Origin of the sequence: Streptomyces eurocidicus (genome assembly GCF_002891295.1) — a bacterium.
In the GTDB taxonomy this organism is placed as follows: domain Bacteria; phylum Actinomycetota; class Actinomycetes; order Streptomycetales; family Streptomycetaceae; genus Streptomyces; species Streptomyces eurocidicus.
Map to the genome: position 1 here is coordinate 461,374 of NZ_LGUI01000009.1, position 57,142 is coordinate 518,515.

The 57,142-nt window shown below is 71.8% G+C and carries 52 protein-coding genes and 1 pseudogene (2 of these 53 running past the window's edge); 24 read left to right on the plus strand and 29 right to left on the minus strand.

Annotated elements, in window-relative coordinates; all coding sequences use genetic code 11:
• The 5 genes and pseudogenes from AF335_RS26065 to AF335_RS26085 all read left to right on the plus strand — a co-directional run.
• Positions 1-2,150: the 3' portion of a SpoIIE family protein phosphatase gene (locus AF335_RS26065; protein ID WP_102920833.1), read on the plus strand. It extends 379 nt beyond the left edge of the window; the window shows 2,150 of its 2,529 coding nt (coding positions 380-2,529); its start codon lies off the left edge, out of view; it ends in the stop codon at positions 2,148-2,150.
• A 133-nt stretch (positions 2,151-2,283) separates the two neighbouring features.
• Complete coding sequence (locus AF335_RS26070; RefSeq protein WP_102920834.1) at positions 2,284-3,225, plus strand: alpha/beta fold hydrolase; 942 nt, start codon at positions 2,284-2,286, stop codon at positions 3,223-3,225.
• A gap of 190 nt (positions 3,226-3,415) precedes the next feature.
• Positions 3,416-3,684, plus strand: a pseudogene (locus AF335_RS26075) (type II toxin-antitoxin system Phd/YefM family antitoxin).
• A complete protein-coding gene (locus AF335_RS26080) occupies positions 3,677-3,940 on the plus strand; it encodes a type II toxin-antitoxin system RelE family toxin (RefSeq protein ID WP_102920835.1) in 264 nt (87 codons plus the stop codon). Before AF335_RS26075 ends, AF335_RS26080 begins: the two are co-directional and overlap by 8 nt.
• 78 nt (positions 3,941-4,018) lie before the next feature.
• Positions 4,019-5,188 (plus strand): hypothetical protein, encoded by a 1,170-nt coding sequence (locus tag AF335_RS26085; protein WP_102920836.1) that lies wholly within the window; start codon positions 4,019-4,021, stop codon positions 5,186-5,188.
• Between the two features lie 479 nt (positions 5,189-5,667).
• Here AF335_RS26085 and AF335_RS34235 read toward each other — a convergent pair whose 3' ends face one another.
• From AF335_RS34235 to ychF, 4 genes are all read right to left on the minus strand, one after another.
• Positions 5,668-6,684, minus strand: coding sequence for a hypothetical protein (locus AF335_RS34235; protein ID WP_146045620.1), 1,017 nt, complete (start codon positions 6,682-6,684; stop codon positions 5,668-5,670).
• A gap of 157 nt (positions 6,685-6,841) precedes the next feature.
• Positions 6,842-7,096: a Txe/YoeB family addiction module toxin gene (locus AF335_RS26095; RefSeq protein WP_102920838.1), complete on the minus strand. Its 255-nt coding sequence runs from the start codon at positions 7,094-7,096 to the stop codon at positions 6,842-6,844.
• Positions 7,093-7,374 (minus strand): type II toxin-antitoxin system Phd/YefM family antitoxin, encoded by a 282-nt coding sequence (locus AF335_RS26100; RefSeq protein ID WP_102920839.1) that lies wholly within the window; start codon positions 7,372-7,374, stop codon positions 7,093-7,095. The genes AF335_RS26095 and AF335_RS26100 overlap by 4 nt, the downstream gene beginning before the upstream one ends.
• A 198-nt stretch (positions 7,375-7,572) precedes the next feature.
• Entirely contained in the window at positions 7,573-8,661 is a 1,089-nt protein-coding gene (gene ychF / locus AF335_RS26105; protein WP_102920840.1) for a redox-regulated ATPase YchF, read from the minus strand.
• A 184-nt stretch (positions 8,662-8,845) separates the two neighbouring features.
• Between ychF and AF335_RS26110 the strand changes: the two genes are divergently transcribed.
• Entirely contained in the window at positions 8,846-9,445 is a 600-nt protein-coding gene (locus AF335_RS26110) for a DUF6542 domain-containing protein (RefSeq protein ID WP_102920841.1), read from the plus strand.
• Here AF335_RS26110 and ppgK read toward each other — a convergent pair.
• The gene (ppgK, locus tag AF335_RS26115; RefSeq protein WP_102920842.1) at positions 9,342-10,103 is read right to left on the minus strand and encodes a polyphosphate--glucose phosphotransferase; all 762 of its coding nucleotides are present in this window, start codon (positions 10,101-10,103) and stop codon (positions 9,342-9,344) included. The two genes, AF335_RS26110 and ppgK, sit on opposite strands and share 104 nt — an antisense overlap.
• A 30-nt stretch (positions 10,104-10,133) precedes the next feature.
• The gene (locus AF335_RS26120) at positions 10,134-11,147 is read right to left on the minus strand and encodes a 4-hydroxy-3-methylbut-2-enyl diphosphate reductase (protein WP_376697772.1); all 1,014 of its coding nucleotides are present in this window, start codon (positions 11,145-11,147) and stop codon (positions 10,134-10,136) included.
• Positions 11,148-11,279: 132 nt separating this feature from the next.
• On the opposite strand from AF335_RS26120, the gene AF335_RS26125 reads away from it, so the two are divergent.
• The 4 genes from AF335_RS26125 to AF335_RS26140 all read left to right on the plus strand — a co-directional run bounded on the left by AF335_RS26125 (position 11,280) and on the right by AF335_RS26140 (position 15,632).
• The gene (locus AF335_RS26125) at positions 11,280-12,641 is read left to right on the plus strand and encodes an APC family permease (protein ID WP_102920843.1); all 1,362 of its coding nucleotides are present in this window, start codon (positions 11,280-11,282) and stop codon (positions 12,639-12,641) included.
• Between the two features lie 531 nt (positions 12,642-13,172).
• Positions 13,173-14,438, plus strand: coding sequence for an exodeoxyribonuclease VII large subunit (gene xseA, locus AF335_RS26130; RefSeq protein ID WP_102920844.1), 1,266 nt, complete (start codon positions 13,173-13,175; stop codon positions 14,436-14,438).
• A 10-nt stretch (positions 14,439-14,448) separates the two neighbouring features.
• On the plus strand, positions 14,449-14,700 hold the full coding sequence (locus AF335_RS26135) for an exodeoxyribonuclease VII small subunit (protein ID WP_102920845.1): 252 nt from the start codon (positions 14,449-14,451) through the stop codon (positions 14,698-14,700).
• 341 nt (positions 14,701-15,041) lie between these two features.
• Positions 15,042-15,632 carry a malonic semialdehyde reductase gene (locus tag AF335_RS26140; protein WP_102920846.1) on the plus strand — a complete coding sequence of 197 codons (591 nt, stop codon included), beginning with the start codon at positions 15,042-15,044 and terminating at the stop codon, positions 15,630-15,632.
• Between the two features lie 100 nt (positions 15,633-15,732).
• Here AF335_RS26140 and AF335_RS26145 read toward each other — a convergent pair whose 3' ends face one another.
• Positions 15,733-16,293 (minus strand): DUF4245 domain-containing protein, encoded by a 561-nt coding sequence (locus AF335_RS26145; RefSeq protein WP_102920929.1) that lies wholly within the window; start codon positions 16,291-16,293, stop codon positions 15,733-15,735.
• A 217-nt stretch (positions 16,294-16,510) separates the two neighbouring features.
• On the opposite strand from AF335_RS26145, the gene glpX reads away from it, so the two are divergent.
• Positions 16,511-17,542, plus strand: a complete 1,032-nt coding sequence (gene glpX / locus AF335_RS26150; protein WP_102920847.1) for a class II fructose-bisphosphatase — start codon at positions 16,511-16,513, stop codon at positions 17,540-17,542.
• 142 nt (positions 17,543-17,684) lie between these two features.
• On the opposite strand, the gene AF335_RS26155 is transcribed toward glpX, so the two are convergent.
• Positions 17,685-18,041: a WhiB family transcriptional regulator gene (locus AF335_RS26155; protein ID WP_087926479.1), complete on the minus strand. Its 357-nt coding sequence runs from the start codon at positions 18,039-18,041 to the stop codon at positions 17,685-17,687.
• Between the two features lie 192 nt (positions 18,042-18,233).
• Entirely contained in the window at positions 18,234-18,896 is a 663-nt protein-coding gene (locus AF335_RS26160; protein WP_244927161.1) for a DUF1707 SHOCT-like domain-containing protein, read from the minus strand.
• A 232-nt stretch (positions 18,897-19,128) separates the two neighbouring features.
• Between AF335_RS26160 and AF335_RS26165 the strand changes: the two genes are divergently transcribed.
• A complete protein-coding gene (locus tag AF335_RS26165; RefSeq protein WP_102920849.1) occupies positions 19,129-20,805 on the plus strand; it encodes a fumarate hydratase in 1,677 nt (558 codons plus the stop codon).
• 138 nt (positions 20,806-20,943) lie between these two features.
• Here AF335_RS26165 and AF335_RS26170 read toward each other — a convergent pair whose 3' ends face one another.
• On the minus strand, positions 20,944-22,458 hold the full coding sequence (locus AF335_RS26170; RefSeq protein WP_102920850.1) for a ricin-type beta-trefoil lectin domain protein: 1,515 nt from the start codon (positions 22,456-22,458) through the stop codon (positions 20,944-20,946).
• Positions 22,459-22,566: 108 nt separating this feature from the next.
• On the opposite strand from AF335_RS26170, the gene AF335_RS26175 reads away from it, so the two are divergent.
• The 5 genes from AF335_RS26175 (at position 22,567) to AF335_RS26195 (ending at position 29,446) form a co-directional block, all read left to right on the plus strand.
• Positions 22,567-23,961, plus strand: coding sequence for a class II fumarate hydratase (locus tag AF335_RS26175; RefSeq protein WP_102920851.1), 1,395 nt, complete (start codon positions 22,567-22,569; stop codon positions 23,959-23,961).
• A 104-nt stretch (positions 23,962-24,065) separates the two neighbouring features.
• Entirely contained in the window at positions 24,066-24,752 is a 687-nt protein-coding gene (fomD, locus tag AF335_RS26180) for a cytidylyl-2-hydroxypropylphosphonate hydrolase (RefSeq protein ID WP_102920852.1), read from the plus strand.
• Between the two features lie 139 nt (positions 24,753-24,891).
• Positions 24,892-25,566: a class I SAM-dependent DNA methyltransferase gene (locus AF335_RS26185; protein WP_102920853.1), complete on the plus strand. Its 675-nt coding sequence runs from the start codon at positions 24,892-24,894 to the stop codon at positions 25,564-25,566.
• Between the two features lie 331 nt (positions 25,567-25,897).
• Positions 25,898-27,811, plus strand: coding sequence for a SpoIIE family protein phosphatase (locus AF335_RS26190; protein WP_102920854.1), 1,914 nt, complete (start codon positions 25,898-25,900; stop codon positions 27,809-27,811).
• A 171-nt stretch (positions 27,812-27,982) separates the two neighbouring features.
• Positions 27,983-29,446 carry a catalase gene (locus tag AF335_RS26195; protein WP_102920855.1) on the plus strand — a complete coding sequence of 488 codons (1,464 nt, stop codon included), beginning with the start codon at positions 27,983-27,985 and terminating at the stop codon, positions 29,444-29,446.
• An 87-nt stretch (positions 29,447-29,533) separates the two neighbouring features.
• Here AF335_RS26195 and AF335_RS26200 read toward each other — a convergent pair whose 3' ends face one another.
• Positions 29,534-31,798: a transglycosylase domain-containing protein gene (locus AF335_RS26200; RefSeq protein WP_102920856.1), complete on the minus strand. Its 2,265-nt coding sequence runs from the start codon at positions 31,796-31,798 to the stop codon at positions 29,534-29,536.
• Positions 31,799-32,059: 261 nt separating this feature from the next.
• On the opposite strand from AF335_RS26200, the gene AF335_RS26205 reads away from it, so the two are divergent.
• From AF335_RS26205 to AF335_RS26215, 3 genes are all read left to right on the plus strand, one after another.
• Entirely contained in the window at positions 32,060-33,013 is a 954-nt protein-coding gene (locus AF335_RS26205) for an SPFH domain-containing protein (protein ID WP_102920857.1), read from the plus strand.
• The gene (locus tag AF335_RS26210; protein ID WP_102920858.1) at positions 33,010-33,258 is read left to right on the plus strand and encodes a type II toxin-antitoxin system antitoxin; all 249 of its coding nucleotides are present in this window, start codon (positions 33,010-33,012) and stop codon (positions 33,256-33,258) included. Before AF335_RS26205 ends, AF335_RS26210 begins: the two co-directional genes overlap by 4 nt.
• A gap of 138 nt (positions 33,259-33,396) precedes the next feature.
• Entirely contained in the window at positions 33,397-35,772 is a 2,376-nt protein-coding gene (locus AF335_RS26215) for an FtsX-like permease family protein (RefSeq protein WP_102920859.1), read from the plus strand.
• A 200-nt stretch (positions 35,773-35,972) separates the two neighbouring features.
• On the opposite strand, the gene AF335_RS26220 is transcribed toward AF335_RS26215, so the two are convergent.
• Entirely contained in the window at positions 35,973-36,977 is a 1,005-nt protein-coding gene (locus AF335_RS26220) for a hydrogen peroxide-inducible genes activator (RefSeq protein WP_102920860.1), read from the minus strand.
• Between the two features lie 133 nt (positions 36,978-37,110).
• Here AF335_RS26220 and AF335_RS26225 point away from each other — a divergent pair, with 133 nt between their 5' ends.
• Both AF335_RS26225 and AF335_RS26230 read left to right on the plus strand, forming a co-directional pair.
• Complete coding sequence (locus tag AF335_RS26225) at positions 37,111-37,665, plus strand: peroxiredoxin (protein ID WP_102920861.1); 555 nt, start codon at positions 37,111-37,113, stop codon at positions 37,663-37,665.
• Positions 37,666-37,669: 4 nt separating this feature from the next.
• Complete coding sequence (locus tag AF335_RS26230) at positions 37,670-38,203, plus strand: alkyl hydroperoxide reductase (RefSeq protein WP_102920862.1); 534 nt, start codon at positions 37,670-37,672, stop codon at positions 38,201-38,203.
• 232 nt (positions 38,204-38,435) lie between these two features.
• Here the strand turns inward: AF335_RS26230 and AF335_RS26235 are convergent, their stop codons facing one another.
• The 4 genes from AF335_RS26235 to AF335_RS26250 all read right to left on the minus strand — a co-directional run bounded on the left by AF335_RS26235 (position 38,436) and on the right by AF335_RS26250 (position 43,754).
• A complete protein-coding gene (locus AF335_RS26235) occupies positions 38,436-39,872 on the minus strand; it encodes an AI-2E family transporter (RefSeq protein WP_102920863.1) in 1,437 nt (478 codons plus the stop codon).
• Between the two features lie 173 nt (positions 39,873-40,045).
• Positions 40,046-40,777, minus strand: a complete 732-nt coding sequence (locus tag AF335_RS26240; protein ID WP_102920864.1) for an aggregation-promoting factor C-terminal-like domain-containing protein — start codon at positions 40,775-40,777, stop codon at positions 40,046-40,048.
• 437 nt (positions 40,778-41,214) lie between these two features.
• A complete protein-coding gene (gene phoH2, locus AF335_RS26245) occupies positions 41,215-42,537 on the minus strand; it encodes an RNA 5'-3' helicase PhoH2 (protein WP_102920865.1) in 1,323 nt (440 codons plus the stop codon).
• 455 nt (positions 42,538-42,992) lie between these two features.
• On the minus strand, positions 42,993-43,754 hold the full coding sequence (locus AF335_RS26250; RefSeq protein ID WP_102920930.1) for an isoprenyl transferase: 762 nt from the start codon (positions 43,752-43,754) through the stop codon (positions 42,993-42,995).
• Between the two features lie 111 nt (positions 43,755-43,865).
• Here AF335_RS26250 and mgrA point away from each other — a divergent pair, with 111 nt between their 5' ends.
• Positions 43,866-44,912: an L-glyceraldehyde 3-phosphate reductase gene (gene mgrA, locus AF335_RS26255; RefSeq protein ID WP_102920866.1), complete on the plus strand. Its 1,047-nt coding sequence runs from the start codon at positions 43,866-43,868 to the stop codon at positions 44,910-44,912.
• Between the two features lie 351 nt (positions 44,913-45,263).
• On the opposite strand, the gene AF335_RS26260 is transcribed toward mgrA, so the two are convergent.
• The 3 genes from AF335_RS26260 to AF335_RS26270 form a co-directional block, all read right to left on the minus strand.
• Complete coding sequence (locus AF335_RS26260; RefSeq protein ID WP_102920867.1) at positions 45,264-46,460, minus strand: MFS transporter; 1,197 nt, start codon at positions 46,458-46,460, stop codon at positions 45,264-45,266.
• Positions 46,461-46,632: 172 nt separating this feature from the next.
• Positions 46,633-47,214, minus strand: coding sequence for a TetR/AcrR family transcriptional regulator (locus AF335_RS26265; protein ID WP_102920868.1), 582 nt, complete (start codon positions 47,212-47,214; stop codon positions 46,633-46,635).
• Positions 47,215-47,255: 41 nt separating this feature from the next.
• The gene (locus AF335_RS26270) at positions 47,256-47,984 is read right to left on the minus strand and encodes a prepilin peptidase (RefSeq protein ID WP_102920869.1); all 729 of its coding nucleotides are present in this window, start codon (positions 47,982-47,984) and stop codon (positions 47,256-47,258) included.
• Between the two features lie 164 nt (positions 47,985-48,148).
• Here AF335_RS26270 and AF335_RS26275 point away from each other — a divergent pair, with 164 nt between their 5' ends.
• Positions 48,149-48,508: a DUF192 domain-containing protein gene (locus tag AF335_RS26275; protein ID WP_102920870.1), complete on the plus strand. Its 360-nt coding sequence runs from the start codon at positions 48,149-48,151 to the stop codon at positions 48,506-48,508.
• A 338-nt stretch (positions 48,509-48,846) separates the two neighbouring features.
• On the opposite strand, the gene AF335_RS26280 is transcribed toward AF335_RS26275, so the two are convergent.
• From AF335_RS26280 to AF335_RS35960, 10 genes are all read right to left on the minus strand, one after another.
• Entirely contained in the window at positions 48,847-50,073 is a 1,227-nt protein-coding gene (locus AF335_RS26280; RefSeq protein ID WP_102920871.1) for a hypothetical protein, read from the minus strand.
• Entirely contained in the window at positions 50,070-51,050 is a 981-nt protein-coding gene (locus tag AF335_RS26285; RefSeq protein WP_102920872.1) for a hypothetical protein, read from the minus strand. Before AF335_RS26285 ends, AF335_RS26280 begins: the two co-directional genes overlap by 4 nt.
• A gap of 80 nt (positions 51,051-51,130) precedes the next feature.
• Positions 51,131-51,763, minus strand: a complete 633-nt coding sequence (locus AF335_RS26290; RefSeq protein WP_102920873.1) for an OmpA family protein — start codon at positions 51,761-51,763, stop codon at positions 51,131-51,133.
• A complete protein-coding gene (locus AF335_RS26295) occupies positions 51,760-52,353 on the minus strand; it encodes a hypothetical protein (protein WP_102920874.1) in 594 nt (197 codons plus the stop codon). Before AF335_RS26295 ends, AF335_RS26290 begins: the two co-directional genes overlap by 4 nt.
• A gap of 354 nt (positions 52,354-52,707) precedes the next feature.
• Entirely contained in the window at positions 52,708-53,436 is a 729-nt protein-coding gene (locus tag AF335_RS26300; protein WP_102920931.1) for a pilus assembly protein TadG-related protein, read from the minus strand.
• The gene (locus AF335_RS26305; RefSeq protein WP_107422008.1) at positions 53,433-53,597 is read right to left on the minus strand and encodes a Flp family type IVb pilin; all 165 of its coding nucleotides are present in this window, start codon (positions 53,595-53,597) and stop codon (positions 53,433-53,435) included. The genes AF335_RS26300 and AF335_RS26305 overlap by 4 nt, the downstream gene beginning before the upstream one ends.
• Before the next feature lie 228 nt (positions 53,598-53,825).
• Positions 53,826-54,713 carry a DUF5936 domain-containing protein gene (locus AF335_RS26310; RefSeq protein ID WP_102920875.1) on the minus strand — a complete coding sequence of 296 codons (888 nt, stop codon included), beginning with the start codon at positions 54,711-54,713 and terminating at the stop codon, positions 53,826-53,828.
• Positions 54,714-54,724: 11 nt separating this feature from the next.
• Positions 54,725-55,663, minus strand: a complete 939-nt coding sequence (locus tag AF335_RS26315) for a type II secretion system F family protein (RefSeq protein ID WP_102920876.1) — start codon at positions 55,661-55,663, stop codon at positions 54,725-54,727.
• Between the two features lie 5 nt (positions 55,664-55,668).
• Positions 55,669-57,012: a TadA family conjugal transfer-associated ATPase gene (locus AF335_RS26320; protein ID WP_102920877.1), complete on the minus strand. Its 1,344-nt coding sequence runs from the start codon at positions 57,010-57,012 to the stop codon at positions 55,669-55,671.
• Positions 57,009-57,142, minus strand: partial view of a TadE/TadG family type IV pilus assembly protein gene (locus tag AF335_RS35960; RefSeq protein WP_244927163.1) — the 3' end only. It continues 250 nt past the right edge of the window; only the last 134 of its 384 coding nucleotides appear in the window; its start codon lies off the right edge, out of view; the stop codon is at positions 57,009-57,011. The genes AF335_RS26320 and AF335_RS35960 overlap by 4 nt, the downstream gene beginning before the upstream one ends.

Here is a 57,142-nt window from a genome sequence, read left to right on the forward strand (position 1 = left end):
CGCTGCGCGGCATAGAGACCGACATCGCGGCGTCCGAAGCCGTTTTCGGCCAATCTCCCCTGGGTTTCTTCTTCTTCGGTACGGATCTCACCCTGTTGCGTGTCAACGAGAGCTTCGCCCAGACCTTCGGCCGCCCGGCCGCCTGGCACCGCGGCCGCACCCCGCACGACTTCCTGCCGCGCGGCGAGGCCGAGCGGCTGACGGCCGCGCTGCGCCAGGTCCTCGCCACCGGGAAGCCGGTGTCGGACATTCAGCTCGTCGGGCCCGTGCCCGGCCAGAGCGAGCGCCGGCGCTGGTCGGTCTCGCTGTACCGGCTGCACAGCGGCAGCGGACGGCCGATCGGCGTGGCCGCGCTCGCCACCGACGTCACCGGCCGCCGCCGCGCCGAGCGGGAGGCCGCGGGCGTGCGCCGCAATCTGGCACTGCTCAACGAGGCGGGCGCGCGGATCGGCAACAGCCTGGACCTGGAGACCACGGCGCGGGAACTGCTGGCCGTCGCCGTGCCGCAGTTCTGCGACCTGGCCTCCGTCGACCTCTACCAGGGCCTGCTGGCCGGCGACGAGGCGCCGCCCGGCCTCGCGGACGGCAGCGGGGAGCTGCGCCGCGTCGCGTACGCCAGCGCGGTCTCGGGGGCGCCGGTCGACGGCGGAGACAAGCCCATCCAGGTGGGCGAGGTGCACCGCTATCCCTTCCACTCGCCGTGCGCCGGGGCGCTGCGGACCGCGCAGGCGCAGGTGGTGCCGCGCCGGGAGCGCGAGGAGGGGCCGGAGCTGGGCGCGGTGGTGCAGTCCACGCTCGCCGTGCCGATGGTCGCCCGGGACGTGGTGGTGGGGCTGGCCCAGTTCTCCCGTACGAAGGGCAGCGAGCCCTTCGGCGAGCGGGACACCGCCCTGGCCGTGGAGCTGGCGGCGCGCGCGGCGGTCTGCATCGACAACGCCCGGCTCTACCGCAGAGAGCACGAGCGGGCGCTGATCCTCCAGCGCAGCCTGCTGCCGCCGGGCGACCCCGAGGCCGCCGGGCTCGACATCGCCTGCCGCTATCTGCCGGCCAACGCGGCGACCGAGGTGGGCGGCGACTGGTTCGACGTGATCGAGCTGCCGGGCCACCGGACGGCCCTGGTCGTCGGCGATGTGATGGGCCGTGGGCTGCGGGCCGCCGTGGCGATGGGCGAGCTGCGCACGGCGGTCCGCACCCTGGCCATGCTGGACCTGGAGCCGGCGGAGGTGCTCTCCGCGCTCGACGAGATCGCCCACGGCCTCGGCCGGCCGGGCGGCAAGCAGTCCGCGTCGCGCGGGGCGCGCGGCGGGGTGCGGGCGGCGGACCTCTCCGAGGTCTATCTGGCGACGTGCGTCTACGCCGTCTACGACCCGGTCACCCGGCGCTGCACGGTCGCCAACGCCGGGCACCTGCCGCCCGTCCTGGTCGAGGCGGGCCGGCCCGCGACGCTGCTGGACGTACCGCCGGGGATGCCGCTGGGCGTCGGGGGCGAGCCGTTCGAGGAGACGGAGATCGATCTGCCGGACGGCGCGCTCCTCGCGCTCTACACCGACGGTCTGGTGGAGTCCCGCGACCATCCGCTGGACGAGGGCCTGCACGCCTTCCGGGAGGCCCTGACGGACCCGGCGCGGCCGCTGGAGGAGGTCTGCGACCACGTCCTGGGCGCGCTGGACACCCACCACGGCGAGGACGACATCGCGCTGCTCATGGCCCGGCTGCGCGGCCTGCCGGAGGACCGGGTCGGCGACTGGACGCTGCCGCCCGAGCCCCGCTCGGTCGCCCGGGCCCGGGAGATGGCCCGCGACCAGCTGCTGGCATGGGGCCTGGAGGACCTGGTGGACACCACGGAGCTGCTGGTCAGCGAGCTGGTCACCAATGCCCTGCGGTACGGCGAGGGGGAGATCCGGCTCCGGCTGCTGCTGGACCGGACGCTGGTGTGCGAGGTCTGGGACGGCGGTCTCGTCCAGCCGCGCCGCCGCCGGGCCCGGGACACGGACGAGGGCGGCCGGGGGCTCCAGCTCGTCGGCCTGCTCAGCGCCGCGTGGGGCAGCAGGCGCACCCCGCACGGCAAGACCGTCTGGTTCGAACTGGCCCTGCCGGACGCGGACTCCCCCGCTCCGGACGCGGTGGAGGCACTGCTGAGCCTTTACTGATCCTGTACCGAGTCCCTTTCCGGCCGGGGTGGCCGGGCGCACTGGATCTTGTTATCGTCGCGACGACCGGAGGGTTGGATATTCAAATCCACTACAGCCGGTAGCGGCCTCCGGCCGACGAAGGGGGAAGCGCATGTCGCCGAACGGGATCCAGACGCCGACACCCGGCGGGCCCCTGGCGGACACCGGGTCCGGGGAGTCGCTCGACGCCCGGCTCGCGGCGTCCCTGGACGGCTCCTTCAGCAGCGAGTACGCGGAGGTGAACGGCGTCCGGCTGCACTATGTGACGGGCGGCCGGGGCAAGCCGCTGATCCTGCTGCCCGGATGGCCGGAGACCTGGTGGGAGTACCGCAAGGTGATGCCCGCGCTCGCGGCCCACCACCGGGTGACGGCCGTGGACTTCCGCGGCATGGGCGGCTCGGACAAGCCGGCGTCCGGCTTCGAGAAGAAGACGATGGCCGGCGACATCCGCGAGCTGGTCCGCCACCTGGGCCACGACCGCGTCAACATCGCGGGCCACGGCATCGGCGCGATGATCGCCTTCGCGTACGCCGGCAACCACCCCGAGGCCACGGAGAAGGTGGCCATCCTCAACACCACCCACATCGACGACAGCTACTACGACTTCCCCATGGTCCCCCGCCCCGGCGACAAGGGACCGCACCGCTGGTGGCTGGCCTTCAACCAGGTGCACGGCCTTCCGGAACAACTCCTGGAGGGCCGCTACCGCCATCTGATCGACTACATGTTCGACCTCAGCCTGGTAAACCCCGACGCGATCACCTCGTACGACCGTGACGTCTACGCCCACGCGTACTCCTCGACGGAGGCGATCCGCGCGAGCAAGGCGTGGTTCCAGGCGTACCAGCGGGACATCGAGGACTTCAACGGCTACCCCCCGGTCCGGGCCCCCATGCTGGGCCTGGCCTACGGCACCTTCTACGACTACATGCGCGAGGCCCTCCCGGCCCAGGGCACGGACGTCCGCGTAGTGAAGATCGAGAACACCCGCAACTACCTGGTGGAGGAACAGCCGGAGGCGGTGACGCGGGAGTTGCTGGCGTTCTTCGGCTGAAGGGCGGGGGCCGGGGGCCGCCGCACCACCGGCCCCACGGCCCGGGGCGTCCGCCTCCCGGGCGGGCAGCCGGAAGCCCGCCCCCCTCCTCCGCGCACGGCCGGATATCAGACGCTCTACCGACCGCGGCGGTACGCGCCGATCGCGGCGAGCATTGTGTACACATAGGACACTAGGCACACTTAAGCCCATGACTCAGCCGCCTACCATAGAGTCCATCCGCGACGTGCGCGCACACTTGGCGGAGGTCGTGGAGCGCGCCGAACGCGACGACGTACCCACGGTGATCACACGCCGGGGCAAGGAAGTCGCCGCCGTCGTCTCCATCGAGGTGCTGCGCAAGTACCAGGAGTGGGAAGAGCGCGAGATCAACCGGATCATCGACGAGCGATGGCGAACCCGGCGCCCGGCATCCCGATCGAGGACATCATGAGGGAGACGCTGGCGCGCGGTGAGTGAGTACCGAACCGTCTTCCGACCCGAGGCGCAGGCCGAGCTCCGGAAGATCCCCCGCGACATGGCACTGCGCATCCTGGCCAAGCCGACCGAACTGGAAAACGATCCGTTCGGCTTCAACACCACCGCGCTCACGTCCCAGCCGGAACGCCGCCGGCTGCGGATCGGCGACTATCGCGTCGTCTATACGATCGACAACGGAGAGCTGGTGGTGTGGGTCGTGCACGTCGGGCACCGCTCCACCGTTTACGACACCTGATCCCGGCCGATCCGGCATCAGAACATCCCGCACCGATCCAGCACACCCGCTGTCAGTGGTGGGTGCTTCCATAGCCCCATGAGCACCGTGCACGAGACCGCCGCCCTCCTCCCCGAACCCGACGAACTCCGCGCCCACCTGCGCGCGTTGGCCGTTCTGGACGCCACGATCGGCGACGATCCGAAGTTCTGCTGCTACAGCTTCGACACGACCTGGGGCCCCGGCGAAGAGGCGGCCTTGATGGACAACGGCTCGGGGGACGACTTCTCCGTGCTCTTCACCCCGGCCGGCGTGCTCATACGCGGCTTCGACCACGAGTCGGAGATGAGCCCTTATGGGACGGACGACGAGCAGGTCTGGCCCGGTGTCATCGACGGAGTGCCCGCCGCGCTGCGCCCGGTCCTGGACGAACCCGCCTTCTGCGACGAGGGCATCGACGCCCCACGCGTCACCGCCTGCCTGTGGCGGGAGACCGGCGACACGGCCTGGCGCACCGGCTCGGCCATCGCCTTCCCGCCCGGCATCGAGGACCCGGACGGCTCCGGCTTCCTCTTCCACCTTCTCACCGACCGCTCCCCCGAGGCCGTCCAGGCCCACTTCGAGGACTACTACGAGCGTCCCGTCCCCCTCGACGCCGTCCGCCACGTCCTCGCCGGAGGCCCCCTCACCCCCGCGGTCGCCACAGCCCTCAACCCGGCCGCCCTCTCGGACGCCGCACTGCTCGGCAGGATCACCGCGCACCCTGAGGCCGCCTCCTACCTGGCCTGCGACGGAGAGTTCGATCTCGCCCGCACCGACCCGATCGAGCCGATCGCCCTGCCCAACGGCCTCTCGGTCGAGCCCGTCGCCGGCTGCGACGCGGGTGGCACCCACTACCTCTGCGGCCCGGCCGTCCCCGGCGGCCCCCGCCCCGTCCTCTACACCGACTCCGAGGGCCGGGCCTCCCTGATCGCCGAGTCCCTCGCCGAGGCCCTGACCCTGGCCGTCGTCCTGCCGTCCTGGCACGACGCCCTGGCCGGCTTCCGGCCCCCGGCCCTCAACGCCGACTACCTCGACGACCACCCGGATCACCCCGCCGTCCGCGACCGCCTTCTCGCCGCACTCCGGCTTCCCCCGGCCACGGACCGGGAAGTCCTGGACCGCCTGCTCACCACCGCCGCCCGCACCGTCCCCGACGGTTTCCTCCCGCACGTCCCCGATGAGGAGGATTCCGCCTTCGAGCCGATGCTCGAACGGCCCGCCGAGTAGGCCCGACCCCACCCGACGACGCCGGCACGGTGACGACGAAGGGGCCGACTCCACGAGGAGCCGACCCCTTCCCACCCGCACGCTCGCGGAACTACCTCACATGCGGCGACGAACCGATCAGACGTTGAAGCGGAATCTGCAATACGGGGATCCCACCTGCGAAAACGCAGTTCCCGCAAGCCTCATCCAGCACCGATCCAGCACGGTGCAAGTTCACCCAGCACATCCAGCACCCGCGACCGCGACAAGGAATCTGCCCACCGCCACCCAATCGAGGACATCCTGAGGGAGACGCTAGTAGGCGGCGAGTGAGTACCGGACCGCCTTCCGAGCGTAAGCACACGTCCAGCTGGTGGATATCCCCCGCGACGTGGGAGGTTCAGCTTCCTGCGGACAGAGGTCAGACCGACGCGCCACTGGATGAGGTCAGAATCGGCTTCGAGACCATCGACCGGAGAATACCTTCGCCGCCTCCGAGATCAGTCGAGCTTCTCGAACGCCGGTCTCGGTGCGATGATGGGCGTGCGCTTTTCATTGATATTGAGCCATGTCGGCGCTTCCACCGACATGAGCTTTCGGTCAACAGTAATTAGATTCTGCTGCGCCGCTTCGTTCAGGGCATCAAGTATGTCGACCACCTTCACCTTCCCGTACTTCTCCAGTTGCGCCTGGATCTTCTGGGCCTTCGCACTCGGCTTGTAATAATAGGGTGCGCGATCATGCCTGCCAACCGTCAGAATCGCTTCAGCAACTGCCTCATATGCATCGTTGAACAAGCCCATGAAGCCGTCCGGGTCCGGCAGTGCAATCAGATGTAGACTTTTCCACCTCTGATATCCCGCCGGAAGGTCCAGGGCCTGTGGAACAATCGCCACTCGGAGCCCGTTACCATCTTCGAGTTGATGCCAATTACTCTTGATAGTCGCGGCGGCAAACCGTGCCTTCTCCGTACTACTCAGGAACAGGTCGGTCTTCCATACCTTCTTGATCCGTTCCCGCAGGTCAGGTTCGGCGGCGACGCCGCGAGCAGCGATCGGCACCCAGGATCCAAATGCGAACGGCCGACCTGACCCATCAGGCAACAACACCGCATCACCACTCGCGTTGTTGACAACGGCCTCAGTGAATCCGAGATGGCGTGCACGCTCGTGCCCGAACATCAGGGACGTCGGTCTGCCCAAGTCAGCGAATGCCCTAGGGCTCACCTTCTTGAGCGCTTCGCCGACCAGATCGACAACGCGTGGCTCGCCGCCGACAATCGCCTCGTGAACGGCCCACTCAAACCCATCTCCGCGCGATCCCTTGTCGCGGTGGAGGCGAGCTAGCTTAGCGAGCTGTCGAAACGTGACCTCCACCCGATCGCAATTGAGGTCTTCGAGGTCCGCTTGCGACAATTCATCAAAATGGGCCCTCAGAATTGATCGCGATACCGCGTAAAGAGCACGACCATACTCATCAACTGGTTCAGCCTGACTCAGGAAGGTAACATCAGCCATTCAGCGACTCCCCATTTCGCCACACGAGAGGTTGATCCGGAACTCGGCTACAGCGGAACGGAACGCCGAACGCAGGGATCCCATCTGCGAAAACCGAGGTTTAAAGTAGGTCATCCAGGCATGGAAGAGACGCCCCAGCACACCGGACACTCACCGATCAATAGTGATACCGGGCGGCGAGGATGACGATCTCCTTGTCCGTCACCAGATAGACGAGGCGGTGCTCGTCGTCGATCCGTCGCGACCAGGCCCCAGGCATGTGATACTTCAGTGGCTCCGGCTTGCCGATGCCCGTGAAGGGGTCACGCCTGACGTCCTCGATGAGCTTGTTGATCCGGGCGAGCATCTTGCGGTCGTTCTTGAGCCAGGACGTGTAGTCCTCCCAGCCCTGATCCTCGAAGACGAGCCTCACGCGGCACCCGCACCTGCGTCCGGTGACTCGGGATCGATCAGCTCACGCTCCGACATATTGATGTGCGACAGGGCGTTCTCGTACGCCTTGAGCAGCCGCCGGGCGTTCGCCGGCGAGCGCAGCAGGTAGGAGCCCTCGCGCAGCGCCGCGTAGTCTTCGGCCGAGACAAGCACCGCGTTGCCGTGCTTGGAGACGATCTCGATGGCCTCATGGTTCTCGTTGACCTTTTTGATCAACGGAAACAGTTCCCTGCGGGCTTCACTCGCGGTTATGGACATGACTCCAACCCTCCCATCAAGTGGTACCCAATAACGTACCATTTTTGGTGTCATCCGAGAGGGGAAACGACTGATGGTCGCTCAGCTGATCCAGTACCCATCCAGCACGGGAAAAGCCCAGGGGCCCACCTCCGGAGAGGCGGACCCCATCTGACCTGCATGTTTGCCACGTCAGTGACGTGGTGTTATTTCATCCACTCAGACGTTGAAGCGGAACTCCACCACGTCGCCGTCCGCCATCACATAGTCCTTGCCCTCCATACGGGCCTTGCCCGCGGCGCGGGCGTCGGTGACCGAGCCGGTGGCGACCAGGTCCTCGAAGGAGATGACCTCGGCCTTGATGAAGCCCTTCTGGAAGTCGGTGTGGATGACACCGGCCGCCTCGGGGGCCGTGGCGCCCTTCTTGATCGTCCAGGCGCGGGTCTCCTTGGGGCCTGCCGTGAGGTAGGTCTGGAGGCCCAGGGTGTCGAAGCCGACGCGGCCGAGGGTGGCGAGGCCGGGCTCGTCCTGGCCCATGGACTGGAGGAGCTCCAGCGCCTCCTCGTCGTCCAGCTCGATCAGCTCGGACTCGATCTTGGCGTTGAGGAAGATGGCCTCGGCCGGGGCGACCAGGGCGCGCTGCTCGTTCTTGAAGTCCTCGTCGACCAGCTCGTCCTCGTCGACGTTGAAGACGTAGAGGAAGGGCTTGGTGGTGAGCAGGTGCAGCTCGTGCAGGAGGTCGCCGCGCTCGGTGCCCTTGGTGATGCCGGCGGAGAACAGGGTCTGGCCGGACTCCAGGATCTCCTTGGCGGCCTCGACGGCGGCCAGGACGGCGACCTTCTCCTTCTGCAGGCGGGACTCCTTGGTCAGGCGCGGGACCGCCTTCTCGACCGACTGGAGGTCCGCGAGGATCAGCTCGGTGTTGATCGTCTCGATGTCGTCCTTGGGCGAGACCTTGCCGTCGACGTGGACGACGTTCTCGTCCTTGAAGGCGCGGATGACCTGGCAGATCGCGTCGGACTCGCGGATGTTCGCCAGGAATTTGTTGCCCAGGCCCTCGCCCTCCGAGGCGCCGCGGACGATGCCCGCGATGTCGACGAAGTCGACCGTGGCGGGGAGGATCTTCTGCGAACCGAAGATCTCGGCCAGCTTCTGCAGCCGGGGGTCGGGGACGCCGACGACGCCCACGTTGGGCTCGATGGTGGCGAACGGGTAGTTGGCCGCCAGGACGTCGTTCTTGGTCAGGGCGTTGAACAGGGTCGACTTGCCGACATTCGGCAGACCGACGATTCCGATCGTGAGCGACACGTGGCGACTTCCCGTAGCGAGATGTGAAGGGGGTTCGCGGCCCGCTGGCGGGCCGGTCATCCAGTCTACGGGTCCCCGCCCGGCGGCGGCCCCGGACGGACTATCAGTCGAACGCATGGCCAAGGTGGCCCAAACGGCGTGTCCAACGTCGGATTCCTCCCGCTTCTCGACCTAGTTTGGTCGGGTGGAGCAACCCAGCACACGTATCCCGCCGCGCAAGGTCCGCCGCGCGTCCCCGGTGCCCCGGCCCGCCGCCCCCGTGGGCCCGGCCGAGAGCCCGTTCCTCCTCCGCGGCCGGTCCGGACGGGCCTCTCCCCCGCCCGGCGGGCCCGGGACCCGGCTGACCGGCCTCGGCGCCGGCCTGCTGACCATCCTGGCGATGCTCGGGGCCGGCTGGCTGGATTCCGTCATGGCCCGGGGCTCGACCGCCCTCTATGGGATGGCCTTCCTGCTGGGCTCCGCGGCCTGTGCCCTGTGGGTGCGCCCCGCCGACCTGGTGACCGCGCCCGTGACGGCGCCGATCGCCTTCACGGCGGGGGCCGTGCCCCTGACCGGCGGCGACGGCGGCTTCGCCGGCCAGGCCATGGGCATGATCACCTTGCTGTCGCTGAACGCCGGGTGGCTCTACGCCGGCACCCTGCTGGCCGGGGTGCTCGCGCTCTTCCGCAGGATCGCGCTGGTCAGGGCGCGGCGGCGACAGCGGAACCGGCAGCGGAGGCGGCCATCGCGGCCCCCACGATCCCCGCGTCGTTCTGCAGCAGAGCAGGCACGATCTCGGCGCTGACCCCCTCGACCAGCGGCAGGAACTTGTCCGCCTTACGGCTCACCCCGCCGCCGATCACGAACAGCTCGGGCGAGAACAGCTTCTCCACGTGGACGAGGTACCGCTGCACCCGGCGCGCCCAGTGCGCCCAGTTCAGGCCCTCGTCCTCCTTCGCCCGGGTCGAGGCGCGGGTCTCCGCGTCGTGGCCGTGCAGCTCCAGATGGCCCAGCTCCGTATTGGGCACCAGCACGCCGTCCGTGAAGACGGCGCTGCCGATGCCCGTGCCGAAGGTGAGTACGACGACCGTGCCGCGCCGCCCGCGCCCGGCGCCGTGGGTCATCTCGGCGAGCCCGGCCGCGTCCGCGTCGTTCAGCACGGTCACGGGGCCGCCCAGCCGGTCGGCGAGCAGCGCGGCGGCGTCCCGGCCGATCCAGCCCTTGTCGACATTGGCGGCCGTCCGCGTCGTACCGCCGACGACCACGCCGGGGAAGGTGGCCCCGACCGGCCCGGTCCAGCCGAAGTGGTCCGCCACCTCCCGGACGCGGTCCGCGACCGCGTCCGGCGTCGCCGGGTGCGGGGTGAGGACCTTGAACCGCTCCTCGGTGAGCTCGCCCCGCGCCACGTCCACCGGTGCGCCCTTGATGCCCGATCCGCCGATGTCCACGCCGAATACGTTCATGGCCACCACGCTAAGGGGTAGGGCCCGGCGTCACCCGTTCGCAGCGCCGGATTCCGGACTCCCGGCCAGTTCGGCCGCCTCCGCGCGCAGGTCGCGGCGGAGCTCCTTGGGGAGCGAGAAGGTGATGGACTCCTTGGCCGCCGTGACGGTCTCGACGTCGTCGTACCCGCGCTGGGCCAGCCAGTCCAGGACGCCCTCGACGAGGATCTCCGGCACCGAGGCGCCCGAGGTCACGCCGACCGTGCCGACGCCCTCCAGCCACGCCTCGTCGATCTCCTCGGCGTAGTCCACCAGGTGGGCATCCTTGGCGCCGGCGCCCAGGGCGACCTCGACCAGCCGGACGGAGTTGGAGGAGTTCTTCGACCCGACGACGATCACCAGATCGGCGTCGGCGCCCATCTGCTTGACCGCGATCTGGCGGTTCTGCGTGGCGTAGCAGATGTCGTCCGACGGCGGGGAGAGCAGGTTGGGGAACTTCTGCTGCAGCGCGCCGACGGTCTCCATCGTCTCGTCCACCGAGAGGGTGGTCTGGGAGAGCCAGACGACCTTGGACTCGTCGCGGACGGTCACGTTCGCCACATCCTCGGGGCCGTCGACCAGGGTGATGTGGTCGGGCGCCTCGCCGCTCGTGCCGATGACCTCCTCGTGGCCCTCGTGACCGATGAGGAGGATGTCGTAGTCCTCCTTGGCGAAGCGGACGGCTTCCTTGTGCACCTTGGTCACCAGCGGGCAGGTCGCGTCGATCGTGGCGAGCTTGCCGCGCTCGGCCTCCTCGTGGACCACGGGGGCGACGCCGTGCGCGGAGAAGATGACGATGTTGCCCTCGGGCACCTCCTCCGTCTCCTCGACGAAGATGGCGCCCTTCTTCTCCAGGGTCTTGACCACGTACTTGTTGTGCACGATCTCATGGCGCACATAGACGGGCGCCCCGTACTGCTCCAGGGCCTTCTCGACGGCGATCACGGCACGGTCCACACCCGCGCAGTAGCCACGGGGGGCGGCGAGGAGAACCTTGCGGGAGGTCGTTGCAGTCATGCCGTCCATCGTACGGGCCCGGGCCCCGCTCATTCCGCTTGACCGGCGTCCCGGCCGGAGCTGGGGCACGATGGCAAAAAGGGCCGGAACGGCCGGAACGGGCCGGACCGTACGCACCGGCGAGGGGCAGAGGGGCATTCCATGGCACAGCCCGCCGGTGAGGTCGGCAGCACCCGGCTCCACCGCACGCTCACCTTCCGGGACCTGGTCGTCTACGGCCTCCTCTTCATCGCCCCCATGGCTCCGGTCGGCATCTTCGGCACCCTCGACGCGAAGTCGCACGGCGCGGTCGCCCTCGTCTACGTGGTGGCCACCGTCGCGATGGCCTTCACCGCCTTCTCCTACGCGCAGATGGTCCGGGTGGCCCCGCAGGCCGGTTCCGTCTACACCTACGCACGGGTGGGGCTCGGCGAGGGCCCCGGGTTCATCGCCGGCTGGATGGCGATGCTCGACTACCTCCTGATCCCGGCCGTCGCGTACCTCTTCTCCGGGATCGCCATGAACGCGCTGGTCCCCGAGGTCTCCCGGTGGGTGTGGACGGCCATCGCGGTGGTCGTCACGACCGGGCTGAACCTCTGGGGGGTGCGGGCGGCGGCGCTCGTGGGCTTCCTGGTGCTGGCCCTGGAGATCGTGGTGCTGCTGGTCTTCCTGGCCTCGGCCGTCTTCGCCCTGGCCGAGAAGGGCACCCGGCGCGGCTGGCTGTCGCCCCTGACCGGCGAGGGCGGTCTCACCACGGGGGCGGTCTTCACCGCGGTGTCGGTGGCGGTGCTGTCGTACCTGGGCTTCGACGCGATCGCCGCCTTCGCGGAGGAGTCGGCGGGCGGCTCGGCCCGGGTGGCCCGGGCCGTGCTGACGTGCCTGGCCGTGGCGGGCGTGCTGTTCGTCGCCCAGACGTATCTGGCGGCGCTGCTCGCCCCCATGTCCCCCGCCGAGCTGGCGGCGGACCCGGCCGGTCAGGGCTCGGCCTTCTACGACACGGTGGACGCGGCGACGGGTGCCTGGCTGCACGACCTGGTGGCCGCCAGCAAGGCGATCGGCGCCGCGTTCGCCGCGCTGGCCGGGCAGGCGGCGGCGGGCTGGCTGCTCTTCGCGATGGCCCGCGACCGCCGGCTGCCGGGCCTGCTGGCCAAGGTCGACCGCGGCTCCGGCGTACCCCGCCCGGCGCTGCTGGGCGCGGCGGCGGTGACGCTGGTCGCGGCGGTCTGGGCGGCCCGCCGCGACGACGGCCTGGACCGGCTGGTCTCGGTCGTGGACGTGGGCGCGCTGATCGCCTTCGCGCTGCTGCACCTGTCGGTGATCGGCTGGTTCGCGGTACGCCGGCGGGGCGGGCCGACGCGTCCGGTACGGCATGTGGTGGTGCCGCTGCTGGGCCTGGCCGTGGTGATCGCGGTCGTGGTGAGGGCGGCGACGACGGCGCAGGTGGTGGGCGGGGTGTGGCTGGTGGTGGGGTTGGGGGTACTGATCGCCCAGCGGGTCCGCGGGCGGCCGGTGGGCGCGGGGTGAGGTCCCGCGGCCCGGCCGCCGCGCGCCGCCCGCACGAGCCACGACGGTCACGGTGCGAGCGACTCGCCGTCTCAGGACGCCCACCGGACGTGAGGGCCCACCGCCTCAGGGCGCCCACCGGGCATGAGGGCCCACCCGCTCAAGGCGCCCACCGGGCACGAGGCCCCACGGTATGAGGCCCCCGGCGTAAGGGAACACCGGGCGTGAGGCGCCCACCGGCCCAGAGGACCACCGGCCCGGGGACCGACCCACCGACGTGAGGGGCCGGGCCGCGCAGGGGTGTCGCGGGGCGTAAAGCGAAGCAGCCCCGCGACACCCCGGAGCGGCCCGGCCCCGCCCCACGACGCACCCGGCCCGGCCCCGCTCCACGGCACACCCGGACCGGCCCGACCCCACGGCACACCCGGACCGGCCCGACCCCACGGCACACCCGGACCGGCACACCCGGACCGGCGCACCCCGGCAACACCCCCGGACGACCGGGCGACGCACGACCCCGACCGCCCGCCGCGAGGCGACTACGCTCGCGCCATGGCTCTGAACACGTCCCCCGACACCCCGATCCCCGTCGGCCAGGTGTCCCGGCTGATCGGCGGCTGGATCGACCGCCTGGGCGCCGTATGGGTCGAGGGGCAGATCACCCAGCTGTCCCGGCGGCCCGGGGCAGGGGTGGTGTTCCTGACGCTGCGCGACCCGTCGCAGGACGTCTCGCTGTCCGTGACCTGTTACCGCGCGGTCTTCGACCAGGTCGCCGACATCGTCTCGGAGGGCGCGCGCGTCGTCGTGCACGCCAAGCCGGAGTGGTACGCGCCGCGCGGCCAGCTGTCCCTGCGGGCGACCGAGATCCGGCCGGTCGGGGTCGGTGAGCTGCTGGCACGGCTGGAGCAGCTGAAGCGGTCGCTGACGGCGGAGGGCCTGTTCGCCGCCGACCGCAAGCGGCCGCTGCCGTTCCTGCCGCAGCTGATCGGGCTGGTCTGCGGCCGCGCCTCCGCCGCCGAGCGGGACGTCCTGGAGAACGCCCGGCACCGCTGGCCGGCCGTCCGCTTCGAGGTGCGCAACGTCCCCGTGCAGGGTGTGCACGCCGTCCCGGCCGTCATCGAGGCGGTCACGGAACTGGACGGCACCCCCGAGGTCGACGTGATCATCGTGGCGCGGGGCGGCGGCAGCGTGGAGGACCTGCTGCCGTTCTCGGACGAACGGCTCGTACGGGCGGTGGCCGGTTGCCGTACGCCGGTGGTGTCGGCGATCGGGCACGAGCCGGACACCCCGCTGCTGGACCTGGTCGCCGACCTGCGGGCCTCCACGCCCACCGACGCCGCGAAGCGCGTGGTGCCGGACGTCGGCGAGGAGCTGCTCCGGGTGCGGCAGCTGCGCGACCGCGCGCTGCGCTGCGTCACCGGGTTCCTGGACCGCGAGGAGCGCGGGCTCGCGGCGGTCCGGGCCCGGCCGTGCGTCGAGCGGCCGCAGCGGATGGTGGACGAGCGGGAGGCGCAGGTCACGGCGCTGGCCGAGCGGGCCCGGCGCACGCTCGGCCATCTCCTGGACCGGGCGGAGTCCGAGCTGTCGCACACCCACGCGCGGGTGGTCGCGCTGTCCCCGGCGGCGACGCTGCGCCGCGGCTACGCCGTGCTCCAGCACGCGGACGGCTCGGTGGTACGGGCGGCGGCCGAGGTGAGCGCCGACGAGGAGCTGCGGGCGCGGGTCGCGGAGGGCGGGTTCGCGGTACGGGTCACGGGGGCGCCGCCGACCGCGCCGCCGGCCGCCGACGGGCCCGCCGCTGTCACCCCGCCCGCATAGGCTGGACGGCATGGCGAAGACGGGTGCGACAGCCGAGGACGACGGCTCCGGCGAGAGCGTGCTGGGGTACGAGCAGGCGCGGGACGAACTGATCGAGGTGGTGCGCCGCCTGGAGGCGGGGGGCACCACGCTGGAGGAGTCCCTGGCGCTGTGGGAGCGCGGGGAGGAGCTGTCCCGGGTGTGCCGGCGGTGGCTGGAGGGAGCGCGGGCCCGTCTGGACGCGGCGCTGGCGTCCGAGGAGTCGGGGGCGGCGGGGGGCTAGCGCCGCGGCGGGGGCTGGCGCCGCTGCGCGGGGCTTGTTCCCCTACCCGCCCCTTCCCGTAACCGGGGGCTCCGCCCCCGGGCCCCCTTTTTCCGCGCTGACGCGCGGTGTCCTCAAGCGCCGGACGGGCTGAAATCAGCCCGTCTGGGGGCACCTCCCAGCGGTAGCTGGGGGAGATTGAGGACATTCGGGAAGGGGCGGGGCGGGGAAAAAGCCCGCCGCAGGCGCACACCCCCACCCGTGGGCCACCCCACACCCCCACTTTCGTTGAACTTTCACCTATCTCACGTACAGTGGACGACATCAGCACAACCCTGCACGTACTAGAAGGTGTTTTTTTCATGACTCTCGCCCTCGACCCCACCGCCCAGGACCTCCTCTTCCGCGAGGCCCGCACCGCCAACACCTTCTCCGCCGAACCGGTGACCGACGAGCAGATGCAGGCCGTCTACGACCTGGTCAAGTACGCCCCGACCGCCTTCAACCAGTCGCCGCTGCGCGTCGTCCTCGTCCGTTCCGAGGAGGCCCGTGAGCGCCTGGTGGGGCACATGGCCGAGGGCAACCAGGCCAAGACCCGCACCGCGCCGCTGGTCGCGATCCTCGCCACGGACAACGAGTTCCACGAGGAGCTGCCGACCCTGTTCCCGCACTTCCCGCAGGCCAAGGACGTGTTCTTCGCCGAGCGTCCGGTCCGTGAGCAGTCGGCCCAGCTCAACGGCGCGCTCCAGGCCGCGTACTTCATCCTGGGCCTCCGCGCCGCCGGCCTGGCCGCGGGCCCGATGACCGGCCTCGACTTCGCGGGCGTCCAGAAGGAGTTCCTGGACGACGACCACACCCCGCTGATGGTCGTGAACATCGGCAAGCCGGGCGAGAACGCCTGGTACCCCCGCTCGCCGCGGCTCTCCTACGAGCAGGTCGTCACCACCGTCTGAGCGGACCCGCACCCGCACCCGCACGGCGAACGGCCCGCCCACCCCGGTACCCCGGGGCGGGCGGGCCGTTCCGCTCAGCCTGCGGACGCGCGCCCGCGGGTCAGGACTTGCCCGCGCCCTCCGGCAGGTCCTTCTTCTCCGCCTTGAGCGCCGCCGCCATCTCCGCGAGCCGCCCGAACGGGGCCGTTCCCGTGACCACCGTGGTCACTCCGCGCTCCTCGCGCACCAGGGCGTTGTACTTCTCGCCCGCGTAGCGGCGCCAGCTGGTGTCGCCCACCTTCTGCGTGCTGTCCGTCCGCTCCGCCCGCCGGCTCACCTCGTCGATGAACTCGGCCGCCGGACCGTCGCTCTGCTCGACCGCCACGTACTCCTTCTGCGGGTCGAGGAAGCCCAGGTGCCAGGTCGAGCCGTCCTTGCCGCCCGCCCGGTACGAGACCGAGGTCGCGCGCCAGCCCTCGGCCAGCCCCTCGGGCGCCGCCACCGCGTACGGCGCGGCGCGCCGGGCCGTGTCGAGCTCCACGCGGTAGCCGACCGTCTTCACCGGGTCGTTGCTCTCGTCGTGCGGAAGGAACGCGTAGCTCACAAATGCCACGGGGATCACCACCGCGAGCGAGAGCACCATGTTCCGTACGGTCTGCGCCTTGCCACTCCTAGCTGCCACCCCACCATGGTCCCCCATGGCCCGTCCGATCTTGACGCCGGAGGGGGGTGCGCCGCGCACGGGCCTCCCGGACGCCGCGCACCTTGACGATGCTCATGCGTGGGGCGCCCTGCTCACTCTCGCAGTAAGCAGATAAAGTCATCAGCACCCTCACCCTCTGCCCCGTCAAGGGGACGAGGGGCCCCACGGCCGTCGCCGTACAGAAAGGTGCGCTCCGATGACCGATCATCACCTGCCGTCCCCGCTGGAAGTCAGCCCCGAGGCCCCCGACCGGAACCTCGCCCTGGAGCTCGTCCGGGTCACCGAGGCCGGCGCCATGGCGTCGGGCCGCTGGGTCGGTCGCGGCGACAAGAACGGCGCGGACGGCGCCGCGGTCAAGGCCATGCGCGCCCTCATCGGCACCGTCTCGATGAACGGTGTCGTCGTCATCGGCGAGGGCGAGAAGGACAACGCCCCGATGCTCTACAACGGCGAGCGCGTGGGCGACGGCACCGGCCCCGAGTGCGACGTGGCCGTGGACCCGGTGGACGGCACCACCCTCACCGCCAAGGGCATGGCCAACGCGGTCTCCGTGATGGCCGTCGCCGACCGCGGCTCCATGTTCGACCCGTCCGCGGTCTTCTATATGGACAAGCTGGTCACCGGCCCCGAGGCCGCCGACTACGTCGACATCAACGCCCCGGTGGCCGTCAACATCCGGCGCGTCGCGAAGGCCAAGCACTCCTCCCCCGAGGACGTCACGGTCGTCGTCCTGGACCGTCCCCGCCACGACGGGATCGTCAAGGAGATCCGCGAGGCCGGCGCCCGCATCAAGTTCATCTCCGACGGTGACGTGGCCGGCGCGATCATGGCCGTGCGCGAGGGCACGGGCATCGACCTGCTGCTCGGCGTCGGCGGTACGCCCGAGGGCATCATCGCGGCCTGCGCGATCAAGTGCCTCGGCGGCACCATCCAGGCGAAGCTGTGGCCCAAGGACGACGAGGAGCGCGAGCGCGCCCTGGCGGCCGGGCACGACCTCGACAAGGTCCTGCACACCGACGACCTCGTCCGCGGTGACAACGTCTTCTTCGTCGCCACCGGCATCACCGACGGCGAGCTGCTGCGCGGGGTGCGCTACCGCGCGGAGACCGCGACCACGCAGTCGCTCGTCATGCGGTCCAAGTCGGGCACGATCCGGCAGATCGACTCCACGCACCGGCTGTCGAAGCTGCGCGCCTACAGCACCGTGGACTTCGAGCGACCCAGCTGACGGCCCCGGCGGCGCCCGCCGGCCGGCCCCGGCCGACGTCGGTCACCGGACGGGCCGGGACCAGCCGGCCCCGGCCCGTACCGTCCGTGTGCCGCCGGTTCGCGGCGGCTCGGTGGCGCCCCGGGCCGGGCCGGGCGCGCGCTCAGCCCGCCGCGGCGATGCGCGTCGTGCGCGCCAGCTCGGCCTCGCGGCGCCGCCGGCGGGCGAGCACCACCCGGCGCTCGGCCGCGGTGAGGCCGCCCCACACCCCGTAGGGCTCCGGCTGGAGCAGGGCGTGCTCCCGGCATTCGACCATCACGGGGCAGCGGGCGCAGACCCGCTTGGCCGCCTCCTCGCGGGACAGCCGCGCGGCCGTCGGTTCCTTGGATGGTGCGAAGAAGAGCCCGGCTTCATCCCGGCGGCACACCGCCTCCGAATGCCAGGGGCCGGCCTGATCCCTGGCGGAAATCCGCTGGGACGGTACGGCGGCTTCCTGCAGGGGCTGATGCGGTAGCAGCACGGTCCACTCCTGACGACGGCTTTGCTGGGCCGATTGAGTCACCTTTGCCCGCCTCCACTGCGCACGGCCATTCGCACCGGCAGCCGTACGAGAGACGATGCACCAAGCTTTACCCGCTGTGCGCGTGCTTATTCACACCGTTGCCATGAGCGGAACGCCGTCAGCCGCCACCGGCCCCCCGTCCGGCCGCGATCAGCCCGCCGCGCGGAGGTTCTTGAGCCGCTTTCCCCGCCGGGGTTTGGCCTCCACACCGCCGAAGAGCGCGAAGCCGGTGACGGAGACGACCGGGGCGTCGGGGTCCGGCGCCTCCTGGGTCCGGACGTCGAAGCCGCCGAAGATCCCGCCGCCCGTGGTGCGCAGCGTGACGTTCTCCGGCACCTTGATGTCGACGCCGCCGAACACCGCGACGGCGTTGACGACGTTCTCCCGGCGCTCGAAGACCGCCTCCGTCAGATCGATCTCCACCCCGCCGAACAAGGCGAAGGCGTTGGTGCGGCGCGGCACCCGCCAGCGGCCCTTGCGGGCGGCGCCGCCGAACACGGCCACCAGGTTCTCCGTGCTCTCCGGGCCTTCCGGGCCCGCGCCGTACGGGCGCGGGTGGGCCGGGGCGCTCCCGCGGGCGGCGCCGCCCGGGCGGGGCAGGTCGCCGACCAGCGGCTCCAGCTCCCCCAGCGTCCGGGCCGCGTAGACGGCGCCGATCCGCTCGCCGTGCTCCTCCGCGGTGAGGCGGCCCTCGGCCAGGGCCTCGCGCAGGATGTCCGCGGTCCGGTCGCGGTCGGCGTCGGAGGCTCGGAGCCCGGACGGCGCGGCACCGGCGGCGGGGCCCGGGGCGGGGGTGTGCGGGGGTGCGTCCACCGGTGCCGGCACCGGCCCGGGCGTGCTCTCCGGCCCGGCCGCCCGGGGCCGCTTCTCGAACGATGGCTTGTCCACGACAGCAGCGTAGCGAAACGCGATAGATCGCGACCAGGGGGAAGTCGAGATGTACTGAGCCTTACCTCACAAGCCCGGTCGCACGGAGGCGGCCTACGCTTGAGTCGCGCTGCCGAAGGTGTCAGCCGAAGCCACTGCCGAGTGAGGAATCGTCGCGATGTCTGCCCCGTCTGAGTTCGCCTATACCGACCTCCTGCCCCTGGGCGAGGACCACACTCCGTACCGCCTGGTCACCTCCGAGGGCGTGTCCACCGTCGAGGCCGACGGCCGTACGTTCCTCAAGGTCGAGCCGGAGGCGCTGCGGAAGCTGGCCGCCGAGGCGATGCACGACATCTCGCACTACCTGCGGCCCGCGCACCTCGCGCAGCTGCGCCGCATCCTCGACGACCCCGAGGCGTCCCCGAACGACCGCTTCGTCGCGCTGGACCTGCTGAAGAACGCCAACATCGCCGCGGCCGGCGTGCTCCCGATGTGCCAGGACACCGGCACCGCCATCGTCATGGGCAAGCGCGGCCAGCACGTCCTCACCGAGGGCCAGGACGAGAAGGCGCTCTCGCACGGCATCTTCGACGCCTACACCGAGCTCAACCTGCGCTACTCGCAGATGGCCCCGCTGACCATGTGGGACGAGAAGAACACCGGCTCCAACCTGCCCGCGCAGATCGAGCTGTACGCGACCGACGGCGGCGCCTACAAGTTCCTCTTCATGGCCAAGGGCGGCGGCTCGGCCAACAAGTCCTTCCTCTACCAGGAGACGAAGGCGGTCCTCAACGAGGGCTCCATGATGAAGTTCCTGGAGGAGAAGATCCGCTCGCTGGGCACCGCCGCGTGCCCGCCGTACCACCTGGCGATCGTCGTCGGCGGCACCTCCGCCGAGTACGCCCTGAAGACCGCCAAGTACGCCTCCGCGCACTACCTCGACGAGCTGCCCGAGGAGGGCTCCCCGCTCGGTCACGGCTTCCGTGACAAGGAGCTGGAGGAGAAGGTCTTCGAGCTGACGCAGAAGATCGGCATCGGCGCCCAGTTCGGCGGCAAGTACTTCTGCCACGACGTGCGCGTGGTCCGCCTGCCCCGGCACGGCGCGTCCTGCCCGGTGGCCATCGCGGTCTCCTGCTCCGCCGACCGCCAGGCGCTCGCCAAGATCACGCCCGAGGGCGTCTTCCTGGAGCAGCTGGAGACGGACCCGGCGCGCTTCCTGCCGGACACCACCGACGAGCAGCTGACCGAGGGCGCGGGCCCGGACCTCGACGCGGTCGCCATCGACCTCGACCGGCCGATGGACGACATCCTCGCGGAGCTGACCAAGCACCCGGTCAAGACCCGTCTCTCGCTGACCGGCACGCTCGTCGTGGCCCGTGACATCGCACATGCGAAGATCAAGGAGCTGCTGGACTCGGGTGCGGAGATGCCCGAGTACCTCAAGAACCACCCGGTCTACTACGCCGGTCCGGCCAAGACCCCCGAGGGCTACGCCTCGGGCTCCTTCGGCCCGACGACGGCCGGCCGCATGGACTCCTACGTCGAGCAGTTCCAGGCCGCGGGCGGCTCCAAGGTGATGCTCGCCAAGGGCAACCGCTCCTCGCAGGTCACCAGCGCGTGCAAGGAGCACGGCGGCTTCTACCTGGGCTCGATCGGCGGCCCGGCGGCGCGGCTGGCGCAGGACTGCATCAAGAAGGTCGAGGTCCTGGAGTACGAGGAGCTCGGCATGGAGGCGGTCTGGCGGATCGAGGTCGAGGACTTCCCGGCGTTCATCGTCGTGGACGACAAGGGGAACGACTTCTTCGTGGATCCGGCGCCGGCGCCGACGTTCACGAGCATTCCGGTGCGGCGGTAGTTAGCCCTGCGGGGGCTTTCCCCTACCCGCCCCTTCCCGAATGTCCTCAAGCGCCGGACGGGCTGAATTTCAGCCCGTCCGGCGTTTGAGGACCGGGGTCCGGGGCGGAGCCCCAGTTTCGGGAAGGGGTGGGGGCTCCTACGCGAAGCGCTGCGACGCCGAGCCGTCACACTTCTGCAGCCGCACCGGGTCCTTCGCCGACGACAGCGTCAGGCACAGTCCGTCCGCGGCCGCCGGCCGGAACCCGGAGCCGTTCCGGACGAACTTCTGGTTCCCGCCACCATGGCAGTTCCACAGCACCACAGCCGCCCCCGCCACATACTTCCCCTCCGGGACGTCCACGCAGCGGTCGTGGGAGAGCGCCGTGCGCAACGCCCCCGTGGCCGTGTCGTACGACCACTCCTGGTTCCGGTTCCCCGTGCAGTCCCAGCCGCCGACCTCGGTACCGTTGCGGCTGGCCGCCCCGTACGCGTCCACGCAGGTCCCCGTCGCCCCGCTCTTCAGCGGGCGGAAGGAATCGTCCCAGGCGCCCTCGCGCAGCACCGGCGTCCCCGTGCTCGCGGGGTCGGCGCAGCCGGCCTCCCGGTAGCCGGCGGCGTAGAGCTGGCTGAGGCAGGACGCGAAGGCGCCGTGCCCGCGCCGGTTGGGGTGGAAGGACTGGCGCACCGAGTTCTCGTCCGGCGGGAACGGGTTGGTCACATCCACGTAGAGGCCGCGGGCCCAGGTGTCGTCCGTGCACACCTCGTGGCCGTGGAAGAGACGGGAGTTGTCGAGGTAGGTGGCGCCGGTGCGGCGGGCCGCCTCGCGCATGCCGCGTTCGAAGGCGGGCACGGCGGTGTTGCGGCCCCAGGCGGCGTCGGAGGTGTAGCCCAGGCAGCCGCCGGCGAGCTTGCCCGGGTAGTCCGGGTTGTCCTCGAAGTCGGGGCCGATCGGGCTGGGGTAGCCCATGACGACGAGCCGGTAGTCGGAGTCCGCGTAGCCCGCGCCGGTCATGACGGCGCGCAGGTCCTTCACGGTCTGCTCGACCTTGGGCACGAGGCCGTCGACGCGGGCCTGCCAGCCGGGGGCGTACTTGGGCTCGCAGGTGCCCTGGAGGGTGAGGTAGCGGGTGACGCAGTCGGTCATCACGGGCCCGAACTGGAGGTCGTCGTTGGCTCCGGCGACGAGCAGCACCAGCTTGACGCGGGTGTTGCGGGCCTTGACGGCGAGGTTGTCGCCCTGCACCAGCTCGTCCGCGTACTGCTTGCTGCCGCCTGTCCGGATGTTGTAGGTGGCGGCGCCGGAACAGGCCACGTTGTAGGTGACGTCGGCGGGGATGGTGGTGCGGTGGATGGCGGCGTCGGGCGAGCGGTGGCACCAGTTCACGGGCCCGTTGGTGCCCGGTTCGTAGGTGCCGACGCCCTCGCCGGAGATCTCGCTGTCGCCGAGCGAGACGAGGGAGGTCTTGCGCTCGCCGAGGGGCCGTTCGGCGGCGTCACCGTAGAGCTTGACGGCCTCGGCCGCGCGGATCCGCTCCAGCTCGGGGGTGAGGGGTGAGGCGGCGGTGCGGGTCTGTGCCTGGGCGGCGGAGCCGGTCGCGGTCATGCCGCCGAGCGCCGCGGCGAGCGCGGCGACGGCGGCGAGGGTACAGCGCAGGGTGGGTCTGCGTGTCATGGTGCCTCCCCGATTTCTGTTGTTACCCGCGGTATTTACTAGCCGGTAGGTGCTTTTGGGAACAGGGTGAACAAGACAAACGCTGTGTTTGTCAGGAGGTAAGTGACGATGACCGACAGCGAGCAGTACCGGATCGAGCACGACTCGATGGGCGAGGTCCGGGTCCCGGCCCACGCCAAGTGGCGTGCCCAGACCCAGCGGGCCGTGGAGAACTTCCCGATCAGCGGCCAGCGGCTGGAGCGCGCGCACATCGCGGCGCTGGCCCGGATCAAGGGGGCGGCCGCCAAGGTCAACGCCGAGCTGGGGGTGGTGGACAAGGAGATCGCGGAGGCCATCGCCGCGGCGGCCGGTGAGGTCGCGGAGGGCCGCTGGGACGAGCACTTCCCCGTGGACGTCTTCCAGACCGGCTCCGGCACGTCCTCGAACATGAACGCCAACGAGGTCCTCGCCACCCTCGCCACCGAGCGCCTCGGCCGCGATGTGCACCCCAACGACCACGTCAACGCCTCGCAGAGCTCCAACGACGTGTTCCCCTCCAGCATCCACATCGCCGCCACGGCGGCCGTCACCGGTGATCTGATCCCGGCGCTGGAGCACCTGGCGGCGGCCCTGGAGCGCAAGGCCGCGGAGTTCGCACAGGTCGTCAAGTCCGGCCGCACCCACCTGATGGACGCCACCCCCGTGACGCTCGGTCAGGAATTCGGCGGGTACGCCGCCCAGGTCCGCTACGGCGTGGAGCGGCTGCGCTCCGCCCTGCCCCGGCTCGCCGAACTCCCCCTCGGCGGTACGGCCGTGGGCACCGGCATCAACACCCCGCCCGGCTTCTCCGGCGCCGTCATCGCCGAGGTGGCGCGCGCCACCGGGCTGCCGCTGACCGAGGCCCGCGACCACTTCGAGGCCCAGGGCGCCCGCGACGGCCTGGTGGAGACCAGCGGCCAGCTGCGGACCATCGCGGTCGGCCTCACCAAGATCGCCAACGATCTGCGCTGGATGTCCTCCGGTCCGCGCACCGGCCTGGCCGAGATCAGCCTCCCCGACCTCCAGCCGGGCTCCTCGATCATGCCCGGCAAGGTCAACCCGGTGGTCCCCGAGGCCGTCCTGATGGTGGCCGCCCAGGTCACCGGGAACGACCTCACCGTGGCCACGGCGGGCGCGGCCGGGAACTTCGAGCTCAACGTGATGCTCCCGGTGATGGCGAAGAACCTCCTCGAATCGGTCCGGCTGCTCGCCAACGCCTCCCGGCTGCTCGCCGACCGCACCGTCGACGGCATCACGGCCAATGTCGAGCGCGCCCGCGAGTACGCGGAGTCCTCGCCCTCCGTGGTCACCCCACTCAACCGCTACATCGGCTACGAGGAGGCCGCGAAGGTGGCCAAGCGGTCCCTCGCGGAGCGGAAGACCATCCGCGAGGTCGTCCTCGAATCGGGCTACGTCGACCGCGGGCTGCTGACCCGGGAACAGCTCGACGAGGCGCTGGACGTGCTGCGGATGACCCGCCCGTAGCCGCCCGGGGCCCGGGGCGCGCGCACCCGGGCCCGCGCCCGGGGCCGTCCCCTTTGCGGCGCACGTCACGGCGCATCCGTGGCCTGGGCACCTAGGATCTGCGCATGACAGCGGACACGGTGGACACCACGGGCACGGCCGGCACCGCCCCCTGGGCGCCGGGGGACCATATCCTCTGGCGCTACCGGGGCAATGGCAGCGACCAGGTGCACATCTGCCGTCCCGTCACCGTCGTCCAGGACACCGACGACCTGCTGGCCGTGTGGATGGCCCCCGGCACGGACTGCGTCAAGCCGGTACTGGCCGATGGCACCCCCATCCACAGGGAGCCGCTCGCCACCCGCTACACCCGGCCGCGCACCACCGTCACGGGCCGCTGGCACGGCGCGGGGGTGCTCAAGCTCGCCCGGCCCGGGGAGCCCTGGTCGGTCTGGCTGTTCTGGGACGGGGGCTGGCGCTTCAAGAACTGGTACGTCAACCTCGAGGAGCCGCTCGTCCGCTGGGCCGGCGGCGTGGACTCCGAGGACCACTACCTCGACATCGCCGTCTACCCGGACCGCCGTTGGGAGTGGAAGGACGAGGACGAGTTCGCCCAGGCGCAGCGCGACGGCCTGATGCCCGCCGACCAGGCCGCGCGGGTGCGGGCCGCCGGGCACGAGGCCGTCCGGCACATCGAGGACTGGGCCGCCCCGTTCGCCGCGGGCTGGGAGGACTGGCGGCCGGATCCCGCCTGGGCCGTACCGGCCCTGCCGGCCGACTGGGGCCGCGTCCCGGCCCCCGCCCGGACCTGATCCACCGGAACCGCTTGGCGGGCCCCCGCGGGGCAACCGTAGGATCGGCCTCCGCGATACTGCTGGAGCAGCACGGCACGAACGGAACACGGCATGTGACGCACGATCACAGCCGAAGGGTCACAGAGAGGGCGGAGCCGTGAGCGGTGACGACCGGCGGGACTACGACGGCTACGCCCGCTTAGGGCTGGACCGCAGCGGTCAGGCCGAAGCCTTCGACAGCATCGGCGACCGCTACGACGAGGCGTTCCCGCACAAGGAGGGCCAGCTGGAGACCGGCGCCTGGCTCGCGGCGACGCTGCCGCCCGGCTCCCGGATCCTCGACCTCGGCTGCGGCACGGGCCTGCCGACGGCCCGGCAGCTCGCCGACGCGGGTCACCACGTCGTCGGCGTCGACCTCTCGGCCGGCATGCTCGACCTGGCCCGCGGCAACGTCCCCGGGGCGGAGTTCCACCTGGCGGACCTCGCCGACCTGCGGGACGGGCGGCTGGGCTCCTTCGACGGCGTCGCCGCGTTCTTCGCCCTGCTGATGCTGCCCCGTACGGAGATCCCGCACGCGCTGCGGATGCTGCACGACCTGCTGAGACCCGGGGGGCTGCTGGCCCTGTCGATGGTCGAGGCCGACGTGGACGACTTCGCGATCCCGTTCCTGGGCAACACGATCCGGGTATCCGGATACCTGCGGGAGGAACTGCGCCAGGTCGTGTGCGAAGCGGGTTTCGAGATCGCCGGGGAGAACTCGCTGGCGTACGCCCCGGCGAGTACGGACGTACCACCCGAGATCCAGCTCTTCCTCAATCTGCGACGCGCCTGACCCACGGCGCGCCCCTTGCGACCGGGCGTACGGCCCCGACGGATGGAACCCCACGCGTGACGGAGCATCCCAACTCCCACGGACGACAGCGGACCGCGGCGGTGCGACAGCCCGCCCCGCCCGGCACCGTGCCGGGCGTGCCCGGGCCCGACGCCGTCGCCGCCCGCCTGCCCCGGCAGCCCGGCGGCGACGGCGACCGCGCCGTGCCCGGCGCCGAGGCCCGCGCGAGCGGAGCCGCGCCGAGGCGCACCCCGAACCGGCCGGGCGGCCGGGCGGCGACGCCCACGCGGCCGGTGGCCCGAGCGGGCGGGCCGGGCGGACGACCGGACCGGTGCCGCCGGAGCCGTGGACGGGTCAGGTGCGGCCTCCGGCGCCCCTGGGGCGCCGGAGGCACCCGAGGCCCCGGGGAGCGCCGCAGCGGGCCGTACGCGCCCGGCCGCGGGCTCCGGGACGGCTCCGCCCCCGGCGGTCCGGACGGGCCCGCGCCCGCGCCCCCGGCGCCACCGGCGGCGAGCGGCTGCGCTTCGTCGGCGCGGCCACCCGGCGGATCGCGCGCGGCATCGACCTGGACGAGATCGTGCTCGGCCTGTGCCGGGCCACCGTCCCCACCTTCGCCGACGCCATCCTGGTCTACCTCCGGGACCCGCTGCCCGTGGGCGACGAGCGGCCGGTGGGCCCCGTCGTGCTGCGGCTGCGCCGCACCGACCAGCTGCCCGAGCACGTGCGCGGCCTGGGCGAGCCGGTCGGCGGCGCGTTCGCCGTCCCGGCCGAGGCCGCGCCGCGGTTCGACCGCGCCGACCCGGCCACCGACCTGGCGGGCGCCGCGGCCGAGCGCTGCGAGGTGCGCATAGGAGGGCCGCTCGCGGAGGTGCTGCGAGGGGTCAGACCCGTCTTCGGCGACTCCTCCGCCGCGCGGGCGGCGCTCCCGGAACTGCTGGGCGAGGGCCGCCGCGTCCCCGACCGGCACCGGACGATCCTCGCGCCGCTGCGCGGGCGGCGCCGGGTGATCGGGGCCGCGGTCTTCATACGCCGCGCCGACCGGCCCGCCTTCGAGGGCGACGACCTGCTGGTCGCGGCACAGCTGGCGACGCACACGGCCCTCGGCGTCGACAAGGCGGTGCTCTACGGCCGCGAGGTCTATATCGCCGACGAGCTCCAGCGCACGATGCTCCCCGACTCCCTCCCCCAGCCGACCGGCGTCCGGCTCGCCAGCCGCTATCTGCCGGCCGCCGAGACCGCCCGGGTCGGCGGCGACTGGTACGACGCCATCCCCCTGCCGGGCAACCGGGTGGCGCTCGTCGTCGGCGACGTCATGGGCCACTCCATGACCTCCGCCGCGATCATGGGCCAGCTGCGCACCACCGCGCAGACCCTCGCGGGCCTCGACCTGCCGCCGGCCGAGGTGCTGCACCACCTGGACGAGCAGGCCCAGCGGCTGGGCTCGGACCGCATGGCCACCTGCCTGTACGCGGTCTACGACCCGGTCGCGCACCGCATAGTGATCGCCAACGCCGGCCATCCGCCGCCCATCATGCTGCACCGCGGCGGCCGTGCCGAGGTGCTGCGCGTCCCGCCGGGCGCGCCGATCGGCGTGGGCGGGGTGGACTTCGAGGCGGTGGAGCTGGACGCGCCGGCCGGGGCGACCCTGCTGCTGTACACCGACGGCCTGGTGGAGTCGCGGATACGGGACGTGTGGACGGGCATAGAGCAGCTGCGGGAGCGGCTGATCGAGACGGCCCGGCTGACGGGGCCCAACCCGCCGCCGCTGGAGCCGCTGTGCGACGAGGTGCTCGGCATGCTCGGCCCGGGCGACCGGGACGACGACATCGCCCTGCTCGCGGCCCGTTTCGAGGGGATCGCGCCCAGCGATGTGGCGTACTGGTTCCTCGACCCCCGGCCGCAGACGGCCCGGCAGGCGCGCCGGCTGGCCCGGCGGGCGCTGACCCGCTGGGGCCTGGAGGAGCTGTCCGACAGTGTGGAGCTGCTGGTCAGCGAGGTGATCACCAATGCCGTGCGGTACGCCGAACGGCCCATAACGCTGCGGCTGCTCCGGACGGACGTGCTGCGCTGCGAGGTCGGCGACGACGTGCCCCAGCTGCCCCGGCTGCGGCAGGCCCGGCCCTCGGACGAGGGCGGCCGGGGGCTGTATCTGGTGAACCGGCTGGCCAGGCGGTGGGGGGCCACCCGGCTGTCCACGGGGAAGGTGGTGTGGTTCGAGCTGGCGCTGCCCGCGCACGCCCGCTGAGGTCCCCGGGGCCGGGCGGACGGGGCCGGGAGGGCCCGTTCGCCCGTACGAGGTGAAATTCTGGACAGTGTCCAGACTCCTGTTGCCGACACGCTGTCGGCGGAGTTCACTGGCTCGGGTGGAGGGCGGTACGGACGCGCCCTCGCCCATCCCCGTTCCGGGAGGCGTCCCATGACCGACTCGGCGCAGCAGACTCCTTACACCACGAACAACGCGGGAATCCCGGTGGAAAGCGACGAACACTCGCTCACCATCGGTGACACCGGCCCCATCCTGCTCCAGGACCACTACCTGATCGAGAAGATGGCCCAGTTCAACCGGGAACGGGTCCCCGAGCGGGTGGTGCACGCCAAGGGCGGCGGCGCCTACGGCTTCTTCGAGGTCACCAATGACGTCAGCCAGTTCACCAGGGCCGACCTCTTCCAGCCCGGGAAGCGCTGCGAGATGCTGGCCCGCTTCTCGACGGTCGCCGGTGAGCAGGGCAGCCCCGACACCTGGCGCGACCCGCGCGGCTTCGCCCTGAAGTTCTACACCGAGCAGGGCAACTACGACCTGGTCGGCAACAACACCCCGGTCTTCTTCGTCCGGGACCCGCAGAAGTTCCAGGACTTCATCCGCAGCCAGAAGCGCCACCCGCGGACCGGCCTGCGCGACAACGACATGCAGTGGGACTTCTGGACGCTGTCGCCGGAGTCCGCGCACCAGGTCACCTGGCTGATGGGCGACCGCGGCATCCCCAAGACCTGGCGCCATATGAACGGCTACAGCTCGCACACCTATATGTGGGTGAACGGCGGCGGCCAGCGGTTCTGGGTGAAGTACCACCTCAAGACCGACCAGGGCATCGACTTCCTCACCCAGGCGGAGGCGGACGAGCTGGCGGGCACGGACGCCGACAAGCACCGCCGGGACCTGTACGAGTCCATCGAGAGCGGGAACGCCCCCTCGTGGACGGTGAACGTCCAGGTCATGCCGTTCGAGGACGCGGCGGACTACCGCTTCAACCCCTTCGACCTCACCAAGGTGTGGCCGCACGGCGACTACCCGCTGATCGAGGTCGGCCGGATGACGCTGAACAAGAACCCCGAGGACTTCTTCGTCCACATCGAGCAGGCCGCGTTCGAGCCGTCCAACCTGGTGCCGGGCATCGGCCCGTCCCCGGACAAGATGCTGCTCGGGCGGCTCTTCTCCTACCCGGACACGCACCGCTACCGGATCGGCCCGAACTACGCCCAGCTGCCGCCGAACCGGCCGCACTCCGTGGTGAACTCCTACGCCAAGGACGGCCCGATGCGCTACGAGCCGTCCCGTACGGGCGCGGTCTACGCCCCGAACTCCTACGGCGGCCCCGCCGCGGACTTCGGGCGCTTCGGCGACCCGGCGGGCTGGGCGGCGGCGGGCGAGATGGTCCGCGAGGCGTACAAGCTGCACCGCGAGGACGACGACTGGGGCCAGCCGGGCACGCTGGTCCGCCAGGTCCTGGACGACGCGGCGCGCGACCGGCTGGTGGACAACGTCTCCGGCCATCTGAAGCAGGGCGTCAGCAGGCCCGTACTCGACCGGGCGTTCCAGTACTGGCGCAACATCGACAAGAAGCTCGGCGACCGTATCGCCACCCGGGTCAACGGCGGCTGAGCCGGCACGCCGGCGAAGACGGACGGCCGCCCGCCGCGCTTCTCGCGCGGCGGGCGGCCGTCCTTGGTGTTCCGGTGCGGAACGGGGTCAGTTCTGCTGTTCCTCGCGCCCGCCGTTGGGCACGGTCCCGCCGTCGGCGCCACCGCCCGTGCTGGGCGAGGGCTTGTTCGACGGGGGGGTCGGCGGCTTCGGCGGCTTCGCGGACTGCGAGGCCGGCGGGGACGGCGGGGGGGCCGTCGGCGGCTTGGAGGCGCTCGGCGACGGTGCCTGCGACCGCGAGGGCGCCGGGGACGGCGAGTGCGAGGGCTGCGACGAGGGCTGCGAGGACGCCGGCGGGGCGGGCGGCGGGGGCACCACGGCCGCCTCGTCCGTCTCCAGGTCGAACTCGGTGTCGCCGTCGGCGGCCTCACCCATGTAGTCGGCCCAGATCTCGGCCGGGTAGCCACCGCCGTTGACACGGCCGTCGTGGCCGCCGGTGTTGGTCAGCGGCACCTGCTTGCCGCCGGGGCCCTCACCGAACATGCCGACCGTGGTGACCAGACCGGGGGTGTAGCCCGAGAACCACGCCGACTTGTTGTCGTCGGAGGTGCCGGTCTTGCCCGCCACCGCGTACGTCGCGTTCTGCACGACCTTGGCCGTACCGTCGTTGACCACGCCCTTGAGGATCTGGGTCACGTTGTCGGCGTTGGTGCGGTCGAGGACCTGGCTGCCGATCGGGTCGGGCATGTCCAGCTTCTGGCCGCCGTTGCGGGTGACCTTGGCGACGAGGGTCGGGGTGACCTTCTTGCCGTGGTTGGCGAGGGTGGCGTAGGCGCCGGCCATCCGGAGGGGGCTCGCGCCCATGGAGCCCAGGGACATGGCGGGCACCTCCTCGAAGTTGCCGGCCTTGCCGTTCATGCCCATGTCGACGGCGGTCTTCTTGACCTTGTCGAGGCCCACGTCGACGGCCATCTGCGCGAACGCGGAGTTGATGGACTTGTTCATCGACTCCTGGACCGACACCGGGCCGTAGCTGACGTCGTCCTCGTTCTCCGGGGCGAAGGCCGTGTCACCGCCGCGGACGGGCCGCTTGCTGGTGCCGTCGTAGATCGTGCCGGCCGTGATGCGCTGGCCGTTCTCGTTCTTGGCCTCGTTCTGCAGCGCGGAGGCGAAGATCAGCGGCTTGAAGGTGGAGGCCGGCTGGTAGTCCTCGCGGGTGGCGTTGTTGCTGAAGTGCTTGAGGTAGTCCTGGCCGCCGTAGAGGGCCACGACCCTGCCGGTCTTGCGGTCCACCGAGGCGGCGCCGACCTGGGCGTACGCGTCGACCTTGCGGGCCTGGGGATCCAGCTTGCGGGTCACCTGCTGGTAGACCGCCTTCTCCAGCTCCTTCTGCTTCTTCGGGTCGATGCTGAGCTCGATGGTCCAGCCGCCGGCCGCGAGGTCGCTCTCGCTGCGGCCCTGCGCGCGCAGCGCCCGCTCGATCTCCTGCTCCGCCGCCTTGACGAGGTAGCCGTTCTGACCGCTCATGCCCTTCGGGGGCTTGGGGTCCTTCGGCACCTCGAACTTCATGTCCTTGCGCTTGTCCGCGGGGAGCCACTTCATCTCGACCATCTTGTCGAGGACGTAGTTCCAGCGGTTCTGGGCGTTCTTCTTGCCGTCGTCGGTCGCCACGGTCCAGTCGTACTGGCTGGGGGCCTGGAGCAGCGCGGCCAGGTAGGCGCCCTCCTCAAGGGTGAGCTTGTCGACGTCCTTCTGGTAGTACGCGCGGGAGGCGGCCTGGATGCCGTAGGCGTTCCGGCCGTAGTAACTGGTGTTCAGGTACCCCGCGAGGATGTCCTTCTTGTCGACCTTCTGCTGCACCTTGAGCGAGATGATCAGCTCCTTCACCTTGCGGGTGACGGTCTGCTCCTGGCTCAGGTAGGAGTTCTTGACGTACTGCTGGGTGATGGTCGAGCCACCCTGCTTGCCGTGGCCCATCACGGTGTTGAAGATGCCTCGGGCGGTGCCCTTGACATCGACGCCGGGGTCGGTCCAGAAGTCCTTGTTCTCCGCCGCGACGACGGCGTTCTGGATGTCCTTCGGGATCTTGTCCAGAGGGACTTCCTCACGGTTGACCTGGCCCGTGCGGGCCAGCACCGTGCCGTTGCTGAGCTTGTAGATATTGCTCTGCAGCTTGGTCGCCGTCTTGCTGTCGGGCACGTCGACGTACAGATAGAGCGCCACGAAGGCGCCCACACCGAGAGCGATCAGACCCACGAAGTAGGCGAGCAGCTTCTTCCACGTGAAGAAGCGGCGTATGCCTGTCTTCTTGGGCTTCTTGCCCTTTGTTGTGCGGGTGCTGTTCTGCGCCCGTCGCGCTTCCGCTCGGCCCATCTCTCCCGTAGCTCCACTCTGTCCGCCCCCAACCCAGCTCACGAAGCTAACACCGCAACTGTCACCAAACGCCCATCGATCAAGGCTTTGACGCACGTGACATACAGCACCCCGGATGGCGGGAACCGGGTACGGCGCAGTGCGGAAAACCGTACAGGGCTCTAATGTGCTATCACTTTGCTAGACAACCGACGGCGGGCGCCGACCACCGCCCGCCCGGTCGGACAGGTGTGAAATCAGCGAGGATCCAGGGGGATCGCCATGCCGGACACCATCGGCACGACCGACGCCGTGACATCGGCGGACATACCGGAGAGGCCCGCACCGCAGGTGCGGGAGAAGCCGGCCCACGACATCGGCGGCGGTCTCGCGCTGCTGCTGGGGCTGGCCGGACTGCTCGCCGGCGCCGGCGCGATCGCCTGGGGCATCGCCTTCGGCAACTCCGGGCAGGCAGCGGCGTGCGCGGTGCTCGTCGTCTGCGGGGTCCTCATCGGCCTCGCCTCCGTCACGGCGATGAGCGGGCTGAACACCGTCGCCCCGGGCGAGGCCCGCGTCGTCCAGCTCTTCGGCCGCTACCGGGGCACGATCCGCACCGAGGGCCTGCGTTGGGTGAACCCGTTCACCAGCCGCGAGAAGATCTCGACCCGGGTGCGCAACCACGAGACCGCCGTCCTGAAGGTCAACGACGCCTACGGCAACCCCATCGAGCTGGCCGCCGTCGTGGTCTGGCGGGTGGAGGACACCGCCCAGGCGCTGTTCGAGGTGGACGACTTCCTGGAGTTCGTCTCCACCCAGACCGAGGCGGCCGTCCGGCACATCGCCATCGAGTACCCCTATGACGCGCACGACGACGCCCTCTCGCTGCGCGGCAACGCCGAGGAGATCACCGAGAAGCTCGCCGTCGAGCTGCACGCCCGGGTCGAGGCCGCCGGTGTGCACATCATCGAGTCGCGGTTCACGCACCTGGCCTACGCTCCGGAGATCGCCTCCGCGATGCTCCAGCGGCAGCAGGCGGGCGCGGTCGTCGCGGCCCGGAAGCTGATCGTCGAGGGCGCGGTCGGGATGGTGGAGGAGGCCCTGGAGCGGATCAGCGAGCAGGGCTTCGTGGAGCTGGACGAGGAACGGAAAGCGGCCATGGTGAGCAATCTGATGGTGGTGCTCTGCGGGGACCGCGCGGCACAGCCGGTCCTCAACACGGGCACCCTCTACCAGTGACGGAGGACCTCCCGCCCGAGCGCGGGCCGCGGCGGCGCAAGCAGGTGCTGCTGCGGCTCGACCCGCTGGTCCACGACGCGCTCACGCGCTGGGCGGGCGAGGAGCTGCGCAGCGCCAACGCGCAGATCGAGTTCCTGCTGCGCAAGGCGCTCGCCGACGCCGGACGGCTGCCGAAGGGGACGGGCGCGCTGCCCCGGCGGGGCCGCCCGCCGAAGACCGACGGCCAGGACCGCGACACGGACTGAGGGCGGCCGGGCGCAGGACGGAGCACTCCGGCCGGGCACTTCCGCCGCTCTTATGTTCGATTCTTGAGCGAACCTTTTCAGACAACTCAACACCCCGTCTATACATGCCGTGTATACACACCGTGTACATTCCTCGGCATGTCGATCGGACCCACAGGAACCACCCCCCGGCCCGTCGGCCCCACCGGGGTCGCCGCCTGGCTGCGGGATCTCACCACGGGCGCCCGTTTCGCCCTGACGGGCGGCCGGGACAGCTGGCTGCGCACCGCGCTCACGGCGGTGGGCGTCGGTCTGGGCGTGACGCTGCTGCTGATCGCGGCCTCCGTCCCGGAGATGCTGTCCCAGCGGTCGCAGCGGGAGAGCGCGCGAGCGGTGCCCCAGCCCGCCGAGACACCCGCGCGGCTGGATCCGACCCCTGGCACCCTGCTGGTCCGGGCCGTCGAGACGGACTTCCGGGACAAGCCCGTCCGCGGCACGCTGGTGCGGGCGGACGGGCCGGAGGCGCCCGTACCGCCCGGCGTGGACCGGCTCCCCGGCCCCGGCGAGATGGTGCTCTCCCCCGCGCTGGAGCGGCTGCTGAAGTCCGGCGAGGGCGAGCCGCTGCGGGACCGGTTCCCCCACAAGCGCGTCGGCACGATCTCCGACGCCGGCCTCGTCGGCCCCGGCGAGCTCTACTACTACATCGGCTCCGACCGGCTCGCCACGGACCCCCACGCCTCGCGCGTCGACCACTTCGGGGGCGACGCGGACCAGCCGCCACCGGACGCGGTCGCCCTCGTCCTGGGCGCCCTGGGCTGTGTCGTCCTGCTGATGCCGGTGGCCGTCTTCATCGCCACCGCCGTGCGCTTCGGGGGCGGGCAGCGCGACCGGCGGCTCGCCGCGCTGCGGCTGGTCGGCGCGGACATCAGGACCATCCGCCGGATCGCCGCGGGTGAGGCGCTGTGCGGCGCGCTGGCCGGCATGGCCGTCGGCGCGGGCCTCTTCCTCTTCGTACGCCGCTTCGCGACCGGCGTGACCATCCGCGAGGCGGACGTCTTCCCCGCCGACCTCGCGCCGAGCGCGCCGCTCGCCGCGCTCGTCGCCCTCGCGGTGCCCGCCGCGGCCGTGGTCGTCACTCTTTTCGCGCTCCGCCGGGTCGCCGTGGAGCCGCTGGGCGTCACGCGCGGCGGTGCGTCCCGGCGCCGCAGGCTGTGGTGGCGGCTGCTCGTCCCGGCCGTGGGCGTCGCACTGCTGGTGCCGGGCCTCTCGGACGCGAACGTGATGACCTACGGGATCTCGGCGGGCACCTACCGGATCGCCCTGGGCGCGGCGCTCGTCCTGGTCGGCGTCACCGCCCTGCTGCCCTGGCTCGTCGAGCGCTGCGTGGCCCGGCTGCGGGGCGGGCCGGTGGCGTGGCAACTGGCCGTCCGGCGGCTCCAGCTCAACAGCGGCCCGGCGGCCCGCGCGGTCAGCGGCATCACCGTCGCCGTGGCCGGGGCGATCGCGATCCAGATGTTCCTCGCCGGCACCCGGAGCGGCCCTCCGAAGCCGGAGGAGCCCAGCCACTCGGCGCTGCACGGCTCGTTCCGCCCCGGCACGGCCGCGGAGGTGCGCGGCTGGGTGGACCGGTTCAAGGCCACCGAGGGCGTCACGGGCGCCACCGGGTACGTGGAGCGGTACGCCGACAAGGACGCCGGGGGCCCCTTCCCCGTCACCACGGTCATGACCGGCGACTGCGCCACCCTGCGGGAGCTGGCCGAGCTGGGCCCGTGCCGCGAGGGCGACACCTTCGTCGCCCAGGAGCCGGACGGCGACGTCGACACCGCCGGCCGGTTCCCGCCCGGCACCAAGCTGACGATGAAGGAGTACGACGAGGGACCGTCGGCGCGTACGTACCACTGGACGGTTCCCACGAGCGCGCGCGTGGTGCCGACCCGCCCCGACGCGATCGGTGAGCACCGGTACGGCGTGCTGGCCACGCCGTCGGCCGTCGACGTCTCGAAGATGCCGGACGCGGAGACCACGTTCGCGGTGAAGGTGCGGCCCGGCGACCCGGACGCCATCGAGCGGGTCCGCAACACCGCGGCCGCCATCGACCCCTCCGTGCGGATCCGGCGGGCGGGCGGCGTGGTGAAGGATGACCACTACGCGGCCGTGCGGCAGGGCCTGCTGATCGGCGCGGTCCTCCTCCTGGCCCTCATCGGCGCGAGCATGCTCGTCGGCACGCTGGAGCAGCTGCGGGAGCGCAGGCGGCTGCTGTCCGCCCTGGTCGCCTCCGGCGTCCCCCGCTCCACCGTGGGCTGGTCGGTGCTCTGGCAGACCGCGATCCCCGTGGCCCTGGGCCTGGCGCTCGCCGTCGCGGGCGGCCTGGGGCTGGGCTGGGCGACGCTCACCCTGGTCGGCCGGCCGGTGACGGACTGGACGGCCTTCCTGCCGCTGGTCGGCGCGGGCGCGGGCGTCATCGTGCTGGTGACGCTCGCCGGCCTGCCGCCGCTACGGCGGCTGATGCGGCCGGACGGGCTCCACACGGAGTAGGCCCGGCGGCGCGGTGACGGCGGAAGTGCGGGGACGGCCGAAGTGCGGGGACGGCCGAAGTGCGGGGACGGCCGAAGTGCGGGGACGGCCGAAGTGCGGGGACGGCCGAAGTGCGGGGACGGCCGAAGTGCGGGGACGGCCGAAGTGCGGGGCGGTGCCACGGGGGCACCGCCCCGCACCCGTACGCCCGTGACCTCGCGTCAGCCCCGGAGTATCCGGACCGGAAGGCTTCGCATGGCGGCCCGCAGCGCCTCGGCGAACTGCTCGAACTCCTCCTGCCGCGCGGCGCCCGCGCGCATCGCCAGGGCGACCCTGCGCGAGGGGGCCGGGTCGGCGAAATAGCCGGTCGCCAGCGCCTCGCTGCGGTCGGTCTCGACGCGCAGCGCCGTACGCGGCAGCAGGGTGACGCCCATGCCGCCGCCGACCAGCTGGACCAGGGTCGACAGACCGGCGGCGCTGGTGGTGACGGGCATGCCGGTCGTCCGGCCGGCCTCCCGGCAGATGTCGAGGGCCTGGTCGCGCAGGCAGTGCCCCTCGTCCAGGAGCAGCAGGTCCAGCTCGCGCAGCGCGGCGCGCGGGATGTCCCCGCGCCCGGCCAGCCAGTGGTCACTCGGAGTGACGAGCACGAAGTCCTCGTCGAAGAGCGGGAGCTCCGTCACACCGGGCGCGCCGAGGGGCACGGCGAGCAGCAGGAGGTCCAGCCGGCCCTGCGCCAGCCCGTCCAGCAGGGACGAGGTCTGCTCCTCGTGCACCTGGAGGTCGAGGGCCGGATAGGCGTCGTGGACCAGCCGCAGGACCGTGGGCAGCAGATAGGGCGCCACGGTCGGGATCACCCCGAGCCGGAGCACTCCGGTGAAGGGGGCGCGGGCCGCGTCGGCCTCCTCCAGCAGCTCACCGACCGCGTCGAGGACGGTACGGGCACGGGCGGCGAGCCGCTCGCCGGCCGGGCTGAGCAGCACTTTTCTTGTCGTACGCTCAAGAAGCTGGACGTCGAGCACCTCCTCCAGCGCCGAGACGGCGCCGGAGAGCGCGGGCTGGCTCATCCCTATGGCGGACGCGGCGTCGCGGAAGTGCAGGTGCTCCGCGACGGCGGCGAAGGCACGCAGCTGGGCGAGGCTGAGCTGCCGCGGCCGGGCCGGCGCGGCCTTCGTGGCGGCCCCCGCGGGGCTCTGGCCGGGGTCCTTCCCCGGGGCTATGGGAGACATGACTGATAACCACCTCCGATCAACTTCCATCAGTCTAGCTATTTCCGTTATCAATGACTCCTGTGGCAGGGTTGGTCTGTCCAACCCGAAGGAAGCTCCCGAAATGGGACGTTTCTCGTTACAAGGAGAGCGCGTGCTCACTGTCGGTGACAAGTTCCCCGAGTTCGACCTGACCGCCTGCGTTGACCTCGACGCGGACAAGGCTTTCGCGCAGATCGACCACAAGACCCACGAGGGCAAGTGGAAGGTCGTCTTCTTCTGGCCGAAGGACTTCACCTTCGTCTGCCCCACCGAGATCGCCGCCTTCGGTAAGCTGAACGACGAGTTCGCCGACCGTGACGCCCAGATCCTCGGTGTGTCCGGCGACTCCGAGTTCGTCCACCACGCCTGGCGCAAGGACCACGCCGACCTGCGTGACCTGCCCTTCCCGATGCTGGCCGACGCCAAGCACGAGCTGATGCAGGCGTGCGGCGTCGAGGGCGAGGACGGCTACGCCCAGCGCGCCGTCTTCATCGTGGACCCCAACAACGAGATCCAGTTCGTCATGGTGACCGCCGGTTCCGTCGGCCGTAACCCCAAGGAGGTCCTGCGGGTCCTCGACGCCCTGCAGACCGACGAGCTGTGCCCCTGCAACTGGAACAAGGGCGAGGGCACCCTCGACCCGGTCGCGCTGCTCGCGGGCGAGTGACCCGATGGCCCTCGACGAGCTGAAGTCCGCCATACCGGACTACGCCAAGGACCTGAAGCTGAACCTCGGCTCGGTCATCGGCAACTCCGACCTTCCCCAGCAGCAGCTGTGGGGCACGGTCCTCTCCTGCGCGATCGCGACCCGTTCGCCGATCGTCCTGCGTGAGCTGGAGCCGGTGGCCAAGGAGAACCTCTCCCCCGAGGCGTACACCGCGGCCAAGTCCGCGGCGGCCATCATGGCGATGAACAACGTCTACTACCGCACCCGGCACCTGCTGTCGGACCCGGAGTACGGCAACCTTCGCGCGGGTCTGCGGATGAACGTCATCGGCAACCCCGGCGTGGAGAAGGTCGACTTCGAGCTGTGGTCCCTGGCCGTCTCCGCCATCAACGGCTGCGGCATGTGCCTCGACTCCCACGAGCAGGTGCTGCGCAAGGCCGGCGTGGAGCGCGAGACGATCCAGGAGGCGTTCAAGATCGCCTCGGTGCTGCAGGCCGTCGGCGCGACCCTTGAGGCCGAGGCCGTGCTGAACGGCTGACGGACGGCACAGCCGCACGTCGCACATACGAAACGGTCCGCCGACCTGATGGTCGGCGGACCGTTTCGCATGCCTGCCCTCGCCCCCGCCCGGAGCGCTCGGCCGGTGGGCCCGCCCGTGCGCTCGGCCGACGCGTACGCCCGGTGCCCCGGTCGTCGGTCCGTCCGCCGCGTCGTCCCCCGCACGGGAACACCCGGCGCGGGGGCGGGCCCCACGCCGGGCGGACTCCGCGTCAGGTCCGGGGGGGCGCCTCGCCCGGTGGCTCACCGGGCGGCATCGCGCCTGCGGCCGACGCCCTCGCGGCCGTGGTGACGGACTCCTCCGGCCGAGGTCCGTCCGCCGCGGCCGCCCGCAGGGCGTTCTCCTTGGCGTGGGCCCGTAGATAGCCGACGACCGTATTGGTGACGGCGGCCAGCGGGACCGCGACCACCGCGCCGCCGATGCCCGCGATCAGCGAGCCCGCGGCCACCGAGAGGACCACCGCGAGCGGGTGCACCCGCACGGCCCGGCCCAGGATGAAGGGCTGGAGGACATGGCCCTCGATCTGCTGCACCGCGAGCACCACGACCAGCACCATCATCGCCGTGAACACATCGCGCGTCACCAGCGCGACCACCACCGCCAGCGCGCCGGAGACCACCGCGCCGACGAGGGGGATGAAGGCGAAGAGGAAGATGAACACGGCCAGCGGCACGGCCAGCGGCACATCGAGGAAGAACAGCCCTATGCCGATGAAGATCGCGTCGATCAGGGCCACTATCACCGTGCCGCGCACATACGCGGTGAGCGTCGCCCACGCGCGCGGACCCGCGCCCGCCACACCCTCGCGGGCCGCCGCCGGGAACAGCTTGAGCAGCCACTCCCAGATCTTCGGGCCGTCGTAGAGCAGGAAGAGCGTGCTGAACATCGCCAGCAGGATGCCGGTGAGCACCTCGATGATGACCTGGACACCCTCTATGCCCGCCGAGGTGATGTCCTTGGTGTTGGTGCCGATCGCCTGGCTGAGGTTGTCGGCGATGTTGTTGATCTGGTCCTCGGTGACATGGAACGGGCTGTTGAGGAGCCAGTGCTTGAGGTCCTTGATGCCCTGCTGGACCTGTGTGGACAGGTCGTCGAGGTTCTCCGTCACCTGCCAGACCACGAACCAGCCGACCAGGCCCATGACCACGAACCCGGAGATAAAGGTCATCGCCGTGGCCAGGCCGCGGGGCACGCCGCGCCGCTTGAGCAGGGCGACGGTGGGCTGGAGCAGCGCGGTGATGAGCAGGGCCGCGGTGAAGGCGAGCACCACCAGCTGGACCGCGCTGATCACCCGCATCAGCACCCAGAGGGTGCCGGCCAGGATCAGCAGCCGCCAGGCCACCTCGGCCGCGACGCGCACACCCCAGGGGACGGTGGCCACCGGGTCGGGGCGCGCGGCGACGGCCGGGGCGTAACCGGGCGGCGGCGGTACGTGCTCGGCCGTGGGCTGCGCGGGCGGCTGCCCGGCGGGATCGGCCGCCGGCACGGGGGCCGCGGCGGGCACGGGCTCGGGGCCGGAGGCGACCGGACTCACCGGGGCCGGCGTCTCCGCCGCACCCGGGTCCTCGCCCTTCCGGGCTTCGAGACGGTCGGCGAGGCGGGACAGGCCCGCTCCCACACCCCCGACCAGTCTTGGCAATCTCGACATTTCTCTTCCTCTACCCCCACTCCCCCGCGGCCATGGTGACGACGTTACCTGTGCCCGCTGTCATCGATGCCGACGGGCGTCGTGGGGGAAGACACACGGGACCCCCGGCCGGGCTGCGACCGGGGGTCCCGCGAGAGGCATGGAAGTTACCGTGGGTACGGCCTAGGCGTGGGCTAGTACCACTGGTTGGCCTGCCAGAACGACCAGGCGCCGCAGGGGCTGCCGTAGCGCTCGTTCATATAGCCGAGGCCCCACTTGATCTGGGTGGCGGGGTTGGTCCGCCAGTCGGCACCGGCCGACGACATCTTGGAGGCGGGCAGCGACTGCACCAGGCCGTAGGCGCCGGAGGAGGCGTTGGTCGCGGTGTAGTCCCAGCTGCTCTCGTTGTTCACGATGTTGCTGAAGCACTGGAACTGGTCGCCGGGGACCATCTGCCGGGCCATCGCCTGGACCTCGGCGGTGGAGTAGGAGCCCTTGACCGCGAAGTCGGAGGCGTCGCGCGCGGCGGACCGGCTGCTGACCTCGTCCTTCTTCTCGCGCTCGGCGGCGTCCTTCTTCGCCTGCTCCTTCTCCTCCGCCTCCTTCTTCGCCGCGGCGTCCGCGGCGTCCTTCTTGGCGGTGGCGTCCTCGGCGGCCTGCTTGCGCGCGGTCTCCTCGGCGTCCTTCTTCGCGGCCGTGTCCGCCGCGTCGGACTGGGTGTCCGCCTGCTGCGTCAGGGAAGCGGTCTGGGCCTGGACGTTGTGTCCGACGGGGATCTCCGCGAGGAGCGTCGCGTCGGCTGCGGTGGCCTCGACCTGAGGGGTCGTGCCCTGGTCGCTGCCCGAGGCGACACCTACGACGGCGCCGACGGTGGTGACCGCGGTGGCGGACGCCACGGCGAATCCCCGGACCGAAATCCGGCTCACACGGTTTCCTTCCAGCATCGCCCGCATAGGTGACCTCGCGGACGCAATCGTGCCCCTGGCGCTGGCCTCCGTCGTGCCGGTCCCGTGGAGCGGAGAACCGACTGGTCACAGAAGGCGCTGACCCGGTGGGGCCTCCCGCGGGGGAGGTCCGTGTGACGCTCGGGCGGCATACGGCGACGCTGTTCAGTTCTGTGGTGTCGCACCCCAAGAGGTGCGGTGGTGCCGTATGCGGGGGCCTGACAGGACCCAGACTTTGCCCGACCGGGACGCCCCGAGGCAATTCCGCGTTGCGTGGGAAAGCTCACACGCCGTTTACGCCAGGGATTTCCCGGAAAACCAGGCGCCGCACAACAGCGCGCGGCTAAGCTCCTACGCTTTGCCGCGCGCTGCCGTCAAGCCGCCGTCCGGGCGGCCGTTCAGGTCATGCCGGATCCGTATCAGATACGGCCGTCCTCCAGCATTTCGGTCACCAGCGCCGCGATCGGCGAACGCTCCGAACGCGTCAGAGTGACATGCGAGAAGAGCGGATGGCCCTTCAGCTTCTCCACGACGGCGACCACTCCGTCGTAACGCCCCACGCGCAAGTTGTCGCGCTGCGCCACATCGTGGGTGAGAACCACCCGCGAATTGGCCCCGATTCGCGACAGAACGGTCAGCAGAACATTCCTTTCGAGCGATTGGGCCTCATCCACGATCACGAATGCATCGTGCAATGAGCGGCCGCGGATATGGGTGAGCGGCAGCACCTCGAGCATGCCGCGCCCGACGACCTCCTCGATCACCTCGGCGCTCGTCACCGCCGAGAGGGTGTCGAAGACGGCCTGGGCCCACGGGCTCATCTTCTCGGCCTCGCTGCCGGGCAGATAGCCCAACTCCTGGCCGCCCACCGCGTACAACGGCCGGAAGACCATCACCTTGCGGTGCTGCCGCCGCTCCAGGACGGCCTCCAGGCCGGCGCACAGCGCCAGCGCCGACTTGCCCGTGCCGGCCCGGCCGCCCATGGACACGATGCCGATGTCCGGGTCCAGGAGCATGTCCAGGGCCACCCGCTGCTCGGCGCTGCGGCCGTGGATGCCGAACGCCTCGCGGTCGCCCCGGACCAGCCGCACCGAGCCGTCGGCCGCCACCCGGCCGAGGGCCTTGCCGCGCTCGGACTGGAGCACCAGCCCCGTGTGCACCGGCAGTTCCGCCGCCTCCGGCACCTCGACGGCCTCCGTGGCGTAGAGCTCGTCGACCTGCTCGGCGGTGACGGCGAGCTCCGCCATGCCCGTCCAGCCCGAGTCCGTGATGGCGAGCTCCGCGCGGTACTCCTCCGCCAGCAGGCCGACCGCGGACGCCTTGATGCGCAGGGGCAGGTCCTTGGACACGACCGTGACGTCGTATCCCTCCGCCTGGAGATTGCGGGCGACCGCGAGAATGCGCGAGTCGTTGTCACCGAGGCGGAACCCGGCGGGCAGTATGCCCGTATCCGAGTGGTTGAGCTCGACCCTGAGCGTCCCGCCCAACTCACCGATCGGAATCGGTGAGTCGAGGCGGCCGAATTGCACCCGGTATCCGTCCAGCAGGCGCAGCGCCTGCCGCGCGAAATAACCGAGCTCGGGGTGGTGCCTCTTGGCCTCCAGCTCCGTGACCACCACCACGGGCAGCACGACCTCGTGCTCCTCGAAGCGGGACATGGCGCCTGGGTCGGCCAGCAGGACGCTGGTGTCGAGGACATAGGTGCGCCGGTCGTTCTCACGGCGCTTCTTGCTGGTCACCACGGGTGGACGAACCCCCTCGGGGAGAGGTCGGGGCGCGACGGCGTCGCCGGGGAATGGGCCGGGTCGATGCCCTTCGAGGGCCGGACGCCGGCCCTCCGCGTCGTCCGCGCGACCTCTCGGGTCCGCACGGTCCGCACGGTCGTCGTCCGTGTGCAAAGGGCCTCCCGGGCGGGCGGCCCCATGCCGCCCGCTGGCAGAGCGACGGTCTTTGGACAGACCGTCGACCTGGAGGGGATATTCCCGCTGTACCGCTTGACCATGCAACGGCATATGCGACGACGGGGTGAACCCTCGTTCCGCCGGGCCGCGGAACAGTCGCTCCGGACCGGCCGCCACCTGGGTTCCGACCTGTCAACCGGCTTGCCCACCGCCCCGGTGGACCGCCTTACCGTGCCTCCCGGCCGGACTTCGAGGCCATTCCCGGCCTTGTCCGTCCGTTGTACCGGCCCGTGGTGTCAGCCGCCGTAACGGCGGTGCCGCGCCGCGTAATCCCGCAGCGCGCGAAGGAAGTCGACCTTCCGGAAAGCCGGCCAGAAGACTTCGCAGAAGTAGTACTCGGAGTGCGCGCTCTGCCAGAGCATGAAGCCGGACAGGCGCTGTTCGCCACTGGTGCGGATGACCAGATCCGGGTCGGGCTGGCCGCGCGTGTAGAGGTGCTTGGAGATGTGCTCGACGTCGACGGTCTCGGCCAGTTCCTCGAAGGAGGTGCCGTTCTCGGCGGCTTCGAGCACCAGCGACCGCACCGCGTCCGCGATCTCCTGCCGGCCGCCGTAGCCGACGGCCACGTTGACCAGTATTCCGTCGACGCCGAGGGTGTCCTGCTCGGCCTCCTTCAGCACCGACTGGGTGCGGGCCGGCAGCAGGTCCATGGTGCCCACGTGGTGGACGCGCCAGCGGCCGTCGGCGGCCAGCCCGCGGACCGTGTTCTCGATGATGCCGAGCAGCGGCTTGAGCTGGTCGGCGGGCCGGTCCAGGTTGTCGGTCGAGAGCATCCAGAGCGTCACGACCTCGACGTCGGTCTCGGCGCACCAGCCGAGCAACTCCGAGATCTTGTCCGCGCCCGCCTGGTGCCCCTGCTCCAGCGTGCGGCCGTCGGCCCGCGCCCAGCGTCGGTTGCCGTCCAGGATGACGCCGATGTGCTTGGGCACCTGGGCGTGGTCGAGGCGGCCTTCCACCCGGCGTGCGTAGAGCCTGTACACCAGGTCGCGCAACTTCACGTCTTCCAGCCCCTCCATGCCACGGCGGTCGCCCCGAGGGCGCCACATTACTGCCCGCGTGTCACGAGAGCCCAACTCGGCCTGTCACAGGTCCGTGATAGTCAGATACACATGACCGATTCCACTCATTCCGCGCACTATCGTGCGGCCGAATCCCGCTACGACTCGATGGAGTACCGGCGTACGGGGCGCAGCGGCCTCAAGCTGCCCGCCGTCTCCCTCGGGCTGTGGCACAACTTCGGCGACGACCGTGCCCTGGAGTCCCAGCGCGCCATTCTCCGCCGCGCCTTCGACCTGGGCGTGACCCACTTCGACCTGGCCAACAACTACGGACCGCCGCCGGGCTCCGCCGAGCTGAACTTCGGCAAGATCTTCGCGCAGGACTTCCGGCCGTACCGTGACGAAATGGTGCTCGCCACCAAGGCCGGATATCTCATGCACCCCGGCCCGTACGGGGAGTGGGGTTCGCGGAAGTACCTGCTCTCCTCGCTCGACGCGTCGCTGGGCCGGATGGGTGTCGATTACGTCGACATCTTCTACTCGCACCGCTTCGACCCGGAGACCCCGCTGGAGGAGACGATGGGCGCGCTCGCGTCCGCCGTCCAGCAGGGCAAGGCGCTCTACGCGGGCGTGTCCTCGTACAACGCCGAGCAGACCCGCGAAGCGGCCCGGCTGCTGCGCGAGATGGGCGTACCGGCCCTGATCCACCAGCCGTCCTACTCGATGATCAACCGCTGGACGGAGGACGACGGCCTGCTGGACGCCCTGGAGGCCGAGGGTATGGGCTGCATCTCGTTCGCGCCGCTCGCCCAGGGTCTGCTGACCGACAAGTACCTGCACGGCATCCCGGAGGGCTCCCGCGCCTCGCAGGGCAAGTCGCTCGACCCGGAGCTGCTGACGGACGACGTCGTGGAGCGGCTGCGCGGGCTGCACGCCATCGCGGAGCGCCGTGGGCAGTCCCTGGCCCAGCTGGCCCTGACGTGGGTGCTGCGTGACCCGCGGATGACCTCGGCGCTGATCGGCGCGTCCAGCGTGCGTCAGCTGGAGGCGAATGTCGCCGCGCTCGGGACATCGAAACTGACCGATGAGGAGCTGGCCGAGATCGACTCCTTCGCGGTGAGTACCGAAGGTGTCAACATCTGGGCCCGACGCGGCTGAAATCCGACGGGTCTCCACACCGTCACGCACCGTGACACCCGGGCAGAAAAACGGGCCGGTCCGTGGGGGGGATACGGACCGGCCCGAGGGGGGGTTTCCACCTTAACCGCTCGGAGCACCTGTTCCGCGCATCGGCGAGGGTGACGGCGCGCGCCATGCTGACACTGGGTGACGTTGTTGATCTTGAACGGGCGGGCACGGACGGCCGCTTCGGGTCCCATAAGGCCCTTCAGCACTGGCCTTACGGTGTAGAACCAGCCATCCTGAGCCCCGGCGGAACCTCGCTCTCCACCCTTTCTAAAAACGTCCTGAAAAGTCACCCACGCTTGACGCGTTTGGCTGTTTTTGGCGTCACGCGTGGACACTTTCGGTAGCGAGCTCGGCGTTTTGCGCCAGATGTCCATTCCGAGCGGGTCGGTCGGCGAGCAGGGCGGGGACGAGTGTGGCGAGACCGATCAGAGCGAGCGCGGCACCGAGCCAGAGCGGCGCCCGCAGCCCGAACGGACCGATCACCATCCCGCCCACCCATGACCCGATGGTGACGCCGAGGGTGATGAAGGAGGAGTGGACGGTGTTGACCAGCGGCCGGGCATTGCCGGTGCGCTGGACCCGGGTGGCCATGGCCGGGTTCATGGTGACGCCGACCAGGCCGATGCCCAGCATGCAGACCACCGCCGGCACGGTCAGGTGGGCGAAGAGCGCGAAGCCGGCCAGGAACAGCAGGTTCAGGGCCAGGCCGGCCACCTGCACACCGACGGTGTGCCGGTCGGCGAGCCGGCCGACGACGCTGTTGCCGACCACGGTGGCCGCGCCGTAGCCGATGAGCAGCAGCGGGACGGTGCCGTGGGCGAAGCCGGTGACCTCGGTGAGGATCGGGTTGAAGTAGCTGAACGCGGCGAAGGTCGCGCCGATGATGAAGGTGCTGGTGGAGAGGGTCAGCCAGAGCTTCGGGTTCCGGAAGGCGCCCAGCTCCTCGCGGACGCTCCCGCCGCCCTCGGAGCGCGTCAGCCGGGGCACACCGGCGAGGGTGCACAGCGCGGCGGCCACGGTCAGGGCGGCGATGGTCCAGAAGGCGGCGCGCCAGCCCAGCCGCTCGCCGATGAGCGTGGCGAGGGGCATCCCGAGGAGGGTGCCGAGCATCAGCCCGTTCATGGCGACGGCCATGGCCCGGCCGCGGACCTCCGGGCGGGTCAGCTGGGCGCATATCGAGAGGGCGACGCCGAAGAACGCCTGCGAGGCGACGCCGCTGATGACGCGCGCCGGCAGCATGACCCCGTAACCGGGCGCGGCGGCGGCCATGACGGTACCGGTCAGGGAGACGGCGAACAGGAGGATCAGCGCCTGTTTCTGGCGCATCCTCAGCACCGCCACGGTCAGCAGCGGGCCGCCGACGGCCATGGCCACCGCGAAGGCGGTGATGAGGTAGCCGATCTCGGGGACGGTGACGCCCAGCCCCTCGGCCATCTGCGGCATCAGTCCGGCGACGACGAACTCGCCGGTCACCAGGGCGAAGATGCCCGCGGCGAGGACGTATACGGCACGTGGCATGCAGGTGCTCCTGTGCGGTGCGGTGTTGGGGATCGGTCGTTTTGGATCGATCAGTACAAAATCAGCCCAAGGAAAGGCGAGCGGGCGGAAGGCGGTGGGTGGGAGGTGGGCGAGGGGTGGGGCCGTCCGGGCAGGCGGGCGCGGCCTCTTCGCCGCTACCCGCGCCGGGGGCTCAGAGCGCGTCGACCGTGGTGCGGGCGATGCCCTCCAGCGCCGCCCGGTCGATGCCGGCCCGGGCCGAGACGCGCATGCCGCCGATGGCCGCGGCCACGAAGTGCGCGAGCGTACGGGCATCCTTGGCGGCCTCGATGTCGCCGTCGCGCTGACCGGACTCCAGGGCGGCCGTCAGCGCCTCCAGGCGGCGCCGGTAGTCGCGCTCCAGCTCACGCGCCACCTCGGCGTCGCGGGCCGCCAGCTCCACGGCGGTGTTGACGAACAGGCAGCCCCGGCCGTCGTCCGCGTGCGCGGACTCCTCCTCGATGACGCGCTCCAGCATCGTGCGGACCTTCTCCCGTGCGGGGAGGTCCGATTCGAGCAGCTCGACCACCGAGGCGGACTTCGTCTCCAGATAGCGCCCCAGGGCCCGCCGGAAGAGGTCGTGCTTGCTCTTGAAGGCGTTGTAGATGCTGCTCCGGCCGAGGCCGGTGGCCTCGCACAGGTCCTGGGTGGAGGTCGCCTCGTACCCGGCGGTCCAGAACGCCTCCATCGCGGCGTCGACCGCCCGCTCCTCGTCGAACTTCCTCGGTCGGGCCATGGGACGACCGTAACATGTTTTGGATCGCTTGATCTAAATCATTAGGGGCCGGCCGCCGCGCCGCCCAGCAACACCCCCAGCCACGCTCCCACGATCATGAACGGCCCGAAGGCCAGGGCCGTCCCGCGCCCGGCCCGCCGCGTCACCAGCAGCGCCGTGCCGTACAGCGAGCCGAGCAGCAGCCCCGCGAAGGCCCCCGCGAAGAGCACCGGCCAGCCGTACCAGCCGAGGGCGCAGCCCAGGCCGAGCGCCAGCTTGACGTCCCCGAATCCCATCCCGCCCGGATGGATCAGGAACAGCGCCAGATATCCGCCCCCCATCGCCAGGCCGCCCAGCAGGGCCCCGGCCCAGGAGCCCGCGGCGCCGGGTATCAGCGCGACCGCCCCCAGCGAGGCCGCCACCCCGGCGGCCAGCGGGAGCGTCAGGACGTCCGGCAGCCGCCGCACCGAGCGGTCGACCGCCGCGAGCAGCACCACCACGGGCGCGGCCAGCAGCCACACCAGCAGCTCGGGCCGCGTGCCCGAGGCCGCCGCCAGCCCCGCGCAGCCGAGCGCGGTGGCCACCGCCGGCCACCGCGCACCCCCGCCGTACCCCGCCCCGCACACCCCGCAGCGGGACCGGCCCAGCCAGCCCCCGACGGCGTGCCCGCAGGGCCCCGCCGAGCGCCAGGGCTCCGCCGGCTCCACGCTCAGCCGATAGCGCGCCCGCGCGACGGCCCGCCCGGCCACCGCGCCGTACACCGCCGCGAGAACGACCAACAGCGCATCCATGACCCGAGATTACGGACGATCGCCGGTCTCCGCCGGAGCCTGTGGATAAAGTGCCCGGAGGCGCCGCGCCGGGTGACGAACCGGCATGCCTCGCGCCCTGCTCTCCTGCTCTCCGGCTCTCCGGCTCTCCGGCTCTCCGGCTCTCCGCGCGGAAGGATCACGGCATGCCCCGATGGCGGGACGGCACCGGTCTGCTCCTCCTCCCCGACCGCCCTCCGGTCCCACTGGAGATCGCCTCCTCCTACCGCGCCCGCACATGGGGGCTCCTCGGCCGGGACGGCGTCGAGGGCGCGCTGCTCCTCACGCCGGCGTCCGGCATCCATACGTTCCGGATGCGGTTCCCGATCGATGTGGCGTATCTGGACCGGGAGTTGACGGTGCGGGTGGTTCGGACGATGGCGCCGGGGCGGTTGGGGTTGCCGCGGGTTTGGGGGCGGCATGTGCTGGAGGGGGCTGCGGGGTCTTTTGGGGGGTGGGGGGTGGGGTTGGGGTTCGGGTGGGGTGTGGGGCCGGGTGTGGCGTGAGGGCGGTGGGTGGTGCCGCTGCGCGGGGCTTGTTCCCCACCCCGCCCCTTCCCGCAGCATCCGATGTGCGGCTCCGCCGCGCGGGGGGCTCCGCCCGGACCCCGGTCCTCAAACTCCCCCAGCTACCGCTGGGGGTGCCCCCAGGAGGTGCCCCCGGACGGGCTGAGTTGTTGCCCGGAACCGGGCGGAAAGCCGACCTCGGACAGGGGCGAAAAATCCAGCCCGGCCGGCGCTTGAGGCCACCGCGCGTCAGCGCGGAAAAGGGGCCCGGGGGCGTCAGCCCCGGTTACGGGAAGGGGCGGGTAGGGGACAAAGCCCCGCGCAGCGGCACCCACCCCTCACCCCCGCCGTACCCGCACCGTCCACACACCCAGCCCCAGCAGCAACCCCGACCCCACCCCCACACCCACATAACCGACCACCCGCAACACTCCACCCCCACCACCCGCCGCCGCCCCACCCCCCACGAGCTTGTGGACAGACGGCGCGGCCGAAACCCCCGCATCGGCGAGGTCGACATCCAGCGTCACCGGCACCGCGTCCGAACCGGCCCTCCCCACCCTCGGGTTGAGGCTCACCTGGAGGTAGTACCAGCCCGCGAGGCGCATCCCCCGCACCGCGTCGCCGCCCCCGCCTGAACCTCCCGCGCCCGCCGGGGGCGTGGCCAGCGAGAGGGTGGCGTCCCGGCCCTGGTAGCCGGCCGTCTTGTTGAGGACATATCCGCGTGCGGCGTTGTTCAGCCCCAGCCGTACCCCGCTGATCACGTACGGGGCGGTGCCGTCGCCCCCCGCGCCCCCGAACCTCGCGCTCGCGAACAGCTGCCGGCCCGCGCCGACCTCGACCCGGTAGAAGCGCGTCTCGCCGGGGCGGAGTTCGTCCTTCCAGGATCCGGCCCGGATGTCCGTGGCGTCGTTGAACCCCGAGCCGCCGACGACGTCGGCCGCCGGGCGGCGCGACCTGGGCGGGGGCTGCGAGCTCCAGGCGCCGGAGGAGGCCGTGGTGTCCCCGGCCCGCGCCGCCGGGCCCGTCTCGTACCGCAGTTCGACCGGCACCGGCGTGGAGTCACCGCCCGTCGCGTCGCCCCGCGCCACCGCGAAGCGGTACGTCCCCGCGGCCCCGCAGGGGGCGCCGGGCCGGACGACCCGCTCCGCGTAGTCGGCGACGGGATAGGCCCCTCCGGCCGACAGGAACGTCCGGTGCCGCCCGGCCCCGCAGGGCGTGCCGGACGCGTCCTCCAGGACCACGTCGATGCCGTCCCGCGTGCCCATCGTGGCGCCGGGCCGGGGCACGGCCACCGCCGAGACGTAGGCGCTGGAGCCGGCGTCCAGCTCGACGCTGTAGTACTTGCGCTCGCCGGGCCTGACACTGTCCGTGTACGTGGCGGAGCCCGGCCTCAGTAACGGGCCTCCCGTGGCGCTCCCGGAGCCGCGGACCTCCTGCGCGCCCGCCGCCATCCGGTAGACCGGCAGCGCGCTCGCTCCCCTGCCCTGCCCGGCCGCCCCGGCGCTCCCGGCCGCCGCCAGCACCCCCAGCGCCGCCGTTCCGACGAGCCAGCAGCCCCTCATCTCCCGCCTCCCTCACCAGTCCCCGGCCTCAGCGGTGCCCCATCCTGCCCTGCGGTGCGCGACGGGCGCGAGGGTTCCGCACGGAGGGCGGCGAGGGCGGCCTCGATGGTGCGGACGGTCAGCCGGGGGCGGTGGAAGACGTCGTCGCGGGTGAAGCGGAGGAGCCGCCGGACCTCCGGGCAGCCCGCCAGTTCGTTGAAGCGCATCGCGTCGTTCTGGTGGGCGGCCCGGGTGCCGTGCCAGGTGAAGCCCTCGATCTCGACGCCCAGACCCTCCGCGCGGAAGAGGAAGTCCAGCCGTGCCGTCCTGCCGCGCGCCGTGACGACCTCGGCCTGCGACTCCGGCCGGAGCCCGGCGGCGCGCATCTCCAGCCGCGCCTTGGACTCGGCCGGGGAGCCGCACCCGCCGTCGGTGAGCGCGAGGGCCCGCCGCGCGCCGCGCGTACCGGGGCGGCGCGCGGAGGCGGCCAGGGCGGCCTCGACCTCGCCGCCGTCCACCGCGCCACGGGCGAGCGCGGAGTCCGCGGCGATGACGCCCTCCTCCAGCGGGAGCGTCCGCAGCAGGTCGCAGACCGTCCGCACGGGTGTCGTGACGCGCACTCCGGCGACGACCGTGACCTCCTCCTCGGCCACCGGGATCCCGTGCACCACGGCCCCGGCGGCCCGCCGCCCCCGGCCTGGGGTGGTCAGCTCCGCTCCGTACGGCCGTATCAGCGCGAGGCCGTGGGCCGCGGCGGCCGAGCTGTGGCTGGCCACCAGCTCGGGGTGGCGCAGCTGCCAGGCACGCAGCCGCAGCGGCAGGTCGACCACCCGGCCGGGCTCGGCCCAGGCCCCCGGGTGGATCCGGCTCCAGCCCGCCCGCCGCAGTGACCGGGCCACCCCGTCCGCCCGCAGCCCGACGCCGGCGGCCTGCGCGGCCAGCACGATCCCTCCCTGCGCGGCGGCCACTTCGCGCAGCCGCCGGTGATCCGCCCTCATCGCCCAAGGACACCGCACCCGCCCGGTTCCGCGCGAGCCCTGTGGATAACTCCGGCCCGAGGGCGTGGGGCGCCGCCCGTTCAGCCGTGTCGCGGGAAGCTGACCTCCACCCGCCGGTTCTTCCGGCGGCCCTCCTCGGTGGCGTTGTCGGCGATCGGGAACAGCTCTCCGTAGCCCCGGATCTGGTAGCTGACGCCGGACGAGCCGACGTCCTCGGCCAGTTGCCGCTGGACGGCGTTGGCGCGTTCCTTGGACAGCTCGACGCCGTGGGCGGTGGAACCCAGGTTGTCGGTGAAGCCGAAAACCCTCAGGGTGGTGGCGCGCTGCTTGGTGACCTCGTCGGCGATGGCACGGATCTTGGCGTGGGCGGCGGTGCCGAGGGAGGAGCTGTCCTTGTCGAAGAGGACCTCGGCCTGGAGGGCGAAGGTGACGGCGACGTTGGTGTCCTCGCGGCGTTCGTCGCCGTCGCCCGTCTCGACCACGGACTTGATGTCGAGGACCCGGCCGGGCGCGAGTTCGGCGCCGGAGCGCAGCTTCAGGTCGGGGTCCTTACGGTCGATCCGCACCGGTGGGGACGTGTCGGCGGCGCTGCCGGGGCCGCTGTCCGCGCGGGCGGGGACGGTGGGCGCGGCGGCGGCCAGCAGGGCGGCGGCCACCGCCGCGGCGGCGGCGCCGCGGCGGATCGCTCGGGGCGTCGGCACGGCCTGCCTCATCCCGAGATCCGCACACGGACGGACGGCATGGTCGGAAGCTGGAAGTCGACGGCCGTGACGCTCTCGGGCGGTGCCGGGAACTGCGCGAAGACCGGGCGGCTCTCCTGCGGCTTGATGTTGGTCAGGCCCGTGCTGCACAGACACTCGCCGTCGGTGTCCCGGAGCACCAGATAGCGCTTCTTGCTGGAGCCGTCGACGAGTGAGGCGCCGGAGAGGGAGGAGCGGGACTTCATCTCCGTCTCCTTCGAGAGCCAGTGGATGGCGTTGAAGGGCTTCTGGCCGCGGTTGGTCAGTGTGCCGTCCACCGTCACGAAGCCGCCGCTGTCCCGCCGCGCGGAGGTGAGCGTGATGACGACGCCGTCCGGCCCCTTCATCTCGCCTATCGCGCCCGCCCGTGGGGAGGCCCCGTCCGCGCCGTCCGACGCGTCCCCCTTCCCCTGCTTGCCCTCCTTACCGTGCGAGGCGGCCGCGCCGGGTCCGTCCGACGCGTCGTCGCCTCCGCCGCAGCCTGCCGCGGTCAGTGTCAGGACGGCCGCGAGGGCCGTCGCGGCCGCGCCTCTGCGGGCCTTCGTCGTGTGCCGCATGCTCATGGGTCGCGTTCCTTCGTTCGTCGCCGGGCGGGCGCGCCGGCCAGGAGGGTCGGTCGGGGAGGGCCGACGGGACCGGGCGGTCGCGCCGGCCCGGCTCGTCGGCCCGGCTCGTCGGCCCGGCCCGTCGGTCGGGCCCGTCGGTCGGGCTCTCGGTAAGGCCCGTCGGTAGGGCTCCCGGTCGGGCTCCGGGGCCATCGGCAGGGCTCGTCCGTCGCGGGCCGGACACCGGGCGCTCGGGCCGTACGCGCCGGGCGGCCCTCGGCCGGGCGGCGCGGGACCGCGGGCCGGTCCGCCGACGCCGCGCGGCCGGCCCGGCCGGACCGGGGATCGGATGTCGTCGCGGGCCGCCTCCCGTCAGTCCGCCAGGCGGACCGCGAAGAGCGCCCGGGCCGCTCGCGCGAGGTCGTCGGGGCGCGCCGGGTCGATCCTCACCACGTCGCCGCCGCACACGATCTCGACGGGCGCCGGCCACCCCGGGGACGGCGAACCCGATGGCCCGGGCGACGCCCCGCCCGTCGGCCGGGGCGCCGGGTCCCCCGCGGGCCCACCGGCGGCGCAGCGCGGTTCCACCACCGCCCGCGCGGTCGCCGTCGCGTACGTGTCCTCGGTGCCGGGGACGACGGACCGGCCGACGGGCTCGGCGGCCCTTACGGTCACGGTGAAGGCGGCGGGCAGGTCGCCGTCCGGCGGCACGCAGTCGCCCACCAGGCCGGCGCCGTTCAGCGTCGCGTACGAGGCCGCCGCGCCGCAGGCGGCGTCGGGCGAACCGGCCCGGCCGGTCAGCCAGTCCGTCCACCCGGTGCCCGTGCCGCTGCCCGCCAGGCCGCCCAGGGCGCCCAGGAGGCCCGTACGCAGCTGGTCGCGGTAGCTCTGGGCCGCGGCCAGGGCGGCGGCGTCCGCGGCGGTCTGGGCGCCGTTCTTGTCGGCTCCCGCCCGGCCCACGGCGAAGAACGCGAGCGCGAGGAAGAGCAGGCCCGCAACGGCCGTGAGGTAGATCGGGAACGCCTGCCCGGCGTCACCCGCCGCGCGGCGCCGGCGGGTGACGGCCGCCGTGGCCCGCCCGCGCGCCGGACCGCCGGTCAGCCGCTGGTCACTTCGGTGATCTTGTCGGAGATGGCGCTCGCGATCGCGCTGCCGAAGTCGGTCCGGGTCAGCACGAGGACGATCGCCACCACGACGGCGATGATGCCCAGATACTCGATCGCGGTCTGGCCGCGGTCGTTTCCCAAGAAGCGCTTGCCCATCGTCTTCCCCTCCATCGGCGGCCGGCCCCGGCGGATCCGGTGGCTCCACCCCCGTGACGCCGCTCACGGCACAAGAAAAGTACGCCGGAACGGCAGTGGCGGAACAGGGCACGCGACGCGATTCCTCACCCTTCGGGGGGAGTTGGCACGCCGGACACCCGGTCGGCCCCCGCATCGATACCCCCACACGTACCGCACCACCCCCTTGCCCCACCGGCTTCACCCCTTTCATTTCCCCGTGAGGGTCCCGAAGTCCGTCCCCGACCCCAGGAAGAACCCCGCCACCAGCAGGATCATCGTTCCCGGCACCATGAACGCGGTGATCACCACGGTGGCCTTGGGGACGGCGCGCGCGGCGCGGCGGCGCGCCTGCTGCGCATCGGTGCGACGCATGTCGTCGGCGATGGCGATCAGCGTGTCGACGATCGGCGCGCCCAGCTCCTCGCCCTGCTGGAGGGCGGTGACGAACTGGGCGACCTGTTCGGAGTCGTTGCGCCGGCGCAGCTCCTCGAACGCCTGCCGGCGGCCGACGCCCATGTCCATCTGGCGCAGGGTGATGCGCAGTTCGTCGGCCCACGGGCCCTCGTACTTCTCCGAGACCCGGTCGAGCGCCTGCCGGAAGCTCAGCCCGGCGCTCACCACCACCGCGAGGACGTCCAGGAAGTCCGGCAGCGTCCGGTCGATCGCGTCCTTGCGCTCGCGCACCGCCGCCCAGATGCCGACCTCGATCCAGAACAGGCCGAAGGCGCCCAGCAGCAGCGCCAGGAGCACCTCGCCGTCCAGCAGCATCACCAGCGCGCCGCCGAAGCCGAGGGCGCCGTAGACCGCGCGCCGCGCCGCGTAGCGGTCGACGGTCAGGCCGCCCGGGTTCCCCGCCCGGTCGATGCGCCCGCGGACCTTCGACACCCGCTTCTCGCCCATCATCCGCAGCACCAGCGGCGCGTACCGCATGCCCAGCCGGTCGACGGCGGAGCCCACGGCCGTCGTCCGGCTCGCGCCGACCTCCAGTGCCAGCGCCAGGTCGGCGGGCAGCCGCGCCTCGCTGCGCCAGAGGGCGACGCCCGCGCAGCACCCGGCCACGGCCAGCGCGGCCAGCAGCCCCAGCAGAAGACCCATCTCCCCGCCCCTCAGACGTCGATCCTGGACAGCTTGCGGATGACGAGGAAGCCCACCCCGTAGAGGCAGAAGGCCGCGACCACGGCCGCCTGTCCGAGGAAGCCTGAGGTCATCCGGTCGATCGACCCCGGTGCGATCCGGTCCATCAGCAGCAGCGTGCCGATGCCCATCAGCGGGACGACATAGGCGGTGACGATCACTTGAGACAGCTGCGTACGGACCTCCCGGCGCGTCTCCTTCCGCTCCTCCAGCGTCCGGGTGAGGTTGCGCAGCGAGCTGACGACCGTGCCGCCCGCCCGGTTCGACAGCACCAGCGTCGTCACCAGCACCACCAGCTCCCGGGAGGGCAGCCGGTCGGCGAGCTCGCCGAGCGCGTCGTCCACGGAGTGCCCGACCGCGAGCTTGTCGGCGACCTTGGCGAGCTCCTCGCCCGCCGGGGCCTCCATCTCGTCCGCCGCCATGGCCAGCGCCGTGCGCAGGGCGAGGCCCGCCTGGGTGGCGTTGGCGAGGATGCGGGAGAGCTCGGGCAGCTGATTGATGAACCGCTCGATCCGCTTGCGCCGCTGCCAGGTCAGGACCCCGGAGGCGGACCAGATCCCGATCCCGCCGGCCAGCGGCCCGAAGAAGGGCGCGAGGGCGGAGGCCGCCACCAGCCACAGACCGGCCGCCGCCGTGACCGTGCCGACCGTGAACTCGGCCGGGGTGACGGCCAGCCCGGTCGACGCGAGCCGCAGCTCCAGCCGCCGCCCCGCGCGCGTCGCCCGCAGCCGCCGGTCGAGGCCGGCGAAGTACCGGGCCCGGCCGGCGGGCGGCAGGACCGGGGTGTCGGACAGCCGGTCGACCAGCGCCCTGCGCTGCGCCCGGCCCGCCGCGTACACCAGCAGGCCGGCGATGCCGAGGGCGCAGGCCAGCAGGGTGGCTCCGACCGTAAGGGCGACGAGTCCGTCCATGGCGGCTACCTCTGCCTCGCCTCTCGGAGGGTGAGTTCGGTGGGGAAGGCCGCGATGCCGAAGGCGGGCGGTACGGACTCGTCGGCCATCCGCAGCCGTTCCGCCACGCGCTCGGGGACCGGGAAGCAGGAGAACGCGCCGCGCACGATGCGGTCCGAGTCCATCGGCCGGGCGTCGAAGCGGCAGACGGTGGCCAGCCGGTAGTCCTCGCGGCCGTGCGAGTCGAGGAGGGCGATCTCGGCGACGCGCCGGCTGCCGTCGGCCTGCCGGGTGAGCTGGATCAGGCAGTCGACGGCGCTGTTGATCTGGTCCCGCAGCGCCTCGTAGGGGATCTTCACCTCGGACATGGACGCCAGCGTCTGGAGCCGCATCAGCGCGTCCTCCGCGCTGTTGGCGTGGACGGTGGCGAGGGAGCCGTCGTGGCCGGTGGACATGGCCTGGAGCATGTCGAGGGTCTCGCCGCCGCGCACCTCGCCGACAATGATGCGGTCGGGCCGCATGCGCAGGGAGTTGCGCACGAGGTCGCGGATGGTGATCCGGCCCTTGCCCTCCACGTTGGGCGGCCGGGACTCCAGGCGGATGACGTGCGCCTGCTGCAACTGGAGCTCGGCGGCGTCCTCCACGGTGATGATGCGCTCGCCCTCGGGGATCAGCCCGGAGAGGGCGTTGAGCAGCGTGGTCTTCCCGGAGCCGGTGGGCCCGGAGACCACCACGTTGAACTTCGCCCGGACGAGCGCGGAGAGCAGCAGCAGCATCCGCTCGTCCAGCGTGCCCATGCCGATGAGCTCGGGCAGGGTGTACGCGCGGGGGAAGCGGCGGATGGTGAGCGTCGCGCCGTTGAGGGCCAGCGGCGGGATGATGACGTTCACGCGCTCGCCGCTGGGCAGCCGGGCGTCGACCATCGGATTGGACTCGTCCACCCGGCGGTTGACGGTGGAGACGATGCGCTCGATGGTCTGCATCAGCTGCTCGCCGGAGGCGAAGCGGACGGGGACGAGCTCGACCCGCCCGGCCCGCTCGACGAAGATCTGGTCGGGGCCGTTGACCATGATCTCGGTGATCGAGGGGTCCTCCAGCAGCGGTTCGAGCACGCCGAGGCCCAGCGCCTCGTCCACGACGCTGCGGATGAGCCGGTCGCGCTCGGCCGTGGAGAGCACCGGGCCCTCACGGCTGATGATGTGCCCGAGGACGCGCTCCAGCCGGCCGCGGCGCTCGCCGGCCGCGAGCGCGGACATCTCGGCGAGGTCGATCTCCTCCAGCAGCTTGGCCCGGTAGACGGGCACGAGGTGACCCGGCTCCCGGCCGCCGGGCGGCACTTCGGGGGCGACGATCCGTGCCCGCAGGCTCATGGCGCACTCCTCGGATTCGGATACGGATTCGGGTACGGATGGAGGTCCACCGCGGCGGGGCAGGCCATGGTGGCCCGGCGGGTCACGGTCCGGTCGCCGAGGAAGGGAAGGACGGAGGGGATCTCGACGG

Coding starts and splice junctions, on each gene's coding strand:
- AF335_RS26285 (WP_102920872.1), bottom strand. CDS start 51,050: ATGAGGGCGGATCACCGGCGGCTGCGCGAAGTGGCCGCCGCGCAGGGA.
- AF335_RS26120 (WP_376697772.1), bottom strand. CDS start 11,147: ATGGACGGCATGACTGCAACGACCTCCCGCAAGGTTCTCCTCGCCGCC.
- AF335_RS26320 (WP_102920877.1), bottom strand. CDS start 57,012: ATGAGCCTGCGGGCACGGATCGTCGCCCCCGAAGTGCCGCCCGGCGGC.
- AF335_RS26200 (WP_102920856.1), bottom strand. CDS start 31,798: ATGGGCCGAGCGGAAGCGCGACGGGCGCAGAACAGCACCCGCACAACA.
- AF335_RS26315 (WP_102920876.1), bottom strand. CDS start 55,663: ATGGACGGACTCGTCGCCCTTACGGTCGGAGCCACCCTGCTGGCCTGC.
- AF335_RS26135 (WP_102920845.1), top strand. CDS start 14,449: ATGGCGAAGACGGGTGCGACAGCCGAGGACGACGGCTCCGGCGAGAGC.
- AF335_RS26310 (WP_102920875.1), bottom strand. CDS start 54,713: ATGGGTCTTCTGCTGGGGCTGCTGGCCGCGCTGGCCGTGGCCGGGTGC.
- ppgK (WP_102920842.1), bottom strand. CDS start 10,103: ATGAACGTATTCGGCGTGGACATCGGCGGATCGGGCATCAAGGGCGCA.
- fomD (WP_102920852.1), top strand. CDS start 24,066: ATGACAGCGGACACGGTGGACACCACGGGCACGGCCGGCACCGCCCCC.
- AF335_RS26215 (WP_102920859.1), top strand. CDS start 33,397: ATGTCGATCGGACCCACAGGAACCACCCCCCGGCCCGTCGGCCCCACC.
- AF335_RS26295 (WP_102920874.1), bottom strand. CDS start 52,353: ATGAGCATGCGGCACACGACGAAGGCCCGCAGAGGCGCGGCCGCGACG.
- AF335_RS26275 (WP_102920870.1), top strand. CDS start 48,149: ATGCCCCGATGGCGGGACGGCACCGGTCTGCTCCTCCTCCCCGACCGC.
- AF335_RS26265 (WP_102920868.1), bottom strand. CDS start 47,214: ATGGCCCGACCGAGGAAGTTCGACGAGGAGCGGGCGGTCGACGCCGCG.
- AF335_RS26175 (WP_102920851.1), top strand. CDS start 22,567: ATGACCGACAGCGAGCAGTACCGGATCGAGCACGACTCGATGGGCGAG.
- AF335_RS26290 (WP_102920873.1), bottom strand. CDS start 51,763: ATGAGGCAGGCCGTGCCGACGCCCCGAGCGATCCGCCGCGGCGCCGCC.
- mgrA (WP_102920866.1), top strand. CDS start 43,866: ATGACCGATTCCACTCATTCCGCGCACTATCGTGCGGCCGAATCCCGC.
- glpX (WP_102920847.1), top strand. CDS start 16,511: ATGACCGATCATCACCTGCCGTCCCCGCTGGAAGTCAGCCCCGAGGCC.
- AF335_RS26165 (WP_102920849.1), top strand. CDS start 19,129: ATGTCTGCCCCGTCTGAGTTCGCCTATACCGACCTCCTGCCCCTGGGC.
- xseA (WP_102920844.1), top strand. CDS start 13,173: ATGGCTCTGAACACGTCCCCCGACACCCCGATCCCCGTCGGCCAGGTG.
- AF335_RS26230 (WP_102920862.1), top strand. CDS start 37,670: ATGGCCCTCGACGAGCTGAAGTCCGCCATACCGGACTACGCCAAGGAC.
- AF335_RS26260 (WP_102920867.1), bottom strand. CDS start 46,460: ATGCCACGTGCCGTATACGTCCTCGCCGCGGGCATCTTCGCCCTGGTG.
- AF335_RS26140 (WP_102920846.1), top strand. CDS start 15,042: ATGACTCTCGCCCTCGACCCCACCGCCCAGGACCTCCTCTTCCGCGAG.
- AF335_RS26220 (WP_102920860.1), bottom strand. CDS start 36,977: ATGTCTCCCATAGCCCCGGGGAAGGACCCCGGCCAGAGCCCCGCGGGG.
- AF335_RS34235 (WP_146045620.1), bottom strand. CDS start 6,684: ATGGCTGATGTTACCTTCCTGAGTCAGGCTGAACCAGTTGATGAGTAT.
- AF335_RS26305 (WP_107422008.1), bottom strand. CDS start 53,597: ATGGGCAAGCGCTTCTTGGGAAACGACCGCGGCCAGACCGCGATCGAG.
- AF335_RS26125 (WP_102920843.1), top strand. CDS start 11,280: ATGGCACAGCCCGCCGGTGAGGTCGGCAGCACCCGGCTCCACCGCACG.
- AF335_RS26195 (WP_102920855.1), top strand. CDS start 27,983: ATGACCGACTCGGCGCAGCAGACTCCTTACACCACGAACAACGCGGGA.
- AF335_RS26280 (WP_102920871.1), bottom strand. CDS start 50,073: ATGAGGGGCTGCTGGCTCGTCGGAACGGCGGCGCTGGGGGTGCTGGCG.
- AF335_RS26270 (WP_102920869.1), bottom strand. CDS start 47,984: ATGGATGCGCTGTTGGTCGTTCTCGCGGCGGTGTACGGCGCGGTGGCC.
- AF335_RS26235 (WP_102920863.1), bottom strand. CDS start 39,872: ATGTCGAGATTGCCAAGACTGGTCGGGGGTGTGGGAGCGGGCCTGTCC.
- AF335_RS26205 (WP_102920857.1), top strand. CDS start 32,060: ATGCCGGACACCATCGGCACGACCGACGCCGTGACATCGGCGGACATA.
- AF335_RS26085 (WP_102920836.1), top strand. CDS start 4,019: ATGAGCACCGTGCACGAGACCGCCGCCCTCCTCCCCGAACCCGACGAA.
- AF335_RS26170 (WP_102920850.1), bottom strand. CDS start 22,458: ATGACACGCAGACCCACCCTGCGCTGTACCCTCGCCGCCGTCGCCGCG.
- AF335_RS26070 (WP_102920834.1), top strand. CDS start 2,284: ATGTCGCCGAACGGGATCCAGACGCCGACACCCGGCGGGCCCCTGGCG.
- AF335_RS26100 (WP_102920839.1), bottom strand. CDS start 7,374: ATGTCCATAACCGCGAGTGAAGCCCGCAGGGAACTGTTTCCGTTGATC.